This is a genomic window from Staphylococcus sp. HMSC34C02 (assembly GCF_001838705.1).
Classification (GTDB): Bacteria; Bacillota; Bacilli; order Staphylococcales; family Staphylococcaceae; genus Staphylococcus; species Staphylococcus borealis.
Genome location: NZ_KV838583.1, coordinates 91,216 through 134,449, shown reverse-complemented (window position 1 = coordinate 134,449; position 43,234 = coordinate 91,216). Strand labels below are relative to the sequence as shown.

Annotated in this window: 45 protein-coding genes and 1 pseudogene; 33 read left to right on the top strand and 13 right to left on the bottom strand. The window is 34.2% G+C overall.

Features of this window, described 5'->3' with window-relative positions; translation table 11 throughout:
* Nucleotides 1-595 precede the first annotated feature (595 nt).
* Nucleotides 596-1,447 carry a polyprenyl-phosphate transporter PopT gene (locus tag HMPREF3239_RS06830; RefSeq protein WP_053029843.1) on the bottom strand — a complete coding sequence of 284 codons (852 nt, stop codon included), beginning with the start codon at nucleotides 1,445-1,447 and terminating at the stop codon, nucleotides 596-598.
* 359 nt (nucleotides 1,448-1,806) lie between these two features.
* On the opposite strand from HMPREF3239_RS06830, the gene sufC reads away from it, so the two are divergent.
* The 12 genes from sufC (at nucleotide 1,807) to HMPREF3239_RS06770 (ending at nucleotide 14,170) form a co-directional block, all read left to right on the top strand.
* Nucleotides 1,807-2,568, top strand: a complete 762-nt coding sequence (gene sufC / locus HMPREF3239_RS06825; protein ID WP_011276304.1) for a Fe-S cluster assembly ATPase SufC — start codon at nucleotides 1,807-1,809, stop codon at nucleotides 2,566-2,568.
* Between the two features lie 178 nt (nucleotides 2,569-2,746).
* Nucleotides 2,747-4,054, top strand: a complete 1,308-nt coding sequence (gene sufD / locus HMPREF3239_RS06820; RefSeq protein ID WP_070855137.1) for a Fe-S cluster assembly protein SufD — start codon at nucleotides 2,747-2,749, stop codon at nucleotides 4,052-4,054.
* A 50-nt stretch (nucleotides 4,055-4,104) separates the two neighbouring features.
* On the top strand, nucleotides 4,105-5,346 hold the full coding sequence (locus tag HMPREF3239_RS06815) for a cysteine desulfurase (RefSeq protein ID WP_053029839.1): 1,242 nt from the start codon (nucleotides 4,105-4,107) through the stop codon (nucleotides 5,344-5,346).
* Nucleotides 5,336-5,797 (top strand): Fe-S cluster assembly sulfur transfer protein SufU, encoded by a 462-nt coding sequence (gene sufU, locus HMPREF3239_RS06810; RefSeq protein ID WP_053029837.1) that lies wholly within the window; start codon nucleotides 5,336-5,338, stop codon nucleotides 5,795-5,797. Before HMPREF3239_RS06815 ends, sufU begins: the two co-directional genes overlap by 11 nt.
* Nucleotides 5,798-5,964: 167 nt before the next feature.
* The gene (gene sufB, locus HMPREF3239_RS06805; protein WP_053029835.1) at nucleotides 5,965-7,362 is read left to right on the top strand and encodes a Fe-S cluster assembly protein SufB; all 1,398 of its coding nucleotides are present in this window, start codon (nucleotides 5,965-5,967) and stop codon (nucleotides 7,360-7,362) included.
* Nucleotides 7,363-7,566: 204 nt separating this feature from the next.
* A complete protein-coding gene (locus HMPREF3239_RS06800; RefSeq protein ID WP_070855136.1) occupies nucleotides 7,567-8,247 on the top strand; it encodes a hypothetical protein in 681 nt (226 codons plus the stop codon).
* A 124-nt stretch (nucleotides 8,248-8,371) separates the two neighbouring features.
* On the top strand, nucleotides 8,372-9,445 hold the full coding sequence (locus HMPREF3239_RS06795) for an NAD(P)H-dependent flavin oxidoreductase (RefSeq protein ID WP_070855135.1): 1,074 nt from the start codon (nucleotides 8,372-8,374) through the stop codon (nucleotides 9,443-9,445).
* Nucleotides 9,446-9,574: 129 nt separating this feature from the next.
* Nucleotides 9,575-10,423, top strand: a complete 849-nt coding sequence (locus HMPREF3239_RS06790; protein ID WP_070855134.1) for a DUF72 domain-containing protein — start codon at nucleotides 9,575-9,577, stop codon at nucleotides 10,421-10,423.
* Between the two features lie 13 nt (nucleotides 10,424-10,436).
* Nucleotides 10,437-11,264: a sulfite exporter TauE/SafE family protein gene (locus HMPREF3239_RS06785; RefSeq protein WP_070855133.1), complete on the top strand. Its 828-nt coding sequence runs from the start codon at nucleotides 10,437-10,439 to the stop codon at nucleotides 11,262-11,264.
* A gap of 21 nt (nucleotides 11,265-11,285) precedes the next feature.
* A complete protein-coding gene (locus HMPREF3239_RS06780; RefSeq protein WP_070855132.1) occupies nucleotides 11,286-12,605 on the top strand; it encodes a bifunctional metallophosphatase/5'-nucleotidase in 1,320 nt (439 codons plus the stop codon).
* A 137-nt stretch (nucleotides 12,606-12,742) separates the two neighbouring features.
* Nucleotides 12,743-13,663, top strand: a complete 921-nt coding sequence (gene lipA / locus HMPREF3239_RS06775) for a lipoyl synthase (protein WP_029376689.1) — start codon at nucleotides 12,743-12,745, stop codon at nucleotides 13,661-13,663.
* Between the two features lie 108 nt (nucleotides 13,664-13,771).
* The gene (locus tag HMPREF3239_RS06770) at nucleotides 13,772-14,170 is read left to right on the top strand and encodes a YutD family protein (RefSeq protein WP_070855131.1); all 399 of its coding nucleotides are present in this window, start codon (nucleotides 13,772-13,774) and stop codon (nucleotides 14,168-14,170) included.
* Between the two features lie 66 nt (nucleotides 14,171-14,236).
* Here the strand turns inward: HMPREF3239_RS06770 and HMPREF3239_RS06765 are convergent, their stop codons facing one another.
* Nucleotides 14,237-14,503: a DUF3055 domain-containing protein gene (locus tag HMPREF3239_RS06765; protein ID WP_070855130.1), complete on the bottom strand. Its 267-nt coding sequence runs from the start codon at nucleotides 14,501-14,503 to the stop codon at nucleotides 14,237-14,239.
* A 102-nt stretch (nucleotides 14,504-14,605) separates the two neighbouring features.
* Between HMPREF3239_RS06765 and HMPREF3239_RS06760 the strand changes: the two genes are divergently transcribed.
* From HMPREF3239_RS06760 to dltD, 8 genes are all read left to right on the top strand, one after another.
* Nucleotides 14,606-15,040 carry a DUF86 domain-containing protein gene (locus HMPREF3239_RS06760; RefSeq protein ID WP_070855129.1) on the top strand — a complete coding sequence of 145 codons (435 nt, stop codon included), beginning with the start codon at nucleotides 14,606-14,608 and terminating at the stop codon, nucleotides 15,038-15,040.
* Complete coding sequence (locus tag HMPREF3239_RS06755) at nucleotides 15,040-15,831, top strand: TIGR01457 family HAD-type hydrolase (RefSeq protein ID WP_053029820.1); 792 nt, start codon at nucleotides 15,040-15,042, stop codon at nucleotides 15,829-15,831. Before HMPREF3239_RS06760 ends, HMPREF3239_RS06755 begins: the two co-directional genes overlap by 1 nt.
* A gap of 19 nt (nucleotides 15,832-15,850) precedes the next feature.
* Nucleotides 15,851-16,816, top strand: coding sequence for a 2-hydroxyacid dehydrogenase (locus tag HMPREF3239_RS06750; protein ID WP_070855128.1), 966 nt, complete (start codon nucleotides 15,851-15,853; stop codon nucleotides 16,814-16,816).
* A 439-nt stretch (nucleotides 16,817-17,255) separates the two neighbouring features.
* Entirely contained in the window at nucleotides 17,256-17,381 is a 126-nt protein-coding gene (locus HMPREF3239_RS12110) for a teichoic acid D-Ala incorporation-associated protein DltX (protein ID WP_107630223.1), read from the top strand.
* A 14-nt stretch (nucleotides 17,382-17,395) separates the two neighbouring features.
* Nucleotides 17,396-18,853, top strand: a complete 1,458-nt coding sequence (gene dltA, locus HMPREF3239_RS06745) for a D-alanine--poly(phosphoribitol) ligase subunit DltA (RefSeq protein WP_070855127.1) — start codon at nucleotides 17,396-17,398, stop codon at nucleotides 18,851-18,853.
* Nucleotides 18,850-20,064: a D-alanyl-lipoteichoic acid biosynthesis protein DltB gene (gene dltB / locus HMPREF3239_RS06740; protein ID WP_070855126.1), complete on the top strand. Its 1,215-nt coding sequence runs from the start codon at nucleotides 18,850-18,852 to the stop codon at nucleotides 20,062-20,064. Before dltA ends, dltB begins: the two co-directional genes overlap by 4 nt.
* A gap of 15 nt (nucleotides 20,065-20,079) precedes the next feature.
* A complete protein-coding gene (dltC, locus tag HMPREF3239_RS06735) occupies nucleotides 20,080-20,316 on the top strand; it encodes a D-alanine--poly(phosphoribitol) ligase subunit 2 (RefSeq protein ID WP_011276285.1) in 237 nt (78 codons plus the stop codon).
* Nucleotides 20,313-21,491: a D-alanyl-lipoteichoic acid biosynthesis protein DltD gene (dltD, locus tag HMPREF3239_RS06730; protein ID WP_070855125.1), complete on the top strand. Its 1,179-nt coding sequence runs from the start codon at nucleotides 20,313-20,315 to the stop codon at nucleotides 21,489-21,491. Before dltC ends, dltD begins: the two co-directional genes overlap by 4 nt.
* 81 nt (nucleotides 21,492-21,572) lie before the next feature.
* Here the strand turns inward: dltD and HMPREF3239_RS06725 are convergent, their stop codons facing one another.
* The gene (locus HMPREF3239_RS06725) at nucleotides 21,573-21,815 is read right to left on the bottom strand and encodes a NifU family protein (protein ID WP_002433501.1); all 243 of its coding nucleotides are present in this window, start codon (nucleotides 21,813-21,815) and stop codon (nucleotides 21,573-21,575) included.
* 103 nt (nucleotides 21,816-21,918) lie between these two features.
* On the opposite strand from HMPREF3239_RS06725, the gene HMPREF3239_RS06720 reads away from it, so the two are divergent.
* Nucleotides 21,919-22,239, top strand: a complete 321-nt coding sequence (locus tag HMPREF3239_RS06720) for a YuzD family protein (protein ID WP_070855124.1) — start codon at nucleotides 21,919-21,921, stop codon at nucleotides 22,237-22,239.
* Between the two features lie 75 nt (nucleotides 22,240-22,314).
* Here HMPREF3239_RS06720 and HMPREF3239_RS06715 read toward each other — a convergent pair whose 3' ends face one another.
* Nucleotides 22,315-23,379 carry an NAD(P)/FAD-dependent oxidoreductase gene (locus tag HMPREF3239_RS06715; RefSeq protein WP_070855123.1) on the bottom strand — a complete coding sequence of 355 codons (1,065 nt, stop codon included), beginning with the start codon at nucleotides 23,377-23,379 and terminating at the stop codon, nucleotides 22,315-22,317.
* Between the two features lie 358 nt (nucleotides 23,380-23,737).
* Here HMPREF3239_RS06715 and HMPREF3239_RS06710 point away from each other — a divergent pair, with 358 nt between their 5' ends.
* From HMPREF3239_RS06710 to HMPREF3239_RS06685, 6 genes are all read left to right on the top strand, one after another.
* On the top strand, nucleotides 23,738-23,983 hold the full coding sequence (locus tag HMPREF3239_RS06710) for a YuzB family protein (RefSeq protein ID WP_053029806.1): 246 nt from the start codon (nucleotides 23,738-23,740) through the stop codon (nucleotides 23,981-23,983).
* Between the two features lie 12 nt (nucleotides 23,984-23,995).
* Nucleotides 23,996-24,355 carry a HesB/IscA family protein gene (locus tag HMPREF3239_RS06705; RefSeq protein WP_053029805.1) on the top strand — a complete coding sequence of 120 codons (360 nt, stop codon included), beginning with the start codon at nucleotides 23,996-23,998 and terminating at the stop codon, nucleotides 24,353-24,355.
* A gap of 365 nt (nucleotides 24,356-24,720) precedes the next feature.
* Nucleotides 24,721-25,929, top strand: a complete 1,209-nt coding sequence (locus tag HMPREF3239_RS06700) for an NAD(P)/FAD-dependent oxidoreductase (protein ID WP_070855122.1) — start codon at nucleotides 24,721-24,723, stop codon at nucleotides 25,927-25,929.
* Nucleotides 25,930-26,036: 107 nt separating this feature from the next.
* Nucleotides 26,037-27,509 carry a leucyl aminopeptidase family protein gene (locus HMPREF3239_RS06695; protein ID WP_070855121.1) on the top strand — a complete coding sequence of 491 codons (1,473 nt, stop codon included), beginning with the start codon at nucleotides 26,037-26,039 and terminating at the stop codon, nucleotides 27,507-27,509.
* Nucleotides 27,510-27,700: 191 nt separating this feature from the next.
* Nucleotides 27,701-29,020, top strand: a complete 1,320-nt coding sequence (locus tag HMPREF3239_RS06690) for a Na+/H+ antiporter family protein (RefSeq protein WP_070855120.1) — start codon at nucleotides 27,701-27,703, stop codon at nucleotides 29,018-29,020.
* A gap of 23 nt (nucleotides 29,021-29,043) precedes the next feature.
* Nucleotides 29,044-29,421, top strand: coding sequence for a PaaI family thioesterase (locus HMPREF3239_RS06685; protein ID WP_070855119.1), 378 nt, complete (start codon nucleotides 29,044-29,046; stop codon nucleotides 29,419-29,421).
* A gap of 209 nt (nucleotides 29,422-29,630) precedes the next feature.
* Here the strand turns inward: HMPREF3239_RS06685 and HMPREF3239_RS06680 are convergent, their stop codons facing one another.
* From HMPREF3239_RS06680 to HMPREF3239_RS06640, 9 genes are all read right to left on the bottom strand, one after another.
* A complete protein-coding gene (locus tag HMPREF3239_RS06680) occupies nucleotides 29,631-30,797 on the bottom strand; it encodes an NAD(P)-binding domain-containing protein (protein ID WP_070855118.1) in 1,167 nt (388 codons plus the stop codon).
* A 169-nt stretch (nucleotides 30,798-30,966) separates the two neighbouring features.
* Nucleotides 30,967-31,323: a Na+/H+ antiporter subunit G1 gene (locus HMPREF3239_RS06675; protein ID WP_070855117.1), complete on the bottom strand. Its 357-nt coding sequence runs from the start codon at nucleotides 31,321-31,323 to the stop codon at nucleotides 30,967-30,969.
* On the bottom strand, nucleotides 31,301-31,591 hold the full coding sequence (locus HMPREF3239_RS06670; RefSeq protein WP_070855116.1) for a Na(+)/H(+) antiporter subunit F1: 291 nt from the start codon (nucleotides 31,589-31,591) through the stop codon (nucleotides 31,301-31,303). The genes HMPREF3239_RS06675 and HMPREF3239_RS06670 overlap by 23 nt, the downstream gene beginning before the upstream one ends.
* The gene (locus tag HMPREF3239_RS06665) at nucleotides 31,591-32,070 is read right to left on the bottom strand and encodes a Na+/H+ antiporter subunit E (protein WP_070855115.1); all 480 of its coding nucleotides are present in this window, start codon (nucleotides 32,068-32,070) and stop codon (nucleotides 31,591-31,593) included. Before HMPREF3239_RS06665 ends, HMPREF3239_RS06670 begins: the two co-directional genes overlap by 1 nt.
* The gene (locus tag HMPREF3239_RS06660) at nucleotides 32,070-33,569 is read right to left on the bottom strand and encodes a Na+/H+ antiporter subunit D (protein ID WP_070855114.1); all 1,500 of its coding nucleotides are present in this window, start codon (nucleotides 33,567-33,569) and stop codon (nucleotides 32,070-32,072) included. The genes HMPREF3239_RS06665 and HMPREF3239_RS06660 overlap by 1 nt, the downstream gene beginning before the upstream one ends.
* Nucleotides 33,562-33,903: a Na+/H+ antiporter Mnh1 subunit C gene (mnhC1, locus tag HMPREF3239_RS06655; protein WP_053029787.1), complete on the bottom strand. Its 342-nt coding sequence runs from the start codon at nucleotides 33,901-33,903 to the stop codon at nucleotides 33,562-33,564. Before mnhC1 ends, HMPREF3239_RS06660 begins: the two co-directional genes overlap by 8 nt.
* Nucleotides 33,903-34,331, bottom strand: a complete 429-nt coding sequence (locus tag HMPREF3239_RS06650; RefSeq protein WP_053029785.1) for a Na(+)/H(+) antiporter subunit B — start codon at nucleotides 34,329-34,331, stop codon at nucleotides 33,903-33,905. Before HMPREF3239_RS06650 ends, mnhC1 begins: the two co-directional genes overlap by 1 nt.
* On the bottom strand, nucleotides 34,312-36,723 hold the full coding sequence (locus HMPREF3239_RS06645; RefSeq protein ID WP_070855113.1) for a Na+/H+ antiporter subunit A: 2,412 nt from the start codon (nucleotides 36,721-36,723) through the stop codon (nucleotides 34,312-34,314). The genes HMPREF3239_RS06650 and HMPREF3239_RS06645 overlap by 20 nt, the downstream gene beginning before the upstream one ends.
* Before the next feature lie 133 nt (nucleotides 36,724-36,856).
* A complete protein-coding gene (locus tag HMPREF3239_RS06640) occupies nucleotides 36,857-37,237 on the bottom strand; it encodes a kinase-associated lipoprotein B (protein WP_053029782.1) in 381 nt (126 codons plus the stop codon).
* 68 nt (nucleotides 37,238-37,305) lie between these two features.
* Here HMPREF3239_RS06640 and HMPREF3239_RS06635 point away from each other — a divergent pair, with 68 nt between their 5' ends.
* From HMPREF3239_RS06635 to HMPREF3239_RS12310, 6 genes and pseudogenes are all read left to right on the top strand, one after another.
* Nucleotides 37,306-37,902 (top strand): peptidylprolyl isomerase, encoded by a 597-nt coding sequence (locus HMPREF3239_RS06635; protein WP_070855112.1) that lies wholly within the window; start codon nucleotides 37,306-37,308, stop codon nucleotides 37,900-37,902.
* Nucleotides 37,903-38,178: 276 nt separating this feature from the next.
* Complete coding sequence (gene ygs / locus HMPREF3239_RS06630) at nucleotides 38,179-38,559, top strand: S1 domain-containing post-transcriptional regulator Ygs (protein WP_053029779.1); 381 nt, start codon at nucleotides 38,179-38,181, stop codon at nucleotides 38,557-38,559.
* 200 nt (nucleotides 38,560-38,759) lie between these two features.
* The gene (locus HMPREF3239_RS06625) at nucleotides 38,760-39,887 is read left to right on the top strand and encodes an NADH-dependent flavin oxidoreductase (protein WP_070855111.1); all 1,128 of its coding nucleotides are present in this window, start codon (nucleotides 38,760-38,762) and stop codon (nucleotides 39,885-39,887) included.
* Between the two features lie 406 nt (nucleotides 39,888-40,293).
* Complete coding sequence (locus HMPREF3239_RS06620) at nucleotides 40,294-41,484, top strand: ornithine--oxo-acid transaminase (RefSeq protein ID WP_070855110.1); 1,191 nt, start codon at nucleotides 40,294-40,296, stop codon at nucleotides 41,482-41,484.
* Between the two features lie 107 nt (nucleotides 41,485-41,591).
* Nucleotides 41,592-42,836, top strand: coding sequence for a Glu/Leu/Phe/Val family dehydrogenase (locus HMPREF3239_RS06615; RefSeq protein WP_053029774.1), 1,245 nt, complete (start codon nucleotides 41,592-41,594; stop codon nucleotides 42,834-42,836).
* Between the two features lie 207 nt (nucleotides 42,837-43,043).
* Nucleotides 43,044-43,234 (top strand): annotated as a pseudogene (locus HMPREF3239_RS12310) (transposase); the annotation flags it as partial.

Sequence of the window (43,234 nt, the reverse complement as noted above, 5' to 3'; positions counted from 1 at the left end):
TAGTACTCTGTAATTTTAGGTATAAGTGAAACTTATTGAAACTTACGAAGGTATCTCAATGTGTTTTAGTACTCTGTAATTTTAGGTATAAGTGAAACAGTGCAGGAACGGTTAAACCAATGTGGTTAGTTTTAGTACTCTGTGATTTTAGGTGTAAGTGAACGATGCATTGATGCTACACCGCAAGATTGAAGTTTTAATACGCTAGTACTTCAGTCACAACTATTTTAAATAGTAATTATTAAGTACTATTACTTTCAAATTATTTGATTTAAGTGATTATCTCTATAATTACGCCGATCCATTGTTACTTTCAAATAATCCATAATATTGAAATCAATTATTTGGGGAAGAATGAAGAAATAGTTAATTTTAATTAAAATAGTAGTTGACTAACATGCTAAGGTAGAAATATAATAAACGTAAGGAACAAGTTTAGCTAACTTGTACTTATACCTAAAATTACAGAATCTACTAAAACAAGACTTTATGTCGTGTTTATCCCATTAATTTATTAATGGGATTTTTTCTTTATAATCAGACAAATCGCCAACGATGATGACTATCGTTGGCGATTATTTTTTAATACTATTGATTACACATTCTCATCTGTAATTTGGCCGAGCCAATAACTGCCGGCAAAACCGACGATTAATGTGATGATTGAAAGTGTCCACTCAACACCAGTTTGAGGAAGACCTGGGAAAACGGCATAGACGGAACCAATAACGAATCCAGTTATTAATGCGAATGTGGTATAGAAGTGATGATGCAAGAAGTATTTAATGATACGACTAGATAATAAAAATCCTGCTAATACACCTAAACCTACAACGATTAATATTGGAAGGCCATCGAAGTTTAATTTAACTAAATCAGCAATGGCTAACATAATTGTTCCATAAGTACCAAATACAAGTAGCATGAATGATCCAGAAATACCAGGTAATAACATTGCACTTGAAGCACACGCACCAGCTAAGAAATATTTAATAATAAGACCAAATGATAAATCTAGTGATGTATCAGCGCTTTGATTACCAGAATTCATTAATGTTATCACTACTAAAATAATGATACCTACTAACATAATGCCGTAATGTTTTGTTGTAAATGTTTTATTAAATTTTGCTGTTCTTAATAAGTAAGGGATAATACCAATGATTAATCCTGTAAAGAAGAACATGGTAACCACTTGATGATGTTCTAATAAATAATTGATTAAGTTACTTAATATGCCAATGGCTAAAGCCATACCAATTAATATAGGAAGTAAAAACTTTAAGCTAGGCCAAAATCGCTTGGAGAATATACCACTTATTGAAGAAATAAAGCCATCATATATGCCTAATAATAACGCGATAGTACCTCCACTAATTCCAGGAACTAAATCGGTTGTTCCCATACCGAACCCTTTTAATATATTAATCCATTTGAAATTTTGCATGAACGTCTCCTTTCGAAATAGGTTAAATAGCATGATAACAGACTTTTGAAGAATAATAAGATATTAAGATTGTAATATTATAATTTTTATAAATATTGCACTAAATGAACGGAGTTTGTGTCTAAATTATTTCTATTGAGAACTGTAAGCCTTTGATTATCAGTTGCAAGAAAAAATTGAGTCCTAGATAAAAATTATTTTAGATAAATAATCACTATAATTTAGAGTTTTAATAAGTTTATATTAAGGGCTATTTGCGTTATAATGAAGTGTATTAAAGTACACAAAGTCTTTTTGACTACAAATTAAAATTATTATAAACTAGTTAAGAAAACTTTATATTTACGGAGGGAATATAAATGTCATCAACATTAGAAATTAAAGACCTACATGTGTCTATTGAAGATAAAGAAATTTTAAAAGGTGTTAATTTAACTATTAATACAGGCGAAATACATGCAATTATGGGGCCAAATGGTACGGGTAAATCAACGTTATCATCAGCGATTATGGGACATCCATCATACGAAGTAACGCAAGGTGAAGTGTTACTTGACGGTGTTAATATTTTAGAATTAGAAGTTGATGAAAGAGCTAAAGCTGGTCTGTTTTTAGCAATGCAATATCCATCAGAAATCACTGGTGTAACGAATGCTGACTTCATGCGTTCAGCGATTAACGCGAAACGTGAAGAAGGACAAGAAATTAACTTAATGCAATTTATCAAGAAATTAGATAAAGAAATGGATTTCTTAGATATTGATAAAGATATGGCTCAACGTTACTTAAACGAAGGTTTCTCTGGCGGTGAGAAAAAACGTAACGAAATCTTACAATTAATGATGTTAGAACCTAAATTCGCTATTCTTGATGAAATCGATTCAGGTTTAGATATCGACGCATTGAAAGTTGTATCTAAAGGTATTAACGAAATGCGCGGTGAAGAATTTGGTGCATTAATGATTACACACTATCAACGTTTATTAAACTACATCACACCTGACAAAGTGCATGTTATGTACGGTGGTAAAGTAGTTAAATCAGGCGGCCCTGAATTAGCTAAACGTCTTGAAGAAGAAGGCTATGAGTGGGTTAAAGAAGAATTTGGTGCTAAAGAATAATCTAGCAGTCGTTTGTTTTTAAATGATGAAACTAGATGCAGATTATTAATGTAAATAGTTGCATTAATAATGACGATTGAATATGTGAGACTGAGACATCGAACATATAAATAAAGTTATTATTTCGATGGTGTTACAGTCGCTAAAATTTTTCATCAAGTAGGAGGAAAAGAGAGTTATGACAACCGAAACTTTAAACATTTCTGAAGAACAACTTGTTGATTATTCTAAAGCGCACAATGAACCTTCTTGGATGACTGAGTTACGTCAAAAAGCGTTGAAATTAACAGAAACTTTAGAAATGCCAAAACCAGATAAAACGAAATTAAGAAAATGGGACTTTGATTCATTTAAACAACATAAAGTCGAAGGACAAACGTTCAATGATTTATCAGAGCTTCCAGATGCGATTAAAAACATTATTGACGTTGAAAACACTAAAAATTTAGTCGTACAACATAATAATGCTTTAGCTTATACGCAAGTATCACAAGAAACACAAGATAATGGCGTGATTATTGAAGGCTTATCTGAAGCATTAGTTAATCATGGAGATTTAGTACAAAAATATTTAATGACAGATGCAGTTACAGTTGATGAACATCGTTTAACTGCATTGCATACGGCTTTAATTAATGGTGGCGTGTTTGTTTATGTACCTAAGAATGTCGTTGTTAAAGATCCTATCCAATATGTTGTGTTACATGATGATGAGAATGCTAGCTTCTTCAATCATGTGATTATAGTTACTGAAGAAAGTGCTGAAGTGACTTACGTTGAGAACTATTTATCAACTGCAAGTGGTGAAGGTAACCAACTCAACATCATTTCTGAAGTCATTGCAGGTGCAAACTCTAATATTACGTATGGTTCAGTTGACTATTTAGACAAAGGCTTTACTGGTCACATCATCCGCCGTGGTACAACTGCTGCAGATGCATCAATTAATTGGGCATTAGGTTTGATGAATGAAGGTAGTCAAATCATTGATAATACAACTAATTTAATTGGTGATCGTTCAACAAGTGAACTTAAATCCGTTGTTGTTGGTACAGGCGACCAAAAAATCAACTTAACGTCTAAAATTGTTCAATATGGTAAAGAAACGAACGGTTATATCTTAAAACATGGTGTAATGCGTGAGAATGCATCATCTGTATTTAATGGTATTGGTTACATTAAACATGGTGGTACGAAATCTATCGCTAACCAAGAGTCACGTGTCTTAATGCTTTCTGAGAATGCTAGAGGTGACGCTAACCCAATCTTATTAATTGATGAAGATGATGTAGAAGCAGGACACGCAGCTTCAGTAGGTCGTGTTGACCCTGAACAACTTTACTATTTAATGAGTCGTGGTATTTCTCAAAAAGAAGCAGAACGATTAGTGATTCATGGTTTCTTAGACCCTGTAGTGCGTGAATTACCAATTGAAGATGTTAAACGTCAATTAAGAGAAGTTATCGAACTTAAAGTTAATAAATAAACTTATCAATCCCAAAGAGATTTTTAATATAAGAAAGGTCGTGAAATAAAGTGGCCGAAACTTCATTAAATGTTGAGGAAATTATTAAAGATTTTCCAATATTAGATCAAAAAGTTAATGGAAAAAGATTAGCGTACCTTGATTCAACAGCTACAAGCCAAACGCCAGTTCAAGTATTAAACGTATTAGACGATTACTACAAACGATACAATTCCAATGTACACCGTGGTGTGCATACACTTGGTTCACTAGCTACTGATGGATACGAAGGTGCTCGTGAAACTGTAAGACGTTTCATTAACGCTAAATACTTTGAAGAAGTCATCTTTACAAGAGGAACAACTGCCGCAATTAATATTGTTGCGCGTAGTTATGGAGATGCCAATATTGAAGAAGGCGACGAAATTGTTGTTACTGAAATGGAACATCATGCCAATATTGTTCCATGGCAACAATTAGCTAAACGCAAAAATGCCTCATTAAAATTCATTCCAATGACAGAAGAGGGTGAATTAAATATTGAGGATGTTAAGGCAACAATTAATGACAACACTAAAATCGTAGCCATAGCACATGTATCTAATGTTCTAGGTACGATTAATGACGTCAAAGAAATCGCTAAAATCGCGCATGAACACGGTGCGATTATAAGTGTCGATGGTGCACAATCTGCGCCACACATGAACATAGACGTTCAAGATTTAGACGCTGATTTCTTCAGTTTCAGTGGCCATAAAATGTTAGGACCTACTGGTATTGGTGTATTATACGGTAAACGTGACTTATTAAAAGACATGGAACCAATTGAATTTGGTGGGGATATGATTGACTTTGTAAGCAAATATGACGCTACATGGGCAGATTTACCTACTAAATTTGAAGCAGGTACACCAATCATTGCTCAAGCTATTGGCTTAGGAGAAGCAATTCGCTACATTGAGAATATAGGCTTCGATGCTATTCATGAACATGAAAAAGCATTAACAGAATATGCTTATGAACAAATGTCATCGATTGAAGGACTTGAAATATACGGTCCGCCTAAAGATCGTCGTGCCGGTGTTATCACATTTAACTTAGCTGATATTCATCCACACGATGTTGCTACTGCAGTAGATACTGAAGGTGTTGCTGTAAGAGCTGGACACCATTGTGCACAACCATTAATGAAATGGTTGAACGTATCATCTACTGCGCGTGCAAGCTTCTATGTTTACAATACTAAAGAAGATGTAGACCAACTTGTTGAAGCATTGAAACAAACGAAGGAGTTTTTCTCTTATGAATTTTAATAATTTAGATCAACTTTATCGATCTGTAATTATGGATCATTATAAGAATCCTAGAAATAAAGGTGTTTTAGATAATGGCTCAATGACTGTAGATATGAACAATCCTACTTGTGGTGACCGCATTCGATTAACGTTTGATATTGAAAATGGCATCATTAACGATGCTAAATTCGAAGGAGAAGGTTGTTCTATTTCAATGTCTAGTGCATCTATGATGACTGAAGCGGTGAAAGGTCATTCACTAGGTGAAGCGATGCAAATGAGTCAAGAATTTACTAAGATGATGCTTGGTGAAGATTATGAAATCACTGAAGATATGGGAGACATTGAAGCACTTCAAGGTGTATCTCAATTCCCAGCTCGCATCAAGTGTGCAACATTAGCCTGGAAAGCACTTGAAAAAGGAACAGTTGAAAAAGAAGGTAAAGCAGAAGGTTCGACTGAAGAATAATCGGCCAGTTTTATGTAAGACTTTATTATCTTATTTAAAGCTTAACCTTAACTTTTTACACGTTTGACTTTTTATGAAGGTTGCATATTGTTACAATGACAATAGACAATAATGAATATTAAAAATCTCGCGCACGTCGTTTTAAATATATTTAAGGAGTGATTGAAATGGCTAAAAAAGCACCTGATGTTGGAGATTACAAATATGGTTTCCACGATGAGGATGTTTCCATTTTCAGATCAGAACGTGGTTTAACTGAAAATATCGTTAGAGAAATTTCAAAAATGAAGGAAGAGCCTGAATGGATGCTTGACTTCAGATTAAAAGCTTTAAAATTATTCTATAAAATGCCAATGCCTCAATGGGGTGGCGATTTATCAGAATTAAACTTTGATGACATCACATACTACGTCAAACCTTCAGAGCATACAGAACGTTCATGGGACGAAGTGCCTGAAGAAATTAAACGTACATTTGATAAATTAGGTATTCCAGAAGCCGAACAAAAATATTTAGCAGGTGTTTCTGCACAATATGAATCAGAAGTTGTATATCACAACATGGAAAAAGAATTAGAAGAAAAAGGTATCATCTTTAAAGATACAGATAGTGCTTTACGTGAAAACGAAGAACTATTCAAAGAATACTTTGCTTCTGTTATTCCAGCAGCTGATAACAAATTCGCAGCATTAAACTCAGCTGTATGGTCAGGTGGTTCATTCATCTATGTACCTAAGAATGTTAAATTAGATACACCATTACAAGCATACTTCCGAATTAACTCAGAGAACATGGGTCAATTCGAACGTACATTAATTATTGCTGATGAAGGTGCATCAGTGAACTACGTTGAAGGTTGTACTGCACCAGTTTATACTACAAGTTCACTACACTCAGCAGTAGTAGAAATCATCGTTCACAAAGATGCACACGTACGTTACACAACAATTCAAAACTGGGCAAACAACGTTTATAACTTAGTTACTAAACGTACATTTGTGCATGAGAATGGTAACATGGAATGGGTAGATGGTAACTTAGGTTCTAAGTTAACTATGAAATATCCAAACTGTGTTCTTTTAGGTGAAGGTGCGAAAGGTAGTACATTATCTATCGCCTTTGCTGGTAAAGGTCAAGTACAAGATGCTGGTGCTAAAATGATTCACAAAGCACCTAACACATCTTCAACAATCGTATCTAAATCAATTTCTAAAAATGGTGGTAAAGTAATCTATCGTGGTATCGTTCACTTCGGACGTAAAGCGAAAGGTGCACGTTCTAACATTGAATGTGATACGTTAATTTTAGATAACGAATCTACTTCAGATACAATTCCATACAATGAAGTATTTAATGACAATATTTCATTAGAACACGAAGCGAAAGTTTCTAAAGTATCAGAAGAACAATTATTCTACTTAATGAGCCGTGGTATTTCTGAAGAAGAAGCGACAGAAATGATCGTTATGGGCTTTATTGAACCATTCACAAAAGAATTACCAATGGAATATGCAGTAGAAATGAACCGTTTAATCAAATTCGAAATGGAAGGCTCTATCGGTTAATTTAACCTATATTACCAACTTTTTCTTAATAACAATCATAAGTACCAAAGTGTTCTAACTAAGTGAATGCTTTGGTGCTTTTTTATATCTCAAAATAGTTAACACTTATTTATATTAATTGTTTATTATTATGATGATATATTTATATATAATATTAAAAAAGTAATTGATTTAACAAAATACATGTTTTGAGAGGATTCTACAATGTTTGACTTTTATGCGAATTGGTATTCTTTGATTATCATTATTGAATATCTTGCTATATTTTTAGGTTCAATTGGCTTAATCTTTATAGCAATGATCAGTCTAAGGCAGATTCAAAAGAAAAAGAAGATTTGGTATTTAGGAATATTTTTAATTTATTCATCATTACTTGAATTGTTAATACATTTCACAGGGGAAGATATTCATACTTACAACTTGGTTTTTGTTGTAACACTTCTTCCTTTTTTATTGGTGTGTTATTTATCAAGTCATTATTTGGTAAAACGGCCATTCAAAACAAAATTAGAATTTGTGAAAACTGGTAACGGTAAAACTAACAAAGTTACTAAGCAAGAAATGAAAGAAATGAAAGACGAATTGCAATCGGCTAATATAATCGCATGGTCAGGTTCAATTGGAGCCGCTTTTCTAATAGTTGCTTGGTCAGCTAAAGTAAGATTTATACATAATAAGGAATGGATGATGTCGCAAGAATTGACCAAAACTACTGATAATTTGTTAGGGTTTGGAGGCTTTATGTTTTTAATCTCGGCCTTTTTAATTGTTATTTATTTCATTATTGACGTAGTGTTATGGAATAAAAGAGGTAAATTTCCTGGTCTAGTATTTCGACCAATGATTTTGTGCTTATGGCAATTTTTGTTTTTGATTTCGATTTAAAAAATAATAATTAGATAATTATCAAGCAAAGTTTACTGAAAATGGGAGTAGGGAATACTTTGAATAATTATTTAAGTGAAAAAAGCATAGTAATTACCATAAAATAAAGAAAAGGTGATTTTAAATGTGGTATAACAATCGACTAACGCAATCTTTAAATATTCAATATCCCATTATTCAAGCAGGTATGGCTGGTAGTACAACACCAGAACTTGTGGCATCTGTTAGTAATAAAGGTGGATTAGGATGTATTGGTGCAGGCTACTTTACAACTGAAAAGTTAGAACAAGAAATAGAACAAGTTCGATCGTTAACAACGCAACCATTTGGCGTAAACTTATTTGTACCAGGGCAACATACGTATACCAATGAACAAGTTGAGCGTATGAATGCTTGGCTAAAACCTTACCGTAAGGCTTTAAATCTTGAAGAACCTGTCATTAATATCTCAGAAGCACAACAATTTAACCAGGCAATTCACATGATTATTAAAAAGAAAATACCAGTGTGTTGCTTTACCTTTGGTATACCATCACAAGATATCATTAAACAACTGAAAGATGCTCAAGTCACTTTAATAGGTACGGCAACATCTGTTGATGAAGCAATAGAAAACGAACAGGCAGGCATGGATATAGTGGTTGCGCAAGGTAGTGAAGCAGGTGGCCATAGGGGGTCATTTTTACCAAGTAAACAGCAATCAACACCACTAATTGGCACAATGAGTTTAATTCCTCAAATTGTTGATCAAGTGACGATACTAGTTGTTGCTGCAGGCGGTATCATGGACGGTCGTGGCGTATTAGCGAGTCAAGTACTAGGAGCGCAAGGCGTTCAGATGGGGACAGCGTTTTTAACTACAGTGGAAAGTGGTGCGAATGATTTAGTGAAACAAGCGGTGCTACATAGTAAGGAAACGGACACTGTTGTTACGGACGTCTTTAGTGGTAAATTTGCGCGTGGCATCCATAATGAATTTGTGGCAAAACTGTCGCAATATGAAGGTGTTCTACCACCGTATCCAGTTCAAAATCAATTAACCAATGCAATTAGAAAGACTGCGGCTTCCAATGGTAAACGTGAATGGACACATATGTGGAGTGGTCAATCGCCACGTTTAGCTACAGCGCAACATGTAGATCAATTCATGGATAATCTTGTCGAACAAATTGAGGCGTTATTGAAGGCTGTGCAATAGTATGGATTTATAAAAACAATGTGAGCTGAAGTGGGCCGCATTTTCAAAAAATAATAAGATAATGTAAAGATGGGATAGAACAAGTGATATCTTAAAATTGAATATGGTATCATATACCTGGTGATAAAAATGATTAATATAGGTCTTACTGGATGGGGCGATCATGATACGTTATATGAAGATTTGGAACGACAGTCGGACAAGTTACAAACGTATGCAAGTCACTTTCCTATTGTTGAACTTGATGCATCATATTATGCCATCCAACCTGAACGAAATATCATGAAATGGATTAAAGAAACACCTGATCGCTTTGAATTTGTTGTGAAAATTCATCAAGCGCTCACATTGCATGCAGATTATAAAGATTATGCAGAAACAAGAAGTGAATTATTTGCGCAATTTAAGCGTATGTTACAACCACTCATTGACCATCATAAATTAGCTATGGTACTAGTTCAATTTCCACCTTGGTTTGATTGTATGGCACAGAACATCAAGTATATCTTATACGTTCGTCAGCAATTATCAGATATACCGATTTGTGTTGAATTTCGTCATCAATCATGGTTTAACGAACAATTTAAAGAGCAAACGCTCTCATTTTTAATGGAACACCATATAATCCATTCAGTTGTTGATGAACCACAAGTAAGAGAAGGATCTGTACCACTCGTTAACCGTATTACTACTGAAACAGCGTTCGTCCGTTATCATGGAAGGAACAGACAAGGATGGACTAAAAAAGATATGACAGATCAAGAGTGGCGTGATGTGCGATATTTATATAATTACAATAAGGAAGAGCTTACCGATTTAGCTAATAAAGTTAGGATTTTAGAACAAAAAGCCAAAAAAGTTTATGTCGTATTCAATAATAATTCAGGTGGCCATGCTGCTCAAAATGCTAAAACATATCAAGATATTTTAGACATTGAATACACAGGTTTAGCTCCCCAACAATTAAAATTATTCTAAGAGGCGAAATATAATGTTAGTGACAATTATTTTATTAGTGCTTATCGGTCTTTTCTCTGCTATTTTAGGGTCATTAGTAGGCATTGGTGGAGGTATTATCATCGTTCCAACACTGGTTTATTTAGGCGTGACGCACGATATATTACATGGTATAACACCGCAAATAGCAATAGGAACATCATCTGTGATTTTAATCGTCACAGGTTTATCTTCATCACTAGGCTATTTAAAGACGAAGCAAGTGGACATCAAGAATGGCTCTATTTTTTTATTTGGTTTACTACCAGGTTCGTTGCTAGGGTCATTTTTAAGTAGGTACCTCACTTTAGAATCATTCAATTTATATTTTGGTATTTTCATGATTATTGTCTCTATTATTTTAATGGTAAGACATAAAATCAAACCGTTTAAAATCTTTGATAAAGAGAAATATCGTAAAACGTATATTGATTCTGAAGGCAAGACGTATCATTACAGTGTACCGCCTTTATTTGCATTTGTTGCGACGCTATTTATCGGTATATTAACTGGTTTATTTGGTATTGGTGGTGGCGCATTAATGACGCCACTCATGTTAATCGTCTTTAGATTTCCACCTCATGTTGCAGTAGGTACAAGTATGATGATGATCTTCTTTTCAAGTGTAATGAGTTCCATAGGGCATATCATACAAGGTCATGTTGCGTGGTCTTATTCTATCGTCCTCATTATTTCAAGTTACATTGGTGCTCAAATTGGTGTGCGTGTCAATCACTCAATTAAATCTGAAACGGTTGTCACACTTTTGCGTACGGTGATGTTGATAATGGGTGTGTACTTAATTATTAAATCTTTTCTTTAAATAAAAATAGGGGGAATTTAAGTGAAGTTAACCATTTTTCACACGAACGATATTCATAGTCATTTAAACGAATATGCACGTATTACATCTTATATGGCAGAACATAGACCTCAACTTCAACATCCCTCACTCTATTTAGATATAGGCGACCATGTAGATTTATCGGCACCGGTGACTCAAGCAACGATAGGGCGTAAGAATGTCGAGTTGCTTAACGAGGCACATTGCGATATTGCGACAATTGGTAATAATGAAGGAATGACGATTTCACATGAAGCGTTAAATCAGTTATACAACAACGCGGAGTTTGACGTGATTTGCACCAATGTTATTGATGAGGAAGGGCATTTACCACATAATATAGCATCGTCGTGTATTAAAGACATTGAAGGTGTTCGTATTTTATTCGTGGCGGCTACAGCAGCGTTTACGCCATTTTATCGCGCACTTGATTGGATTGTTACAGATCCGTTAGAAGCGATTAAAGATGAAATTGCCAATCAACAAGGTAATTACGATGTACTTATTGTGATGAGTCATGTTGGCATATTCTTTGATGAAAAGTTATGCCAAGAGATTCCGGAAATTGATGTCATTTTAGGTAGTCACACACATCATCATTTTGATAAAGGTGAAATGAACAATGGTGTACTTATGGCTGCTGCCGGAAAATATGGATATTACTTAGGTGAAGTTAATTTAACTATTGAAAATAAAAAGGTTGTTAATAAAGAAGCCATGATTTATCCAGTTGAAACGTTGCCTTTAGTTGACACGGATTATGAGTCTGAAGGGAAAGCGCTTATGAGTGAGCCAGTGATTGATCATCCTATCAATTTAAGTAGTAAAACCGATGTGATTACTAAAACGACGTATTTATTAGCAGAAAGTGTATTCGAATTCACGAATACAGATTGTACGATCATTAATGCAGGGCTTATCGTAAAAGGCGTTGAAGCAGATCGACTAACAGAATACGACATTCATAAAATGTTGCCGCATCCGATTAATTTAGTGCGTGTACGTCTAACAGGTGCTGAACTTAAAAAAGTCATTATCAAAAGTCAAAAGCAAGAATATATGCATGAACATGCGCAGGGCTTAGGCTTTAGAGGCGATATTTTTGGTGGTTATATATTATATAATTGTGGCTATATTCAGTCAGACAATCGCTTCTTTGTTAATGGTGAAGAAGTGATTGATGATAAGACATATACGCTAGGAACAGTTGATATGTATACCTTTGGTCGATATTTTCCAATATTAAAAGGTAAATCAATTGATTATTTAATGCCTCAATTCCTTAGAGATATTTTCAAGGATAAGTTATTAAGATTATAATAGAATAGTGCAAGATATATTTGTTCATTAAATAGAAATCGTGTGAATCACGAAATTTATAGCTTATTACGTTTTAATTTAATGTAAAGTTCGTTATAATAGGAAAAGATAGATTATACAGGAGGGTATACGTGGTTATGGCTACTAAAAATGAAGAAATCTTACGTAAACCAGATTGGTTGAAAATTAAGCTTAACACGAACGAAAACTATATTGGCCTCAAGAAAATGATGCGTGAAAAAAACTTACACACTGTTTGCGAAGAAGCAAAGTGTCCAAATATACATGAATGTTGGGGAGCTAGACGTACGGCTACATTTATGATTTTAGGTGCGGTATGTACAAGAGCATGTCGTTTCTGTGCTGTTAAGACAGGCTTACCTAATGAATTAGATTTAAATGAACCAGAACGTGTTGCAGAATCAGTTGAATTAATGAACTTGAAACACGTTGTTATCACTGCTGTTGCACGTGATGACCTAAGAGATGCAGGTTCAAACGTTTATGCTGAAACGGTACGTAAAGTACGTGAGCGTAATCCATTCACTACAATCGAAATCTTACCATCAGATATGGGTGGTGACTATGAAGCACTAGAAACTTTAATGGCTTCTAAACCAGATATCTTAAACCACAACATCGAAACAGTACGTCGTTTAACACCAAGAGTTCGTGCACGTGCTACATATGAACGAACATTAGAATTCTTACGTCGTTCTAAAGAATTACAACCAGATATTCCTACTAAATCAAGTTTAATGGTTGGCTTAGGTGAAACGATAGAAGAAATCTACGAAACAATGGATGATCTTCGTGCAAATGATGTAGACATACTAACAATTGGTCAATATTTACAACCATCACGTAAGCATTTAAAAGTTGAAAAATATTATACGCCATTAGAATTTGGTAAATTAAGAAAAGTAGCTATGGACAAAGGATTCAAACACTGTGAAGCTGGCCCTATGGTACGTAGTTCTTATCATGCCGATGAACAAGTAAATGAAGCGGCTAAAGAAAAACACCGTCTAGGTGAAGAAAAATTACAACAAAATTAATTTAAACATGTGAATAGTTTAGATTAAGTTTTTAGAGACTTAGGTTGCACATTTTTTACTGAATTGTGTAATCTAAGTTTTTATTATACGAGTTAAAGGTGACAAATTATGATTAAGATAGGTCAACAATATTTTGAAATCATTGAAGATTATAGATCATGTTTTGATGAAGAATTAGTTGCATCGAGATATTCAGATATACTAGATAAATATGATTTTGTCGTAGGAGATTTTGGATATGACCAGTTACGTTTAAAAGGCTTTTACAAAGATACCAATAAGAAAGCTGAAATATCTAAACGTTTTTCAAGTATTCAAGATTATATATTAGAATATTGTAATTTTGGTTGTCCTTATTTTGTATTGCGTCATTTATCAAATAAAGAAGTACAACAATTAGAACATGAAAAAGATGATGTCATTTTGTCGGATACAGAAGATAAGTTGCATGACGTTAAAATTAAACCTACGATTCAAGAAGTTAAACACCATGATGATGAACAATAGAAATAATTAAATAAGCTGTGAAAAAATCATGATAAAAGATTTTTTCACAGCTTATTTAAATTGAAATTATTGAATAACTTGATTCAGATATTCAATAATTTCATCACTTTCTTCTTGGCTTATACCTAGAATATGCGCGATGTAGCCTTCTTCTTCAATATCATCTGTACCGATGATACCAAATTTATTTGTTTGCATATTTAACACAAGCGTTTTACCATAATGACGGTCTGTTTGAACAAGCATTAAATCATATCGACTGTGTTCACCTACAAAGCCTACAAATTGCACTTGGCTTTGTTCTTCATCGTCATATAAGTACATATCTATCATAAGAGTAGAACTCCTTTTATCTTTGTATTTTAATTTAGTATAACGACAAATGAAGACCGATGCAAAACTGTGATATGATAGACATATTAAGAGGTGAAGGATATGTATTTTGTAGATAAAGATCAACTTACTTTAAAATTAACTTACTTAAATCAATTAATTAAAGATTATGAAGCAAATAAAGAAAATCATTACGCATTTGAACGTATCGCTCAAATGTTAATTGAATCATCTGTGGATATAGGGAATATGATTATTGATGGTTTTATCTTGAGAGACCCTGGAAATTATAAAGATGTCATTGATATTCTTGAACTTGAAGGTGTTATTTCGAAATCTACACAGCAACGTGTAAATGAAACGATTGATGTTAGAAAGCAGTTCGCACACAATTACACGGAATTAGATGATACTAAGATTCAACCGTTATTTGATCATGCTCTGCCGTATTATGAACAGTTTATTCAAGAGGTAACGCAATTCCTTGAGAAAGAGAATGTGCCGGTTACTGCTTTTGGAAAAGGAGACAACAGCTAATGAAGAATTATAAAGGTTATTTAATTGATTTAGATGGAACGATGTATTTAGGTACAGACGAAATTGATGGTGCAGCACAATTTATCGATTACTTAAACAATCATCAAATTCCACATTTATATGTTACAAACAATTCTACAAAGACACCTGAAGAGGTAACGCAAAAATTAAAAGAGATGAAGATTGATGCGAAACCTGAAGAGGTTGTCACATCTGCGTTAGCAACAGCCAATTTTATTGCCGGTGAGAAAAGTGATGCTACAGTATATATGTTAGGTGGTAATGGCTTACGCACAGCATTAACTGAAGCTGGATTAACTGTAAAAGACGATGAAAACGTGGATTATGTTGCGATAGGTTTAGATGAAAATGTCACTTATGAGAAGTTAGCCGTTGCAACGCTTGCAGTACGTAAGGGTGCACGTTTTATTTCAACAAACCCAGATGTATCTATTCCTAAAGAACGTGGTTTCTTACCAGGTAATGGTGCAATTACGAGTGTAGTAAGTGTATCAACGGGTCAAGCCCCTCAATTTATTGGTAAACCTGAACCAGTCATTATGGACATTGCATTAGATATCTTACAATTGGACAAATCTGATGTAGCAATGGTCGGTGATTTGTACGATACAGATATCATGTCAGGGATTAATGTTGGTGTAGATACGATTCATGTTCAAACAGGTGTAACGACGTATGAAGAATTACAAGAGAAAGATCAACAACCTACATATTCATTTAAAGATTTAAATGTAGCAATTGCAGAATTAGAAAAAAATGCCCAAAAATAGATAAAGGGGTGGCACGACAATGGTGAAAATTCTAGTCACACGTCAGATTCCAAATCGTTTCATTGAACAATTGGAACAACTCGGCGACGTTAAAATGTGGGAAGAAGCATTTGAACCTATGCCAAGAGCGCAATTTTTGAAGGAAATAGAAGACGTAGATGCATGCTTTATTACATTGAGTGAAACGATAGATGCAACCTGTCTGGAACACGCGAAAAACGTGAAGATTATTGCAAATATGGCGGTTGGTTTTGACAATATTGATGTTGAGTTAGCAAATCATAAAGGTATTGTTGTCACTAATACGCCTCAAGTACTTACTGAAACAACAGCTGAATTAGGATTCACATTAATGTTAGCTGTAGCGCGACGTATTGTTGAAGCAGAACACTACGTTCAAAATGGCGAATGGAAAAGTTGGGGACCTTATTTGTTGTCAGGCAAAGATGTCCATGGCTCTACTGTAGGTATTTATGGTATGGGTGATATTGGAAAGAGCTTTGCACGTCGATTGCAAGGGTTTAATGCAAATATCTTATATCATAATCGCTCTAGACATGAAGATGCAGAAACGCAACTCAATGCAACCTACGTACCGTTTGATACGTTATTAGCAGAAAGTGATTTCGTCATATGTACTGCACCGTTAACGCCGGAAACGGAAAATAAATTTAATAAAGATGCATTTTCAAAAATGAAAAACGATGCTATCTTTATTAATATTGGCCGTGGCGCTATTGTAGATGAGGAAGCATTAATTGATGCATTGAACAATCAAGATATTGGTGGTTGTGGCTTGGATGTTTTACGCGAAGAACCTATTCAGCTTGACCATCCACTACTGAAAATGCCTAATGCAATTATATTACCGCATATTGGCAGTGCTTCAGTAGCAACGAGAGATCACATGATTCAATTATGTGTGGATAATATTGCTGCGATATTAAAAGGGGAAGCACCACTTACACCAATAACAAATAAATAAAATGATAAAGAACTTCTAACGTTTAGGTAATAATTTACTATTTAACGATAGAAGTTCTTTTATATTATCTAACAGTTTTGTTATGTCGTATGTAATTGTTAAGTAGGTTAATTGGTACTAATATAATTAATGTCATTTAAATTCATCCATGGCATTACAAGGCGTACTTAATGTGGATACTGACTCACTTACTTCTATGAACTTGGAAATATGAATGGCAGTGTCGTTATCGCAACATCTTGAAGTGCAAAATTTAATTTGCTATAAAAACAAATTTTAATTATAATAAGATGAATGTATAATATATAAAAATTATATTTAATGAATTTGCTTTTTCGGAGCTTCAAATATCCTTCGCGAGAAAAGCGATTAATTCGCTCCGATAATTGACATGATAGTGAGGTGCAATAGTGCATTGAAAGAGAATAATCATAAAATAATGCAATATTATGAGAAAGCTAAACCCTATTTAGTAACGCTTCTCTATTTAGCTATATTTATTGCGCTGTACCTAATTTATGGTTCCGGCGATACACATAATAATTTCATTTATAATGAATTTTAATAAGGAGTCTAATTATGACAGATATCATAAATTTAATAAATGACTTCGGTCAACGTCATCCTCAACGTGTAGCAGTTAGACATAAAGATGAAACATTAACATATCAACAATTAATGGATGAATCTAGTAAATTAGCGCATCTATTACAAGATAATAAGAAACCATTAATCGTATACGGACATATGTCTCCTTATATGTTAGTAGGTATGATAGGTGCGATTAAAGCAGGGTGTGGATATGTACCCATTGACACATCCGTACCGAGTGAACGTGTAAATATGATTATAAATAAGGTTCAACCTGAAATGATATTTAACACAACAGATTCACGCTTAAATCAGCCTGGTATTCAAGAGCTGACAATCCAAAGTATCCAAGACTCAGATAATCCAACACTATTTGATAGTCAAATGGGATTAACAGACGTGGTATATACAATCTTTACATCTGGCTCAACAGGTGAACCTAAAGGGGTTCAAATTGAATATGCAAGTTTAATTGAGTTTGCAGAATGGATGGTATCACTTAACGAGTCTGAAGGTGCACAAGAATGGTTAAATCAAGCACCATTTTCATTCGACTTATCAGTCATGGCAATCTATCCTTGTTTAACTTCAGGTGGCACATTAAATTTAGTAGATAAGGACATGATCAACAAACCTAAATTGTTGAATGACATGTTAGTTAATACACCAATAAATGCATGGGTGTCTACACCATCATTTATGGAAATGTGTCTATTATTACCTAACCTTAATGAAGCAAGTTACCCAAGTTTAAATCATTTCTTCTTCTGTGGAGAAATCTTGCCACATAGAACTGCTAAAGCTTTACTAGATAGATATCCAAGTGCGGTAGTTTATAACACGTATGGACCTACCGAAGCGACAGTTGCAGTTACAGGTGTTAAATTGACGCCTGAAATTATTGAAATGTATAATCCGCTACCAGTTGGTGTTTCAAGACCGAATACAACATTATTTACAACGGATGAGGGTGAACTTGTAATTAAAGGTAATAGTGTTAGTTTAGGTTATTTAGATAATAAAGAAAAAACAGAAGCGGTATTCAACTTTGAAGATTGCCTTCGCATTTATCATACTGGTGATAAAGCAATCGAAAAAGACGGACAATGGTTCATTCAAGGAAGAATTGATTTCCAAATTAAACTTAACGGTTACCGCATGGAATTAGAAGAAATTGAAACGCAACTTAGACAGTCAGAATTCGTAAGAGAAACCGTAGTCGTACCAGTGTATAAAAATAACAAGGTTATACACTTAATCGGTGCGGTTGTTCCAACTGAAGAAGTTAAAGATGATTTGGAAATGACAAGACAAATTAAATCCGAACTCAAATCTCGCTTACCTGAATATATGATTCCGAGAAAATTTGTTTGGATGAAACAATTACCATTGACTTCAAACGGAAAGCTTGATCGTAAACAAGTGGCAGAGGATATTAACGCATGATTCCATATGGTACGTTTACCTTCTTCTTAGTTGCATTTATAGTACTTTTACCAGTCATCATACTCGGATTCTTAGGTAAGCGAAGCTATATATATAACGGTATAAGTACTGCAATTATGATTGTCGTCATTTTTTCATCAGATAAACATAATTTATTCGGTAATAAATATTTAAGTATTCAACTTATTAGTTTTATCATTTATCTCATTTGGCAAGTGCTATTAATCATGGGATATTATAAATCGAGACAGAAAAATAATACATTTAGTAAGTTTGTCATTGTGATGATTTTATCCATTTTACCATTAGCGATTGTTAAAGTATTACAAAGCTCATGGTTAGGTGGTCAACAAATTCACTTCCATGAACATAAACTAATTGAATTTGTAGGTTTCCTAGGTATTTCATATGTAACGTTTAAAAGTATTCAGTTAATTATGGAAATACGCGATGGCTCTATAAAAGAAATTAAAGTGGGCAAGTTGTTCCAATTTATTTCTTTCTTCCCAACAGTGTCTTCAGGGCCGATTGATCGCTATAAACGTTTCGTTAAAGATGATAAAAAGGTTCCTACAGGTGAACAATATAGAGAAATGGTTGCTAAAGCGATACATATGATTATGCTTGGGTTCTTATATAAATATATACTCGCTTATTTAATCAACGTCTATGCAATTCATCCATTATTGATGGATTTGAATGGTTTTACGCATAAATGGCTGTATATGTATGCTTACAGTTTTTATTTATTCTTTGATTTCGCAGGATATAGTTTGTTTGCTGTAGCGGTAAGTTATTTATATGGTATCAATACACCACCTAACTTTAAGCAACCTTTCAAAGCGAAGAATATTAAAGATTTCTGGAACAGATGGCATATGTCATTATCATTCTGGTTTAGAGACTGTATCTATATGCGTACATTATTCTATATGTCACGTAAGAAAACATTTAAAAGTCAATTTGCGATGTCTAATTTCGCATTCTTCCTAAACTTCTTTATCATGGGTGTGTGGCATGGTTTAGAGTTATTCTATATCGTTTATGGTATTTACCACGGCCTGATGTTTATCGGTTATGGTTACTATGAACGTTGGAGAAAGAAACATCCACCACGTTGGCAAAATGGTTTTACTACAGCATTAAGTATTATCATTACATTCCATTTTGTAGCATTTGGATTTTTAATCTTTTCAGGAAAATTAATTTAAAAGGAGTCATAAATTATGGAATTTAAAGAACAAGTATTAGATTTATTAGCTGATGTGGCAGAAAATGATGTTGTAAAAGAAAACCCTGATGTTGAAATCTTTGAAGAGGGGATTATCGATTCATTCCAAACAGTAGGATTATTACTTGAAATTCAAAATAGATTAGGCATTGAAGTATCAATCATGGATTTTGATCGTGATGAGTGGGCAACTCCTAATAAAATTGTTGAAGCATTAGAAGAATTACGATGAAATTAAAACCATTTTTACCAATTATTATTAGCGGCATATTATTTCTAGCCTTTGTGTTAATGCCTGCTAGCTGGTTTACTGGATTAGTCACAAACAAGGCTGTCGCTAATAATAGAATATCTTTAACAGATCAAGTTCTTAAAGGTACGCTCATTCAAAATAAACTATTTAGTAATGATAATTATTATCCTATCTATGGGTCTAGTGAATTGAATAAGTTAGATCCATTTAACCCTGCACTTGCATTACATAATAGAAAAGACACTAAGCCCATCTTTTTAGTGGGTACGGGTGGTAATACTGATTTAATTAATGCAATTGAATTAGCTGCTCAATATGATCAACTTAAAGGGAAAAAGATGACGTTTATTATTTCGCCACAATGGTTTAGTACGCATGGTGTGAATAATCGTGATTTTGCAGCACGAACAACACCTACCCAAATTAATCAGTTATTTCAACAAAAAGATATGCCTTCAGAATTAAAGGAAAGATATGCCAAACGCTTATTACACTTTAAAAGTGCGACAAATAAAGCATTCTTGAAAGATGTTGCTAACAATCATGGCGAGGTAGATGGTCATTATGTTTCGCGCTTTAAAGAGAATCAATTACTTAAAATTGAAGCAATTAAAACATACTTCTCATTTGATAAATCACCTTTATCACATGTGAAAACGATAACTGAACCGAATGCCTCATGGAAAGAAATGCAAGATAAAGCTATAGCTTTAGGTGAGAAACGCTCATCATCTAATAACTATGGCATCCGCAATGAATATTGGAAACAATTGATGCACCAAAAGCCGATGAATCATCGTCAATATGAGTTTAAAATGAACTCTCCAGAATTTAATGATTTATCATTATTAGTAGATACGATGCATCAAGCAGGTGCAGATGTACAATATGTCATTTTACCGGTAAATGGTAAATGGTATGATCATTTAGGCATTAAACGCGCCACAAGAGAACCTGTCTATAAGAAAATACACCAAACTGTTGCAGCACATGGTGGTAAAGTGTATGACATGTCAGATAAAGACTATGAAAAATATGTACTTAGTGATGTCGTTCACGTAGGTTGGAAAGGTTGGGCGCATATGAACCAACATATCGTTCAACATATGAATGATGATAATAAAGACCAAGAAAAACATCATGATCATAACTAATAAATAAAAGCACCAATGACTAGCGTGTAAAAACGCTGTTCATTGGTGCTTTATTGTATATATAAACGATATATTAGACGTTTAGAATACTTGTTCAACTTCGATAACGCCTGGAACTTCTTCGTGTAATGCACGTTCAATACCGGCTTTTAATGTGATTGTTGAGCTTGGACACGTACCGCAAGCTCCGTGTAATTGTAATTTCACGATGCCATCTTCAACATCTACTAACGTACAGTCTCCGCCGTCACGTAATAAAAAAGGACGTAAACGCTCAATGACTTCAGCTACTTGATCAAACATTGTTGCATTCTCAGTAGGCATGAGATATGTCTCCTTTCAAGTAAATTACTTCATAAATTCATTATTTATTTATTATAATAGATAAAGAAAGAAAAATCTATAAAACAAAACGGGGGATTTGAGTATGACTAAAGTTAGCGTGGTAGTTTACGGCGCAGATGTTGTGTGTGCGAGTTGTGTCAATGCGCCAACATCATTGAATACATTTGAGTGGATTAAGCCTTTATTAGAAAGAAAGTATCCAGACATTCAATTTGAATACACATATATTGATTTTCAAAAACAAACAGAAAATTTAAGTGATCACGACCAACACTATATCGAACAACTTGAGGAAGATGAGTTGTTCTATCCATTAATTACAATGAATGATGAGTATGTAGCAGATGGATATATTCAAACGAAGCAAATTACCAATTTTGTCTATAAACATTTTGCAAATTAATAGCAATCTTTATAATAGTGAAATAGAACACGGGATTAAGTCTGAACATGCTCAGACCTAATCCCGTGTGTCATCTTAACCGTTATGATATTTATATAGCCATAAAACACCAGATTTAAGTATATGCGCAAGACGTCCGGTAACTGTACGGTCCATAATATAGGCAAATCCTTTCTTTTCACCAAGAGAACCAAGGAAACCTTGAACTTTTAATTCGGGCATTTTATCTGGTAGTGGTTCATTATTCCATTGTTTCTTGAGTACATCAGCGATTTGATCACCTTGTACTTCAGCTAATTGAGCACTTGGTGCATGCGGTAAATCAGCACAATCACCAACGATAAATACATTTCGATACGTTGGCACTTGATGATATTGATTAATAATGACACGTCCGCTTCGATTGATATCGATAGGTAAGTGTCTTACAACTTCAACAGGTTGAATACCCGCAGTCCAGACAACCAAATCAACATTTTCTGGTGATCCACTATTATAAATTTTACCAGGTTCTACTTTATCAATTAAAGAATTTGGAACGACTTTCACATTGTTTTCGCGGAACCATTTGGCAATATAGTTACTTAATTTTTCAGGGAAATTTCTTAAAATGCGTTCACCACGATCATAAAGGATAACTTCTAAATCTTCACGACTTTCACGCAGCTCACTTGCTAGCTCGATACCACTTAATCCAGCGCCAACGATGCCTACACGCGCACCACTAGGTAATTCACTAATACTATGGAATGTTTCGCGAGCTTTAGAAAGTGTTTGAATGCTATGCGTATACGCGTCAGCACCAGGCACATTATGATATTTATCTTCGCAACCTAAGCCAATGACTAATTCATCATAATCCACCTTCGTATGACCAACAGATACGATTTGAGCATCTAAATCAATATCATTAATTTCGCCATAAATCGTATTAATGCGTTCTGAATCAGGAAAATTCATGCGCACATCATTATCAGACTTAGTACCCGCTGCTAAAGCATAAAATTCTGGTTTCAAACCATGAAATGGCATACGGTCAATTAATGTTAAAGTATAATTTTCTGGTAATGCATCTGGTAGAATACGCGACATGATACGCATATTACCATAGCCGCCACCAAGTAACACTAAATTTTTCATTTGTTATACCCCTTTATAAAAAATTTGTTATTCCGAAATAAATTTTGACTTATACCCTTTGAATTAAGCAAACTTTTGTAAATAAACGATACTTTAATTTGGAAACTTTCAATTAATAAAGTTATTTATCGCCGACATTTATTGCCCCTAACAATAAAGTGTGCGATATATGTATATGTGTATTATATCTTTTTTTCAAAATGACTACAATGAAATGTATGATATGGAAAATGAAGTTAATGATTTCTAGTCGGAGAAATTCGTTGTAAATAGTAGGAAAATGATGAGCCAGGACAATGCAGTTCTAAGTAAGATTTGTTATAATAATGTAATTAAAAAATGAAGAAGAAGGTGAAGTATGTTTCCATTAGTCGAATTTTGCATTTCTAATATGGCAAAAGGCGGAGACTACGTTTACGATAAACTTGATAACGATCCCAATGTGGATGTATTAGAATATGGATGTTTAAACAACTGTGGCGTATGTTCATGTGGGTTGTATGCATTAGTAGATGGTGATACTGTTGAAGGTGATACACCTGATGAGTTATTAAGCAATATTTATAAACATATAGAAGAGAATGATTTTACTAACTTATTATAGGAGGAATAATTTATGCCAACTGTAACATTAACTGAAGCGGCAGCGTATGAAGTTAAAGATATGTTGAAGAGCAATGACATGGAAGATGGCTATTTAAAGATTAAAGTAAACGGTGGTGGTTGCACAGGCCTTACGTATGGTATGTCAGCCGAAGAACAACCTGGCGAGAATGATGAAGTACTCGAATTCTACGGTTTGAAAGTATTAGTAGATAAATATGATGTACCTGTATTAAATGGGACAACGATTGATTTCAAACAATCTTTAATGGGTGGTGGCTTCCAAATTGATAATCCAAATGCCATCGCTTCATGTGGCTGTGGTAGTTCATTCAGAACTGCTAAAGTAGCTGGAAACCCTGAAGAATGCTAGGATAAGTTCAAATCATTTGTCTCTATCATTGATTTTCGAAGACGTCATTGTATGGATAATTTGATTATTTTAATATTCATCTTGTTGTAGCTTGAAAATGAACTATAAAAGCTATAAAATTGAAGATGGATTGAACTTTGTCTTTTTTGTGAACGTAAGTTCATAAAATCGAACTGAAAATGAAAGTGTTGACTAAGACTATAAATGGGGATGAACAGTTAGGTTAAGTGCAAAGTCTTTTGATAGAATCAGATAAACATATATTAAAGTAAACTATATTGTTATGTCTGAACTTTGTTATGTTCTGAAGTTTGTAGCCTTTTTCTACATTTAAGAAAATAATAATGAAAGCTTAGGTGAATGAAATGGCACAAGATCGTAAAAAAGTACTTGTTTTAGGTGCAGGTTATGCTGGTTTACAAACAGTAACTAAATTACAAAAAGAACTTTCTGCTGAAGAAGCGGATATTACATTAATTAACAAAAATAAATATCACTATGAAGCAACTTGGTTACACGAAGCTTCAGCTGGTACATTAAACTATGAAGATTTAATTTACCCAATTGAAAGTGTAATTAAAGAAGATAAAGTTAAATTTATCAATGCAGAAGTAACTAAAATCGATCGTAACGCTAAAAAAGTAGAAACTAATCACAGTATCTATGATTACGACATTTTAGTAGTAGCATTAGGTTTCGAAAGTGAAACATTTGGCATTGATGGTATGAAAGACTATGCATTCCAAATCGAAAATGTTGAAACTGCACGTAAATTATCTCGTCATATCGAAGATAAATTTGCTAACTACGCAGTTTCTAAAGAAAAAGACGATAAAGACTTAGCTATCTTAGTTGGTGGCGCAGGCTTTACAGGTATCGAATTCTTAGGTGAATTAACTGAAAGAATTCCTGAATTATGTAATAAATATGGTGTTGATCAAAACAAAGTTAGAGTAACTTGTGTTGAAGCTGCACCAAAAATGTTACCAATGTTCTCTGACGAATTAGTTAATTATGCAGTTAGCTACTTAGAAGACCGTGGTGTTGAATTCAAAATTGCTACACCAATCGTTGCATGTAACGACAAAGGTTTCGTCGTTAAAATTAACGATCAAGAACAACAATTAGAAGCAGGTACAGCAATCTGGGCTGCTGGTGTTCGCGGTAGTAAATTAATGGAAGAATCATTCGAAGGCGTTAAACGTGGTCGTATCGTGACTAAACAAGATTTAACAATTGAAGGTCATGATGATATCTTCGTTATTGGTGATGTTTCAGCATTCATCCCAGCTGGTGAAGAACGTCCATTACCAACTACAGCACAAATTGCTATGCAACAAGGTGAACACGTTGCTAAAAGCATTAAAAATATCTTAAACGGTCAAGCACCAACAGACTTCGAATATGTTGACCGTGGTACTGTATGTTCATTAGGTGCTCATGACGGTGTAGGTATTGTTTACGGTAGAGATATTACTGGTAAAAAAGCTGCATTCATGAAAAAAGTTATCGATACACGTGCAGTATTCAAAATTGGTGGCGTAGGCTTAGCATTTAAAAAAGGTAAATTCTAAGTTATTACGTTAATATAGTCATCCTTGCGGGGGTGGGACGACGAATTTATAAAGAATTCTGTCCCACGCCCTTTTTTTATATTACATTCAATAAGGAGTGAGAGGTTATGGTTAATTTCAAAATATGTAACAATGCATCTTTACAATCAGAAGTATTGATTCTAGGTTTACCTGACCACATCAATCAACTCGGTACTATCCATTACAATAATCAGGATTTGACCCATCAAATAGATACATATCGCCATCATCATTTGGTTAGCAGCAAATTAGGTAAAGTATCTTCAACCTTATTACCATTAGCAGATACATCTAAACGACTTATTACAGTTGGATTAGGAAATTTAAAATTGCTTGATTATGCTGCATTATTGAAAGTATTTGGCCATTTGTTTCAATTTTTAAAAGAAGAACAAGTAACTGAAGCAGATGTGCTATTCGATACATTGATTTCAAAACAAGTGGAACAAAGTAAAGTTGCAGAGGTTATGGGACTTCAAAGTGAACAGTCGATTTATAGTTTTGATAATTATAAATCTGATAAGACTGCACCGTATCAATTAGAGTTAAATATTACGTCTGCCACTGAAGATTTGAATCAATATATCATTAATGGTAAGACAATCGGTCAATCTATTAACCTAGCACGTGACTTTAGCCAGATGCCGCCAAATATACTAACGCCTAATTACTTTGCTGAACAAATTACGCAACACTTTGCGCAATCATCAGTAGCAGTTGATATAAAAGATGGTAGCCAACTATTAGATGAAGGATTTGGACTTATTCACGCGGTAGGTAAAGGTTCTGAGCATCCTCCAGTTGTCATAACGATGACTTACAATGGTGGGGATAGTAATGATGCACCGATTGCATTGGTAGGTAAAGGCATTACATATGATTCAGGTGGTTATAGCATTAAATCTAAGATTGGCATGCAAACCATGAAATTTGATATGTGTGGCGCAGCAAATGTAGTTGGTATGATTGATGCTGCATCACGTTTACAACTTCCTATCAATATTGTAGGGGTTATCGCTTCCGCTGAAAATATGATTAGTAATCAAGCAATGAAACCGGATGATGTATTAACGGCATTAAGTGGTGAAACCGTTGAAATGTTAAATAGTGATGCGGAAGGACGATTGGTATTGGGAGATGCAGTATTTTATGCTAACCAATTTCAACCGAAACTTATTTTAGACTTTGCTACACTTACAGGTGCAGCTGTTGCAGCATTAGGTGAAGATAAGGCAGCTATATTTAGTTCTAATGCAGATAAAGAAATTGAGGCTATACGTCTTAGTGCTAAAGCAATGGATGAGTATGCATTTGAATTACCAATGACACAAACTGAGCAGCGACTAATACGTCAGTCAGATGTTGCAGATTTAGTTAATCATACAAATGGACACGGGAAAGCACTCTTTGCAGCGACATTTATTACACATTTTAGTGGTGCTACACCCCATATTCATTTTGACATAGCTGGTCCGGCAACAACGACTAAGGCCAGTTATAAAGGTCCAAAAGGTCCAACTGGCAGTATGATAACAACTGTATTGAATTGGCTAAGATAAGTTAAATATGAAGTAATGATTTAGTCTTTAAGAGTGGAAACAATTACTAATACGCGTTTCCACTCTTTATTTATGTCAATGATCTTATTAAATTTGAATGTAATCTTACATTGACATCGTCTTAACTACTTGGTAAGATAAAAAACATATAAAATACTTTAGTTCGGTATAGAGATAAAGGATGTGTTGTTATGTTAAATGCAGTTGTTATTGCTGTACTATTAATGATTATTCTATGTTTATGTAGATTGAATGTAGTGATAAGTTTATTTATTAGTGCACTCGTAGGCGGTCTCATTTCTGGTATGAGTATTGAAAAGGTCATTAGCGTATTTGGTAAAAATATTGTAGATGGTTCTGAGGTAGCATTAAGTTATGCATTACTTGGTGGGTTTGCTGCCTTAATCTCTTATAGTGGTATTACAGATTATCTTGTAACTAAGATTATTCGTGCAATTCACTCTGAGAATAGTAGACTTTCAAGAATCAAAGTAAAAGTTATTATTATCGTAGCATTGCTTGCGATGAGTATAATGAGTCAGAACCTCATTCCAGTTCACATTGCTTTTATTCCAATTGTTATTCCGCCATTGTTAAGTTTATTTAATGATTTGAAGATTGATAGACGACTTATTGGATTAGTCATCGGATTTGGTTTATGTTGGCCTTATGTATTATTACCTTATGGCTTTGGTCAAATTTTCCATCAAATCATTCAAAGTGGTTTCCAAAAAGCACATCATCCTATCGAATTTAATATGATTTGGAAAGCTATGTTAATTCCTTCACTTGGTTATATCGTTGGATTAATCTTAGGTATGATTTATTATCGTAAACCACGTGAATATAAAACTGAAACGTATGTAGAAGATGAAAATGCGACAACAGAAATTAAACCATACGTACTCGTCGTTACTATCGTTGCTATCTTAGCTACGTTCTTAGTACAAACATTTACAGATTCAATGATTTTTGGCGCATTAGCGGGTGTTCTTGTATTCTTTGTTTCAGGAGTTTATAAATGGAAAGAATTAGACAGCCAATTTGTTGAAGGGATTAAAATTATGTCATTTATTGGTGTCGTTATTCTTTCAGCGAATGGGTTCGCTGGTGTGATGAATGCGACTGGTGATATCGAAAAATTAGTATCAAGCTTGACTGATATTTCTAGTGGCCATAAATTAATAAGTATTATTATTATGTATATCATTGGCTTAATTGTAACTTTAGGAATTGGATCATCATTCGCAACGATTCCTATTATTGCCACTTTATTTATTCCGCTCGGCGCTTCGTTAGGTTTAAATACGATGGCTTTAATCGCCTTAGTTGGTACGGCAAGTGCGTTAGGTGATTCAGGTTCACCTGCGAGTGATTCTACACTAGGACCAACAGCTGGTTTAGATGTGGATGGACAACATGATCACATACGTGATACATGTATACCTAACTTCTTGTTCTATAATATACCTTTAATGATATTTGGCACGATTGCAGCTATGATATTATAAGTGTATATGAGGTGAAATAAGAAATGACGAACTTATTAGAAACGTTTGAAATGAAGATAGAAGAAGTGTCAGAAGGTAGCGTAGTTATCTCTATGCCAGTGACGGATAAAGTTAAACAACCATTTGGTTACTTGCATGGCGGTGCCTCAATTGCTTTAGGTGAAACAGCGTGTTCATTAGGTGCTGCTCATTTAGTAGATACTGAGTCATTTATACCGCTGGGGCTGGAAATGAATGCGAATCATATTCATTCAGTTAAAGAAGGTCGTGTGATTGCTACAGCAACAATTATCCATCAGGGAAGTACGACTCAAGTGTGGAATGTAGAAATAAACAGTGAACAAGGACAGTTGATTAGCATTATGAGAGGAACGATTGGCATTAAACCATTAAAGCAATAAACGCACATATTCTACTTAAGTTCAATTAAGTATCGTTTGAAATACTTTTATTATAAAAGCTTTAGACTAAGTAAAGAACGCAGGCGTAGGACGATGAATTCATGATGAATTCTGTTCTACGTCTGCGTTTTTGTTGGGGATGGGACGACAAATTTAAAAAATTTTCCCAATCCCTAGTGTTGGTATGTTAATACTGACGTCTAATTAAATTATGCATGTTTTTGGATATGTTGATCTGATAAACGTTGATAGGCTTGTTTAATTCTTTGAGCTGCTTCACGTCCACCCATAATATTTCTAGCAAATGGCCCTAGCTCTAAATCAGCTAAACCGCCAGATACGAATAACTGTGGCAACCATTCTAATTCAGTGCTAATGGAAGGGAAACCACAATGTGTTAGTGGTGCATGTTCATTCGTAATTAATGATTGAATCATAGGTTGCTGTAATAGTGTAGATTTAAAACCAGTTGCTAATAAAATAAAATCATAGGGCTCAGTTGAATGTTGTGTGTGAATATGATGTTGATCAACTGATTCAATTGTATCTTTATGAATGATAAGACGTCCAGACTGTACATGTTTCTTTAATCGTAAATAGAGTTCTCTCGGCATTGATCCTTTGTGTCGTTCTTGTTGTATGATAGACATTCGTTCTATAGAAGAATCAATATTTAAAAAACGACTCATATTTTTAGGGCCAAGCCACCCTGGATCAGCATCAAAATGTTGTATGTCAATATCTTTATTCATCCACAAATGAACTACTTTATCGTGGGATTGATTGATCAGTTTCAAAGTTAAATGTGCAGCAGAAATACCACTACCAACAACGTGAGAACTGTGTTCATACATACTTGAATTAAAAGACGTATCAAAAATATGGCATGCATTATCAACGTGTTGATAAATATCAGGAATATAAGGTTGATGCGTACATCCATTTGCTAATATCACACAATCTGAATGAATAACTTGGTTATGATTTAATTGAATTTGCCATTGTTCATCATTTCTTGATAAAGATTTCACGTATCCTTGAATATGACTTTCATTTAAATCGTAGTGATGTACTTGCTCATGAACATGATGCATAAACATATCAGTTTGTGGACGTTGATATTGACCATATGTAGCATGAGTATATTGTTGCATTTTAGCAAATTGCTTTAAATGAAATGGGTTAGGGTGAATATGATGTACAATAGGAGAGCGTAAATAGGGCATACTGATACGATGTGAAAAATCATTAAATTGTTCACAGAGTGATGAATAAGGATCGATAATACTTAAATCATCTTGCGATAATCCTAAAGCTCTAAGTTGAATTGCAATCGTTGTACCTTGTATGCCACCACCGATAATTGTCCAATGCATAGTAACACTTCTTTCTTCTTAAAACGTAATAATTACGATTTATGATAGCATAATTAGTCTAATTAGACAATAAAAAGCGAGTACAAGATAGCAATCACTTTGAATTCTATCTCGCACCCGCGTTTATGATTAGAAGTAAACCAAGTCTTTGTTTTGTTAGGACCTTGAGTTATATCTTTTTATTTTTAAATTCATTTTTAAGTTCATCAATTTTTGTATCTTTAGTGTAAGGTGTTTTATTATTATAGGCTGCTCTCATAATTAAGTGACTTGAGAGTGGGCCGGTTACAAGGATAAAAAGAATACCAAAAATCAATTGCATATTAATATATCCGTCAGTAGCAATAAAGTATAAGAATGTACCAAACAGAAGGAAAATAGCACCTAAAGTTGCCGATTTACCAGCAGCATGGCCTCGTGAATAAATATCTTTCAATCTTATAATGCCTATAGCTGTAACAGCACTAATAATTGCTCCTAAAATAACAAAGATAACTGCCAAACTAGTGACGATGTTCGTTATCACGTTCAATCACCTTACCTTTATCCATATATTTTGAGAAGACTGCTGTACCTAGAAAGGCCAAGATACCAATTAACAAAATGGCAACGAGTAGATATTCCGCTCCCATAAAAATACTATATAGCGCAATACATGCCATTAACTGTAAACCAATTGCATCAAGTGCTAAAATTCTATCAGCTAATGTAGGACCTTTAATAATACGCGTAAACATCGCTAACATTGATAGGGCAACAATAATTAAAGCAATCATCATAATGATTTTTACCATTAGTCTTCGCCCACCTCTCTAACTACTTTCTCTAATGAAGATTTTATACCTTCAATTTCTTCTTCTTTTGTACTGAAATCTATAGAGTGAATGTATATTTTTCTTCTATCATCACTAATACCTAATACGACTGTTCCTGGTGTCAAAGTAATTAGATTAGATAATAATACGATTTGCCAATCTGTTTTTAAATCAGTGTGATATACAAAGAAACCTGGTTCATTTTTAAGTTTAGGTTGTAGAACAATCTTTAATACATCAATATTGGCTTTTAATAATTCTATGAAAAATACAACTGCCAGTTTTAAAATCTTATAAACTTTAATTAAATAAAATCTTCCTGGTAATATTCTACTAAATAAATATACCAATCCTAGTCCTAGTATGAATCCAAGTAAGAGGTTATTTAATGTATAGCTACCACTTAGGAAAATCCAAATAAAAGCTAAGATGAAGTTTAAAATAATTTGAATCGCCATTATGATCTACCTCCTAAGACACTCTTGATATAGACGCTAGGATCATAAAATGATTGAGCTGCCTCAGATATTATTGGATATAATAGATCAGCAGATAATCCAAATACAACGGTAATGATGACAGCTATAATAGAAATTGTAGTTGCTTGTTTAACATTAACGTTTTGCGTAACTTCATATCCTTTTGGTTCTCCGAAAAAGCTTTTCAAGAAAATGTGAATAACAGAATAGAGTACTACTAAACTTGAAAGTAATACAATAAGGCCACTGACATAAAAGCCTTTTTCAAAGGTTGCTTGTACGATGTAATATTTACCATAAAAACCACTTAATGGCGGTATACCAGCTAAACTTAGTGCTGCGATGAAGAAAGTCCATCCAAGCACCGGATAGTGTTTGATAAGACCACCAAAGTCTTTAAGACTGGTTGATTTCGTAATTTGATACATCACACCGATAAGTAAGAATAGGGCAGTTTTAACTAACATATCATGGATTGTATAGTAAATAGCACCTATAATACCCGCTTCATTCATCATGGCTACACCAACTAAGATAACGCCTACAGCAATCATGATGTTATAAATAATAATCTTTTTAGTGTCATCATAGGCGATGGCACCTACCGAACCAAATATGATCGTTAATAAGGCTAAGAATAAAATCGTATAATGTGAAAAACTCATTGTATCGTGGAAGAACAAGCTCAATGTTCTTAAAATCGCATATACACCAACTTTTGTTAATAAAGCACCGAAAAATGCAATGATTGCAAATGGTGGCGCATAGTATGAACCCGGCAACCATACATACATAGGGAAGGCACCAGCTTTAGTTGCAAACACGAAAATAAATAAAATAAAGACAATACTTAAGAGCCCACCGTGAGTGTTAGACAATGTAGATAACTTCTCACTAATATCCGCCATATTTAACGTACCAACGATAGAATATAAAATTGCAACCGCCATCACAAAGAATGTTGAAGTAACAATATTGACCAATAAATATTTAACTGTTTCACGCAATTGGATTCGCGTACCACCAAGTACGAGTAGTGCGTACGATGACATTAAGAAAACTTCAAAGAATACAAATAAGTTAAAAATGTCACCAGTTGTAAATGCGCCGATAATACCGACTAACATAAATGTGATAGAGAAATGGAAGTAATAACGTTCTCTATCGATGCCTGCAGTTGTAAACGAAAAGGCAGTAATTAAAACAGTAATAATAATACTAGTCACAATTAACATTGCACTGAAACTATCTAGTAAAAAGATAATGCCATAAGGTGCAGGCCAAGAACCTAATTCTACTTTTAGTGGTCCGTGAACATAAACATTATATAAATTTATAATCGCAACGATTAATGTAAGCAACAAACCGATTATCGTGACATATCGTTTTGCACGATAACGTTGTCCTAAAAAGACCAATATAATTGCTGTAAAAATAGGTACGACTAATGAAAGGACGACTAAATTATTTTCAATCATCATCTAACACTCCTTTCATTCTTTCTACGTTGTCTGTACCTAACTCTTTATATGTTCTAAATGCTAACACTAAGAAAAAGGCAGTTGTCGCAAACGCGATAACGATTGCCGTAAGTATTAATGCATGGGGGATAGGATCAACATATTGACTAATCGCCTTTTCATAGATGGGCATTTCGCCATGTTTTAATCCACCCATTGTAATTAAAAATAAATTGGAAGCATGTGTAATTAATGTTGTCCCCATAACAATACGTATCAAACTTTTAGATAAAACGAGATAGACACTAATTGAAGTGAGGATGCCACATACAAATATCATGATTATTTCCACTATTCGCTCTCTCCAATCGTTATAATAATTGTCATGATCGTTCCAACTACTGCACATAGCACGCCAAAATCAAAGAACATAGGCGTGTTCATATGCACAGGTTGAAGTAGGGGCAACGGTATATTAAATTCTGTGTGCGTGAAAAAGTTTTGACCATAGAACCAACTCGCTAATGGTGTGCCAACACAAAATAATAAGCCAATACCAATTAGAATTTTAAAATCCCATGGAAATACTTTTTGCATCGTCTTAATATCAAATGCAATTGCAATGATTGTTAGTGCACATGATAATAATAAGCCACCTACGAAACCGCCACCTGGTGTGTAATGTCCTGCGAAGAATAATGTGACACCAAATAAGGCGATTAGAAAAGCGATAATAACAGCAGCATATTGAAACATTAAATTATTGTTCTGTCTGTTCATCACGTTTCACCTCACTTGATTGATGTTTACGACGCAATTTAATCATTGTATATACACCTAAACCGGCAATACCTAATACAGATGATTCAAATAATGTATCCATACCACGGAAGTCAACAAGGATGACATTTACCATATTCTTACCATGTGCTAAATCGTAAACATGTGCTTTATAGTATTCTCCGATAGACGTAAAATGTCTGTTGCCATATGCAATTAAGCCTAAGATGATAACTACTAGACCCACACCTATAGAGATAAGTGCATTCGTTAATTTAAATGATCGCGTTTCATTATAGCGATTTAAATTCGGTAAATGATAGAAACATAACAAGAATAGCGCTGTTGAAATAGATTCTACAACGAATTGTGTTAATGCAAGGTCTGGTGCTTTGAAAAATACAAATAGCACGGATACTGAATATCCGACGACACCGAGCATAATAACGCTAAATAAACGAGATTTCGCTATGACAACCATAAATGCTGCGATGACTAATAATATTAAAATCGCAATTTCATAAATATGAATGTTATTAATATCTTTAAAATTAAAATCAAACGGAACGTTTAATAATGTCACAATCGTAACGACGATAAGCATGCCGAATATTATGACTAAACTATCTCTAACATAACCATTTACATAACTATTCGTCATGTTCGCTGAATAATTAGGTAAATATTTTCCAGTTGAATCATACCAATGATTCAATGTAAGACGTGTTGGTTGTGCGTGCAATAATCGAATCCAATAACTAAATGTGAGTAGTAATAGAATACCGATTACCCAAATTATTAATGTTGAAATAAATGCAGGTGTAATGCCATGGAATAAATGGAATTCTGCATTCACATTATGCATGCCACTTATTGCAGTTGTAGCTGGTTCAACAATAGATTGTGTTATCAATCCAGGGAACAAGCCAAAGACAATAACGAGCACAGCTAAAATGATTGGAGATAGTAACATTAGCAATGAAGCTTCGTGTGCTTTTTTTGGCAAGGCATTCGGCTGATGTTTACCAAAGAATATATACGTAATAAATTTGATTGAATAAACGAAAGTGAAAATACTTCCCACTATAGCTAAAATAGGGAAAATAATACCTAACGTATTTAAGCTAAACAGATTAGCATGAGAAATCTCAATCATGGCTTCAAGGAACTTCTCTTTAGAAAGGAAGCCATTGAATGGTGGAATACCAGCCATACTCAAAGCTGTAATAACAGTTATGGTGAATGAGATAGGCATAATCGTTAGTAAGCCACCAAGTTTTTTAACATCTCTTGTACCTGTAACATGATCAACAGCGCCTGTAATCATAAATAGCGCACCTTTAAAAGTAGCATGATTGACTAAGTGAAATACTGCTGCAGTAAAGCCAGCGATATACAATTGACTCTGACTTCCCTCGAAGTGATAACTTACGGCACCAATACCTAACATTGACATAATCATGCCAAGTTGAGACACAGTTGAAAAGGCAAGAATACCTTTTAAATCGTGTTGTTTAGTTGCATTTAAAGATGCCCAGAATAGTGTGATTAAACCGACTAATGTAATGGTCCAAATCCACCCTTGAGAAATTGCAAAGAGTGGTGTCACACGCGCTACTAGGTACAAGCCAGCCTTAACCATCGTAGCTGAGTGTAAGTATGCACTCACTGGGGTAGGTGCTTCCATTGCGTCTGGTAACCAAATATAAAATGGTACCTGCGCTGATTTTGTGAATGCACCTAACATAATGAGTACCATTGCTAAAGTGAATAAAGGACTATGTTGAATCACTGAAGCATTAGCAATGAGTTCATGTAAGCTAAGTGAATCGCCAGCTAGAGAAATTAAAATGAATCCCCCTAATAAACTTAAACCACCAAACACTGTAATGATTAAAGATTTCTGTGCACCATAAATTGATGCGCGTTTTTCTCTCCAGAATGAAATAAGTAAAAAACTTGAAAAAGACGTTAATTCCCAAAATAAATATAAAATGATTAAATTGTCTGAAAGGACAACGCCTAACATTGCACCCATAAAAAGTAATAAATAACAATAAAAGTTACCAAGTTGTTCAGACTTACTTAAATAGCCGACAGAGTATAAGACGACTAATGAGCCGATACCTGTGATAAGTAAACTAAATAAAATACTTAAGCCATCAAGGTATAAATCAAAATTCATACCTATATGAGGCATCCAGTTTAATGTTTTTATTACTGTATTACCTGACTGAGTAGTCGCAATATGAGATAAGAAATAAATAAATAAGACAACAGGAATAGGTAATACAAACCAACCTAAATGAATCTTTTTATAGAATCGATAAAGAATTGGAATAAGGAGTGCAAATATTAACGGTAGAATGACCGCAATATGTAACAAACTCACTATGTTATCCTCCTTAAAAAATATTTATGAAATATATTATACATGAATCATATTGTTCTGAAAAACGACGATAACGCTTACGGGTAGCGATTTTTCGGAACTTGTTAAATAAGAAGAAACACGTTCAAATTTCCTATAAAAATTTTTGCTTATATTGAATTGAGTAGTCATTTTTTAGATTTTCAAGATTAGTTAATGCTAATTTTGCAAATTCTGTATCCTGTTGTTTTAAATCATTTTCCATTTTTGTAATGGCTTGTTGCAATGACGCTTCATAAGGCATTGCTTCTACATTGAATTCACGTAATTGTGAACGTGTTGCATAACGTTTCTCATAATGACTTAAAGCACGTCTTTCATGGAAAAAGACACCTTCCGTTTGACCTGGGTTATGTAAATCACCTTGTTTTGGATGTTTAATCACCTGTTCGACTTGGACGAGAACTTGATCATCATTCTCCTCTTTAATTGTGACACCATAAGCACCCGTCTTATGTGAGAATCGATATAACATGCTATATTACTTCCTTTCAAATGTGTTAAGATGTATCTATATCATCATAACATGAATGGAGAATTGAAATGACTAACTATCTACAACTAAACAAAGAAATACAAGATAATGAAATTAAAGTAGTTATGCATACAAATAAAGGCGATATGACATTTAAACTGTTCCCAGATATCGCACCGAAAACAGTTGAAAATTTTGTGACACATGCGAAAAATGGTTACTACAATGGTATTACTTTCCACCGTGTCATTAATGACTTTATGATCCAAGGGGGCGACCCAACAGCGACTGGTATGGGTGGTGAAAGTATTTATGGTGGCTCATTCGAGGATGAGTTCTCATTAGAAGCTTTCAACTTATACGGTGCACTTTCAATGGCAAATGCAGGACCAAACACAAATGGTTCACAATTCTTTGTCGTACAAATGAAAGAAGTACCTGAATCTATGGTGAATCAATTAGTAGATGGTGGTTGGCCTGAACCAATTGCTAAAGCTTATGCTGAAAATGGTGGTACACCTTGGTTAGACCAAAAACACACAGTATTTGGCCAACTTATCGAAGGTGAAGCAACATTAGAAGATATTGCAAATACGAAAGTAGGGGCACAAGATAAACCTGTACATGATGTAGTCATTGAATCTATTGATGTAGAAGATAAATAATCAGTGGCTATAAAATAAAAGTTCTGTCTAGCGAGTCGGCGGTTGATGTCGATTCGCTTTTTTATGAGATGCGTATTTGAATCTAATGTCAACGGCGCAACATAAGTTAGCAATTGTCACAGGATGCATTTAAATGCGAACGTTTAAGTCATAATCGTCAGCAGGCGTATAATATTATTGAAAAAATGTGGATTTTTATTGGTTTATAGTTAGTCCAAGTTTGTGATTTATGCTATTATAATTATGTTAAGTAAATCGAAGTAAGGGGTTATCAAGTTGAATAATCACTATAAAGCAGGTCAGCATATTAAAGTGCGTGTGACTGGCATTCAACCGTATGGCGCTTTTGTTGAGACCCCTGACCATACTGAAGGACTTATCCATATTTCAGAAATTATGGATGATTATGTCCACAATTTAAAAAAATTTCTATCAGAAGGACAAATCGTTAAAGCAAAAATTTTATCAATTGATGATGAAGGAAAACTCAATTTGTCTCTTAAAGATAATGATTACTTTAAGAATTATGAACGAAAAAAAGAAAAGCAGTCAGTATTAGATGAAATTAAAGAAACAGAAAAGTATGGGTTTCAAACGCTTGAAGAACGCCTACCGGTCTGGATTAAACAGTCTAAACGTGCGATTCGTAATAATTGATTGACTGTTAACACGCTCAGCTAACGTTATATGTTACATATAACGCTAGCTTTTTTAGTATCTTCATTTATAAGTGTGATGACTCGTTTCTATGTAAGACGCTAAGTAAATGTATGCATGCACATGCAAGCAAAATATTGGTGGAAGATGATTTCTTCGTGCTATAGTCTAGTCATAATAAAAATGGAAAGGACTTACTTATGAATAATAAATACGAAAAATTATTTGAAACAGTCACATTACCTAACGGGGTTGAATTGAGAAATCGCTTTGTTTTAGCACCATTAACGCATATTTCATCTAATGATGACGGTACGATTTCAGATGTTGAAATACCATATATTGAAAAGCGTTCTAAAGATGTAGGTTTAGCAATCAATGCTGCAAGTAATGTTAACGATATCGGTAAAGCTTTTCCGGGACAACCTTCTGTTGCACGTGATTCAGATATAGAAGGACTCAAACGTTTAGCGCACGCAATGAAGAAAAATGGCGCTAAAGCATTAGTTCAAATCCACCATGGCGGTGCCCAAGCTTTACCTAATTTAACACCAAATGGAGATGTGGTTGCGCCGAGTCCAGTCACATTAAAAAGCTTCGGACAAACAGAAGAACATGCCGCTAGAGAAATCACACCAGAAGAAATTGAACAAACTATCAAAGATTTTGGTGAAGCTACACGACGTGTCATTGAAGCTGGCTTTGACGGTGTAGAGATTCACGGTGCCAATCACTATTTAATCCATCAATTTGTATCTCCATATTATAATAGAAGAAATGATGAATGGTCTGACCACATGAAATTTCCAACTGCTGTTATAGATGAGGTATTAAATGCCAAGGAACAATATGCAAATGATGATTTCATCGTCGGTTATCGCCTTTCTCCTGAAGAAGCAGAATCACCAGGTATTACTATGGAAATTACAGAACAACTAATCCATACAATTACTGAAAAATCCATTGATTATGTTCATATTTCTTTAGGCGATATTCATTCAAAAACAAGAGAAGGTAAGTATGCTGGACAAGAACGATTGAAATTAATCCATCAATGGGTTAATGGTCGTATGCCTGTCATTGGTGTAGGTTCAGTATTTACAGCTGATGATGCATTAGATGCGATTGAGTCAACAGAAGTTGAACTTGTAGCGCTAGGTCGTGAAATACTATTAGATTATAATTTCATCAGCAAAATTCAAGAAGGTAAAGAAGATCAAGTTTTATCAGAATTTGACCCAAATCGCGAAGATAAACATGGGTTAACACCTAATTTATGGAATCAATTTAACGAAGGCTTTTATCCTTTACCTCGTAAAGATAAATAAGCATGAACGATTGGTTCGTCTTTATAAAGAAATGTTGACTTAGCATTATATTGTAATGGTGCGCGTGCATGATATGTTAAGTCATGTGTCGTTATTCAATTTAATGATATGACAAGCTGAAACAGGTTATGGCAATGACATTTGCTTTAACCTGTTTTTTTAATATGACAAATATTGAAGTATTTTATTTATCGGAAAATTTTTAATATTTTGCTTGTAAATTTATTGGGAGATATGTCATTATATCTGTAAGGGCTTTCATTTAGATTCAAAGGGCATATATGATGTAATATTTAATCATTTCATGCTCTTATTAATTTTGCACATATCCTCAATGTATATAGCATCGAAAGCCGCAAACGTATGGCCATTAGTTTTAATATAAATTAAGCAAAGGGGAGATATTATGACTAAGTCAGAACAAATTATTGAATTAACAAACCACTATGGAGCACAAAACTATGTACCACTACCAATCGTTGTAGCAGAGGCGGAAGGTATTTGGGTAACTGATCCAGAAGGTAATAAATACATGGATATGCTTTCAGCTTATTCAGCTGTAAACCAAGGTCACCGTCATCCTAAAATTATTCAAGCACTTAAAGATCAAGCTGATAAAGTTACTTTAGTTTCTCGAGCGTTTCACAGTGATAATTTAGGTGAATGGTATGAAAAAGTATGTAAATTAGCTGGCAAAGATAAAGCATTACCAATGAATACAGGCGCAGAAGCAGTTGAAACTGCATTAAAAGCTGCACGTCGTTGGGCATATGATGTTAAAGGTCTTGAACCAGATAAAGCTGAAATTATTGCGTTCAACGGTAATTTCCACGGTCGTACGATGGCACCTGTGTCTTTATCATCAGAAGCTGAATACCAACGTGGATATGGTCCGTTATTAGATGGTTTCCGTAAGGTGGATTTCGGTGACGTTGATAAATTAAAAGAAGCAATTAATGAAAATACAGCTGCTATTTTAGTCGAACCAATTCAGGGTGAAGCGGGTATTAATATTCCACCTGAAGGTTATTTGAAAGCTATCAGAGAATTATGTGACGAACATAACATTCTATTTATTGCCGATGAAATTCAAGCTGGTTTAGGACGTTCTGGTAAACTATTTGCGACTGATTGGGATAATGTTAAACCAGATGTTTATATTTTAGGTAAAGCACTTGGCGGTGGTGTATTACCAATTTCAGTAGTGTTAGCTGACAATGAAGTATTAGACGTCTTTACACCTGGCTCACACGGTTCTACGTTTGGTGGTAATCCATTAGCTTGTGCGACTTCAATTGCTGCATTAGATGTTATTTTAGATGAAGATTTACCTGGTCGTTCAAATGAATTAGGGGAGTACTTTAAATCTGAATTACAAAAAATTAATCACCCAGCTATTAAAGAAGTACGTGGTCGTGGCCTCTTTATTGGAGTTGAATTACATGAAAGTGCTAGACCATTCTGTGAGGCATTAAAAGAAAAAGGCCTATTATGTAAAGAAACACATGATACGGTGATTCGTTTTGCACCTCCTTTAGTTATTTCTAAGGAAGAATTAGACGATGCATTAGACAGAATTAGAAGCGTATTTAACTAAGTTCAAAAAGTTGTAACATTCATTTTGAAAACCCTTTAAAAAGCAAAGACATGTGTTACAATATGTATGAAAGCGAAATCATTTGTTAAAAAGAGGCGAAAGTGATCATGACTGAGAATAATAATTTAGTGACTTCTACACAAAGTATCATTAAAGAAGCTTTACACAAATTGGGATTTGACGATGGTATGTATGATTTAATCAAAGAACCATTAAGATTCTTACAAGTTCGTATCCCAGTACGCATGGATGACGGTACGGTTAAGACATTTACAGGTTATCGTGCACAACACAACGATGCTGTCGGTCCAACTAAAGGTGGGGTACGTTTCCACCCTGAAGTTGATGAAGAAGAAGTTAAAGCATTATCTATGTGGATGACTTTAAAATGCGGTATCGTCAACCTACCATATGGTGGTGGTAAAGGTGGTATCGTATGTGACCCACGTCAAATGAGTATTCATGAAGTTGAACGTTTATCACGTGGATATGTACGTGCAATTTCTCAATTCGTTGGTCCTACTAAAGATATTCCAGCACCAGACGTATTTACGAACTCTCAAATAATGGCTTGGATGATGGATGAATACAGTGCATTAGATAAATTTAACTCACCAGGTTTCATCACAGGTAAACCTATTGTCTTAGGTGGTTCACAAGGACGCGACCGTTCTACTGCATTAGGTGTAGTTATCGCAATTGAACAAGCAGCTAAACGTCGTGGTAAAGAAATTAAAGGTTCTCGCGTAGTTATTCAAGGATTTGGTAACGCAGGTAGCTTCTTAGCTAAATTCTTATATGACATGGGTGCGAAAGTTGTAGGTATCTCTGATGCTTATGGTGCATTACATGATCCTGAAGGTTTAGATATCGACTATTTATTAGACCGCCGTGATAGCTTCGGTACAGTTACAAACTTATTCGATAATACAATTTCTAACAAAGAATTATTCGAATTAGACTGTGACATCTTAGTACCAGCTGCTATTTCTAACCAAATTACTGAAGATAACGCGCATGATATTAAAGCGGATATTGTTGTTGAAGCTGCAAATGGACCTACGACACCTGAAGCAACGCGCATTTTAACTGAACGCGGTGTGTTATTAGTACCAGACGTATTAGCAAGTGCTGGTGGTGTAACAGTATCTTACTTCGAATGGGTACAAAATAACCAAGGTTATTATTGGTCAGAAGAAGAAGTAAACGATAAATTACGTGAAAAATTAGTAGATGCTTTTGATACGATTTATGAATTAGCTCAGAATAGAAAAATCGATATGAGACTTGCGGCTTATATTGTCGGTATTAAACGTACTGCTGAAGCAGCACGCTATCGTGGTTGGGCTTAAGCCATAATATCAATATAATTAGGCTCTATAATCAATTGGACTGATGACAAAATTCATCAGTCCAATTTTTATGTTTTGAATACAAAAATAGCGCAATTACCTCTATAATTATTAGTTACCACAACAAATAAAAAAGAAAGGTAATGCGCCTATATGTAAGTCTATATTAAATACATTAAAAATTAAAGATAAAAACCTATATTTTTCAGATTCGTAGATGTGGTAGCGGATCGTAAGTTAAAATCGCTAAAGGATCATTTTTATCGCTATTCTTTGAAACTAAGATAAAATGTCAAAACAGTAACGATTGATATGTATGAACCATATATGTCGCTAATCAAGCAATTATTTCCTAATGCGAAGGTTATTATTGATCGTTTTCATATTGTTCAATCTTT

Bases quoted from the DNA above. Each gene is read 5' to 3' on its own strand.
- HMPREF3239_RS06830 (WP_053029843.1), bottom strand. From the start codon at position 1,447: ATGCAAAATTTCAAATGGATTAATATATTAAAAGGGTTCGGTATGGGA.
- sufC (WP_011276304.1), top strand. From the start codon at position 1,807: ATGTCATCAACATTAGAAATTAAAGACCTACATGTGTCTATTGAAGAT.
- sufD (WP_070855137.1), top strand. From the start codon at position 2,747: ATGACAACCGAAACTTTAAACATTTCTGAAGAACAACTTGTTGATTAT.
- sufU (WP_053029837.1), top strand. From the start codon at position 5,336: ATGAATTTTAATAATTTAGATCAACTTTATCGATCTGTAATTATGGAT.
- sufB (WP_053029835.1), top strand. From the start codon at position 5,965: ATGGCTAAAAAAGCACCTGATGTTGGAGATTACAAATATGGTTTCCAC.
- HMPREF3239_RS06800 (WP_070855136.1), top strand. From the start codon at position 7,567: ATGTTTGACTTTTATGCGAATTGGTATTCTTTGATTATCATTATTGAA.
- HMPREF3239_RS06795 (WP_070855135.1), top strand. From the start codon at position 8,372: ATGTGGTATAACAATCGACTAACGCAATCTTTAAATATTCAATATCCC.
- HMPREF3239_RS06790 (WP_070855134.1), top strand. From the start codon at position 9,575: ATGATTAATATAGGTCTTACTGGATGGGGCGATCATGATACGTTATAT.
- HMPREF3239_RS06785 (WP_070855133.1), top strand. From the start codon at position 10,437: ATGTTAGTGACAATTATTTTATTAGTGCTTATCGGTCTTTTCTCTGCT.
- lipA (WP_029376689.1), top strand. From the start codon at position 12,743: ATGGCTACTAAAAATGAAGAAATCTTACGTAAACCAGATTGGTTGAAA.
- HMPREF3239_RS06770 (WP_070855131.1), top strand. From the start codon at position 13,772: ATGATTAAGATAGGTCAACAATATTTTGAAATCATTGAAGATTATAGA.
- HMPREF3239_RS06765 (WP_070855130.1), bottom strand. From the start codon at position 14,503: ATGATAGATATGTACTTATATGACGATGAAGAACAAAGCCAAGTGCAA.
- HMPREF3239_RS06760 (WP_070855129.1), top strand. From the start codon at position 14,606: ATGTATTTTGTAGATAAAGATCAACTTACTTTAAAATTAACTTACTTA.
- HMPREF3239_RS06755 (WP_053029820.1), top strand. From the start codon at position 15,040: ATGAAGAATTATAAAGGTTATTTAATTGATTTAGATGGAACGATGTAT.
- HMPREF3239_RS06750 (WP_070855128.1), top strand. From the start codon at position 15,851: ATGGTGAAAATTCTAGTCACACGTCAGATTCCAAATCGTTTCATTGAA.
- HMPREF3239_RS12110 (WP_107630223.1), top strand. From the start codon at position 17,256: ATGCAATATTATGAGAAAGCTAAACCCTATTTAGTAACGCTTCTCTAT.
- dltA (WP_070855127.1), top strand. From the start codon at position 17,396: ATGACAGATATCATAAATTTAATAAATGACTTCGGTCAACGTCATCCT.
- dltB (WP_070855126.1), top strand. From the start codon at position 18,850: ATGATTCCATATGGTACGTTTACCTTCTTCTTAGTTGCATTTATAGTA.
- dltC (WP_011276285.1), top strand. From the start codon at position 20,080: ATGGAATTTAAAGAACAAGTATTAGATTTATTAGCTGATGTGGCAGAA.
- dltD (WP_070855125.1), top strand. From the start codon at position 20,313: ATGAAATTAAAACCATTTTTACCAATTATTATTAGCGGCATATTATTT.
- HMPREF3239_RS06725 (WP_002433501.1), bottom strand. From the start codon at position 21,815: ATGCCTACTGAGAATGCAACAATGTTTGATCAAGTAGCTGAAGTCATT.
- HMPREF3239_RS06720 (WP_070855124.1), top strand. From the start codon at position 21,919: ATGACTAAAGTTAGCGTGGTAGTTTACGGCGCAGATGTTGTGTGTGCG.
- HMPREF3239_RS06715 (WP_070855123.1), bottom strand. From the start codon at position 23,379: ATGAAAAATTTAGTGTTACTTGGTGGCGGCTATGGTAATATGCGTATC.
- HMPREF3239_RS06710 (WP_053029806.1), top strand. From the start codon at position 23,738: ATGTTTCCATTAGTCGAATTTTGCATTTCTAATATGGCAAAAGGCGGA.
- HMPREF3239_RS06705 (WP_053029805.1), top strand. From the start codon at position 23,996: ATGCCAACTGTAACATTAACTGAAGCGGCAGCGTATGAAGTTAAAGAT.
- HMPREF3239_RS06700 (WP_070855122.1), top strand. From the start codon at position 24,721: ATGGCACAAGATCGTAAAAAAGTACTTGTTTTAGGTGCAGGTTATGCT.
- HMPREF3239_RS06695 (WP_070855121.1), top strand. From the start codon at position 26,037: ATGGTTAATTTCAAAATATGTAACAATGCATCTTTACAATCAGAAGTA.
- HMPREF3239_RS06690 (WP_070855120.1), top strand. From the start codon at position 27,701: ATGTTAAATGCAGTTGTTATTGCTGTACTATTAATGATTATTCTATGT.
- HMPREF3239_RS06685 (WP_070855119.1), top strand. From the start codon at position 29,044: ATGACGAACTTATTAGAAACGTTTGAAATGAAGATAGAAGAAGTGTCA.
- HMPREF3239_RS06680 (WP_070855118.1), bottom strand. From the start codon at position 30,797: ATGCATTGGACAATTATCGGTGGTGGCATACAAGGTACAACGATTGCA.
- HMPREF3239_RS06670 (WP_070855116.1), bottom strand. From the start codon at position 31,591: ATGGTAAAAATCATTATGATGATTGCTTTAATTATTGTTGCCCTATCA.
- HMPREF3239_RS06665 (WP_070855115.1), bottom strand. From the start codon at position 32,070: ATGGCGATTCAAATTATTTTAAACTTCATCTTAGCTTTTATTTGGATT.
- HMPREF3239_RS06660 (WP_070855114.1), bottom strand. From the start codon at position 33,569: ATGATTGAAAATAATTTAGTCGTCCTTTCATTAGTCGTACCTATTTTT.
- HMPREF3239_RS06650 (WP_053029785.1), bottom strand. From the start codon at position 34,331: ATGAACAGACAGAACAATAATTTAATGTTTCAATATGCTGCTGTTATT.
- HMPREF3239_RS06640 (WP_053029782.1), bottom strand. From the start codon at position 37,237: ATGTTATATCGATTCTCACATAAGACGGGTGCTTATGGTGTCACAATT.
- HMPREF3239_RS06635 (WP_070855112.1), top strand. From the start codon at position 37,306: ATGACTAACTATCTACAACTAAACAAAGAAATACAAGATAATGAAATT.
- HMPREF3239_RS06625 (WP_070855111.1), top strand. From the start codon at position 38,760: ATGAATAATAAATACGAAAAATTATTTGAAACAGTCACATTACCTAAC.
- HMPREF3239_RS06620 (WP_070855110.1), top strand. From the start codon at position 40,294: ATGACTAAGTCAGAACAAATTATTGAATTAACAAACCACTATGGAGCA.
- HMPREF3239_RS06615 (WP_053029774.1), top strand. From the start codon at position 41,592: ATGACTGAGAATAATAATTTAGTGACTTCTACACAAAGTATCATTAAA.